Source organism: Anabaena sphaerica FACHB-251, from assembly GCF_014696825.1.
Lineage (GTDB): Bacteria > Cyanobacteriota > Cyanobacteriia > Cyanobacteriales > Nostocaceae > RDYJ01.
This window is the reverse complement of sequence record NZ_JACJQU010000009.1, coordinates 115,344-173,014: the sequence shown is the minus strand read 5'-3', so window position 1 is coordinate 173,014 and position 57,671 is coordinate 115,344. Positions and strand designations below refer to the sequence as shown.

General features: G+C 39.2%; 47 protein-coding genes (1 of these 47 only partly in view). 30 read left to right on the top strand and 17 right to left on the bottom strand.

Annotation, left to right across the window (positions count from 1 at the left end; all coding sequences use genetic code 11):
• Nucleotides 1–198, top strand: the end of a protein-coding gene (larE, locus tag H6G06_RS16390; protein WP_190561956.1) for an ATP-dependent sacrificial sulfur transferase LarE. 624 nt of this gene lie to the left of the window's left edge; the window shows 198 of its 822 coding nt (coding positions 625–822); the start codon falls outside the window, past its left edge; its stop codon occupies nt 196–198.
• 60 nt (nt 199–258) lie between these two features.
• Here the strand turns inward: larE and H6G06_RS16385 are convergent, their stop codons facing one another.
• Nucleotides 259–1,395 carry an SGNH/GDSL hydrolase family protein gene (locus H6G06_RS16385; RefSeq protein ID WP_190561954.1) on the bottom strand — a complete coding sequence of 379 codons (1,137 nt, stop codon included), beginning with the start codon at nt 1,393–1,395 and terminating at the stop codon, nt 259–261.
• 221 nt (nt 1,396–1,616) lie between these two features.
• Here H6G06_RS16385 and H6G06_RS16380 point away from each other — a divergent pair, with 221 nt between their 5' ends.
• Nucleotides 1,617–1,829: a hypothetical protein gene (locus tag H6G06_RS16380; RefSeq protein WP_190561952.1), complete on the top strand. Its 213-nt coding sequence runs from the start codon at nt 1,617–1,619 to the stop codon at nt 1,827–1,829.
• Between the two features lie 560 nt (nt 1,830–2,389).
• Here the strand turns inward: H6G06_RS16380 and H6G06_RS16375 are convergent.
• The 3 genes from H6G06_RS16375 to H6G06_RS16365 form a co-directional block, all read right to left on the bottom strand.
• Nucleotides 2,390–3,625 carry a DUF445 family protein gene (locus H6G06_RS16375; RefSeq protein WP_190561950.1) on the bottom strand — a complete coding sequence of 412 codons (1,236 nt, stop codon included), beginning with the start codon at nt 3,623–3,625 and terminating at the stop codon, nt 2,390–2,392.
• A 158-nt stretch (nt 3,626–3,783) separates the two neighbouring features.
• Nucleotides 3,784–4,494, bottom strand: a complete 711-nt coding sequence (ubiE, locus tag H6G06_RS16370; protein WP_199306752.1) for a bifunctional demethylmenaquinone methyltransferase/2-methoxy-6-polyprenyl-1,4-benzoquinol methylase UbiE — start codon at nt 4,492–4,494, stop codon at nt 3,784–3,786.
• 197 nt (nt 4,495–4,691) lie between these two features.
• A complete protein-coding gene (locus tag H6G06_RS16365) occupies nt 4,692–5,636 on the bottom strand; it encodes a response regulator (protein WP_190561948.1) in 945 nt (314 codons plus the stop codon).
• A 263-nt stretch (nt 5,637–5,899) separates the two neighbouring features.
• On the opposite strand from H6G06_RS16365, the gene H6G06_RS16360 reads away from it, so the two are divergent.
• Entirely contained in the window at nt 5,900–6,985 is a 1,086-nt protein-coding gene (locus H6G06_RS16360; RefSeq protein ID WP_190561946.1) for a RuBisCO accumulation factor 1, read from the top strand.
• Nucleotides 6,986–7,232: 247 nt separating this feature from the next.
• On the opposite strand, the gene H6G06_RS16355 is transcribed toward H6G06_RS16360, so the two are convergent.
• Nucleotides 7,233–8,894 carry a glycosyltransferase family 39 protein gene (locus tag H6G06_RS16355; protein ID WP_190561944.1) on the bottom strand — a complete coding sequence of 554 codons (1,662 nt, stop codon included), beginning with the start codon at nt 8,892–8,894 and terminating at the stop codon, nt 7,233–7,235.
• A 131-nt stretch (nt 8,895–9,025) separates the two neighbouring features.
• Between H6G06_RS16355 and H6G06_RS16350 the strand changes: the two genes are divergently transcribed.
• The 14 genes from H6G06_RS16350 (at nt 9,026) to H6G06_RS27455 (ending at nt 23,533) form a co-directional block, all read left to right on the top strand.
• A complete protein-coding gene (locus H6G06_RS16350) occupies nt 9,026–11,404 on the top strand; it encodes an ATP-dependent helicase (RefSeq protein ID WP_190561942.1) in 2,379 nt (792 codons plus the stop codon).
• 40 nt (nt 11,405–11,444) lie between these two features.
• Nucleotides 11,445–11,885 (top strand): hypothetical protein, encoded by a 441-nt coding sequence (locus H6G06_RS16345; protein WP_190561940.1) that lies wholly within the window; start codon nt 11,445–11,447, stop codon nt 11,883–11,885.
• A gap of 135 nt (nt 11,886–12,020) precedes the next feature.
• On the top strand, nt 12,021–12,989 hold the full coding sequence (locus H6G06_RS16340; RefSeq protein WP_190561937.1) for a hypothetical protein: 969 nt from the start codon (nt 12,021–12,023) through the stop codon (nt 12,987–12,989).
• A 147-nt stretch (nt 12,990–13,136) separates the two neighbouring features.
• Nucleotides 13,137–13,334, top strand: a complete 198-nt coding sequence (gene rpmI, locus H6G06_RS16335; RefSeq protein WP_190561935.1) for a 50S ribosomal protein L35 — start codon at nt 13,137–13,139, stop codon at nt 13,332–13,334.
• 21 nt (nt 13,335–13,355) lie between these two features.
• Complete coding sequence (gene rplT / locus H6G06_RS16330; RefSeq protein WP_190561933.1) at nt 13,356–13,712, top strand: 50S ribosomal protein L20; 357 nt, start codon at nt 13,356–13,358, stop codon at nt 13,710–13,712.
• 120 nt (nt 13,713–13,832) lie between these two features.
• Complete coding sequence (locus H6G06_RS16325) at nt 13,833–14,615, top strand: transporter substrate-binding domain-containing protein (RefSeq protein WP_190561931.1); 783 nt, start codon at nt 13,833–13,835, stop codon at nt 14,613–14,615.
• 121 nt (nt 14,616–14,736) lie between these two features.
• Entirely contained in the window at nt 14,737–15,261 is a 525-nt protein-coding gene (locus H6G06_RS16320) for a tetratricopeptide repeat protein (protein WP_190561929.1), read from the top strand.
• Nucleotides 15,262–15,349: 88 nt separating this feature from the next.
• Entirely contained in the window at nt 15,350–17,455 is a 2,106-nt protein-coding gene (locus H6G06_RS16315; protein ID WP_242039719.1) for a primary-amine oxidase, read from the top strand.
• A 200-nt stretch (nt 17,456–17,655) separates the two neighbouring features.
• Nucleotides 17,656–18,189 (top strand): BsuBI/PstI family type II restriction endonuclease, encoded by a 534-nt coding sequence (locus H6G06_RS16310; RefSeq protein WP_242039718.1) that lies wholly within the window; start codon nt 17,656–17,658, stop codon nt 18,187–18,189.
• Nucleotides 18,190–18,511: 322 nt separating this feature from the next.
• Nucleotides 18,512–20,038: a ferredoxin:protochlorophyllide reductase (ATP-dependent) subunit B gene (bchB, locus tag H6G06_RS16305; RefSeq protein ID WP_190561927.1), complete on the top strand. Its 1,527-nt coding sequence runs from the start codon at nt 18,512–18,514 to the stop codon at nt 20,036–20,038.
• A 142-nt stretch (nt 20,039–20,180) separates the two neighbouring features.
• Nucleotides 20,181–21,797 carry an ApeA N-terminal domain 1-containing protein gene (locus tag H6G06_RS16300; protein WP_190561925.1) on the top strand — a complete coding sequence of 539 codons (1,617 nt, stop codon included), beginning with the start codon at nt 20,181–20,183 and terminating at the stop codon, nt 21,795–21,797.
• Between the two features lie 144 nt (nt 21,798–21,941).
• Entirely contained in the window at nt 21,942–22,577 is a 636-nt protein-coding gene (locus tag H6G06_RS16295; protein WP_190561923.1) for a hypothetical protein, read from the top strand.
• A 3-nt stretch (nt 22,578–22,580) separates the two neighbouring features.
• Nucleotides 22,581–23,297, top strand: coding sequence for a PIN domain-containing protein (locus H6G06_RS16290; protein ID WP_190561921.1), 717 nt, complete (start codon nt 22,581–22,583; stop codon nt 23,295–23,297).
• A 26-nt stretch (nt 23,298–23,323) separates the two neighbouring features.
• A complete protein-coding gene (locus tag H6G06_RS27455) occupies nt 23,324–23,533 on the top strand; it encodes a hypothetical protein (RefSeq protein WP_242039722.1) in 210 nt (69 codons plus the stop codon).
• A 246-nt stretch (nt 23,534–23,779) separates the two neighbouring features.
• On the opposite strand, the gene psaB is transcribed toward H6G06_RS27455, so the two are convergent.
• Together psaB and psaA are read right to left on the bottom strand one after the other, a co-directional pair.
• Nucleotides 23,780–26,011: a photosystem I core protein PsaB gene (gene psaB / locus H6G06_RS16280; RefSeq protein WP_190561919.1), complete on the bottom strand. Its 2,232-nt coding sequence runs from the start codon at nt 26,009–26,011 to the stop codon at nt 23,780–23,782.
• A gap of 119 nt (nt 26,012–26,130) precedes the next feature.
• Entirely contained in the window at nt 26,131–28,389 is a 2,259-nt protein-coding gene (psaA, locus tag H6G06_RS16275) for a photosystem I core protein PsaA (RefSeq protein ID WP_190561917.1), read from the bottom strand.
• A 484-nt stretch (nt 28,390–28,873) separates the two neighbouring features.
• Here psaA and H6G06_RS16270 point away from each other — a divergent pair, with 484 nt between their 5' ends.
• Nucleotides 28,874–30,649, top strand: a complete 1,776-nt coding sequence (locus H6G06_RS16270; RefSeq protein WP_422387052.1) for a hypothetical protein — start codon at nt 28,874–28,876, stop codon at nt 30,647–30,649.
• On the opposite strand, the gene H6G06_RS16265 is transcribed toward H6G06_RS16270, so the two are convergent.
• Entirely contained in the window at nt 30,646–31,623 is a 978-nt protein-coding gene (locus H6G06_RS16265) for a glutaminase (protein ID WP_242039716.1), read from the bottom strand. The genes H6G06_RS16270 and H6G06_RS16265 overlap by 4 nt on opposite strands.
• A 43-nt stretch (nt 31,624–31,666) precedes the next feature.
• Between H6G06_RS16265 and H6G06_RS16260 the strand changes: the two genes are divergently transcribed.
• From H6G06_RS16260 to H6G06_RS16240, 5 genes are all read left to right on the top strand, one after another.
• Complete coding sequence (locus H6G06_RS16260; protein ID WP_190561915.1) at nt 31,667–33,187, top strand: thioredoxin-like domain-containing protein; 1,521 nt, start codon at nt 31,667–31,669, stop codon at nt 33,185–33,187.
• A 379-nt stretch (nt 33,188–33,566) separates the two neighbouring features.
• Complete coding sequence (locus H6G06_RS16255; protein WP_190561913.1) at nt 33,567–34,025, top strand: KGK domain-containing protein; 459 nt, start codon at nt 33,567–33,569, stop codon at nt 34,023–34,025.
• 264 nt (nt 34,026–34,289) lie between these two features.
• A complete protein-coding gene (locus tag H6G06_RS16250; protein WP_190561911.1) occupies nt 34,290–34,478 on the top strand; it encodes a DUF4089 domain-containing protein in 189 nt (62 codons plus the stop codon).
• Nucleotides 34,479–34,485: 7 nt separating this feature from the next.
• Entirely contained in the window at nt 34,486–35,865 is a 1,380-nt protein-coding gene (locus H6G06_RS16245; RefSeq protein ID WP_190561909.1) for an AtzE family amidohydrolase, read from the top strand.
• A gap of 315 nt (nt 35,866–36,180) precedes the next feature.
• Complete coding sequence (locus H6G06_RS16240) at nt 36,181–37,269, top strand: hemolysin family protein (RefSeq protein WP_190561907.1); 1,089 nt, start codon at nt 36,181–36,183, stop codon at nt 37,267–37,269.
• On the opposite strand, the gene H6G06_RS16235 is transcribed toward H6G06_RS16240, so the two are convergent.
• On the bottom strand, nt 37,266–37,778 hold the full coding sequence (locus H6G06_RS16235; RefSeq protein WP_190561904.1) for a GNAT family N-acetyltransferase: 513 nt from the start codon (nt 37,776–37,778) through the stop codon (nt 37,266–37,268). The two genes, H6G06_RS16240 and H6G06_RS16235, sit on opposite strands and share 4 nt — an antisense overlap.
• Before the next feature lie 23 nt (nt 37,779–37,801).
• Here H6G06_RS16235 and H6G06_RS16230 point away from each other — a divergent pair, with 23 nt between their 5' ends.
• Nucleotides 37,802–38,971, top strand: coding sequence for an NAD(P)/FAD-dependent oxidoreductase (locus H6G06_RS16230; RefSeq protein WP_190561902.1), 1,170 nt, complete (start codon nt 37,802–37,804; stop codon nt 38,969–38,971).
• Here H6G06_RS16230 and H6G06_RS16225 read toward each other — a convergent pair.
• The 7 genes from H6G06_RS16225 to H6G06_RS16195 all read right to left on the bottom strand — a co-directional run bounded on the left by H6G06_RS16225 (nt 38,943) and on the right by H6G06_RS16195 (nt 48,348).
• Nucleotides 38,943–39,692, bottom strand: coding sequence for a hypothetical protein (locus tag H6G06_RS16225; RefSeq protein WP_190561900.1), 750 nt, complete (start codon nt 39,690–39,692; stop codon nt 38,943–38,945). The genes H6G06_RS16230 and H6G06_RS16225 overlap by 29 nt on opposite strands.
• A gap of 321 nt (nt 39,693–40,013) precedes the next feature.
• Nucleotides 40,014–41,777, bottom strand: coding sequence for a putative bifunctional diguanylate cyclase/phosphodiesterase (locus H6G06_RS16220; protein ID WP_190561898.1), 1,764 nt, complete (start codon nt 41,775–41,777; stop codon nt 40,014–40,016).
• A 9-nt stretch (nt 41,778–41,786) separates the two neighbouring features.
• Complete coding sequence (locus H6G06_RS16215) at nt 41,787–42,221, bottom strand: response regulator (RefSeq protein ID WP_190561896.1); 435 nt, start codon at nt 42,219–42,221, stop codon at nt 41,787–41,789.
• A 56-nt stretch (nt 42,222–42,277) separates the two neighbouring features.
• Nucleotides 42,278–45,151, bottom strand: coding sequence for a PAS domain-containing sensor histidine kinase (locus H6G06_RS16210; protein WP_190561894.1), 2,874 nt, complete (start codon nt 45,149–45,151; stop codon nt 42,278–42,280).
• 270 nt (nt 45,152–45,421) lie between these two features.
• A complete protein-coding gene (gene ilvD, locus H6G06_RS16205) occupies nt 45,422–47,113 on the bottom strand; it encodes a dihydroxy-acid dehydratase (RefSeq protein WP_190561892.1) in 1,692 nt (563 codons plus the stop codon).
• 180 nt (nt 47,114–47,293) lie between these two features.
• Nucleotides 47,294–48,064: a pentapeptide repeat-containing protein gene (locus H6G06_RS16200; protein WP_190562012.1), complete on the bottom strand. Its 771-nt coding sequence runs from the start codon at nt 48,062–48,064 to the stop codon at nt 47,294–47,296.
• Nucleotides 48,065–48,174: 110 nt separating this feature from the next.
• Nucleotides 48,175–48,348, bottom strand: a complete 174-nt coding sequence (locus H6G06_RS16195) for a hypothetical protein (protein ID WP_190561890.1) — start codon at nt 48,346–48,348, stop codon at nt 48,175–48,177.
• Nucleotides 48,349–49,043: 695 nt separating this feature from the next.
• On the opposite strand from H6G06_RS16195, the gene H6G06_RS16190 reads away from it, so the two are divergent.
• The 4 genes from H6G06_RS16190 to H6G06_RS16175 all read left to right on the top strand — a co-directional run bounded on the left by H6G06_RS16190 (nt 49,044) and on the right by H6G06_RS16175 (nt 53,309).
• Nucleotides 49,044–50,654 carry a general stress protein gene (locus H6G06_RS16190; protein ID WP_190561888.1) on the top strand — a complete coding sequence of 537 codons (1,611 nt, stop codon included), beginning with the start codon at nt 49,044–49,046 and terminating at the stop codon, nt 50,652–50,654.
• A 113-nt stretch (nt 50,655–50,767) separates the two neighbouring features.
• Complete coding sequence (locus tag H6G06_RS16185; protein WP_190561886.1) at nt 50,768–51,223, top strand: BON domain-containing protein; 456 nt, start codon at nt 50,768–50,770, stop codon at nt 51,221–51,223.
• A gap of 471 nt (nt 51,224–51,694) precedes the next feature.
• Complete coding sequence (locus H6G06_RS16180; protein ID WP_242039715.1) at nt 51,695–52,138, top strand: CAAD domain-containing protein; 444 nt, start codon at nt 51,695–51,697, stop codon at nt 52,136–52,138.
• A gap of 763 nt (nt 52,139–52,901) precedes the next feature.
• The gene (locus tag H6G06_RS16175) at nt 52,902–53,309 is read left to right on the top strand and encodes a hypothetical protein (protein WP_190561884.1); all 408 of its coding nucleotides are present in this window, start codon (nt 52,902–52,904) and stop codon (nt 53,307–53,309) included.
• On the opposite strand, the gene H6G06_RS16170 is transcribed toward H6G06_RS16175, so the two are convergent.
• A complete protein-coding gene (locus H6G06_RS16170) occupies nt 53,306–54,280 on the bottom strand; it encodes a YegS/Rv2252/BmrU family lipid kinase (protein WP_190561882.1) in 975 nt (324 codons plus the stop codon). The two genes, H6G06_RS16175 and H6G06_RS16170, sit on opposite strands and share 4 nt — an antisense overlap.
• A 635-nt stretch (nt 54,281–54,915) precedes the next feature.
• On the opposite strand from H6G06_RS16170, the gene hemC reads away from it, so the two are divergent.
• Together hemC and glgA are read left to right on the top strand one after the other, a co-directional pair.
• Nucleotides 54,916–55,884: a hydroxymethylbilane synthase gene (gene hemC, locus H6G06_RS16165; protein ID WP_190561880.1), complete on the top strand. Its 969-nt coding sequence runs from the start codon at nt 54,916–54,918 to the stop codon at nt 55,882–55,884.
• A 103-nt stretch (nt 55,885–55,987) separates the two neighbouring features.
• Nucleotides 55,988–57,430 carry a glycogen synthase GlgA gene (glgA, locus tag H6G06_RS16160; RefSeq protein WP_190561878.1) on the top strand — a complete coding sequence of 481 codons (1,443 nt, stop codon included), beginning with the start codon at nt 55,988–55,990 and terminating at the stop codon, nt 57,428–57,430.
• The last annotated feature ends 241 nt before the right edge of the window (nt 57,431–57,671 follow it).

Below are 57,671 nucleotides of genomic sequence, written 5' to 3'. Positions count from 1 at the left end.
TTGCGGGTACGTTCCGAAGGGGACACGGCCAGAATTGAATTACCACCAGAAAAAATTGCAGATTTTGTCTTAAAAACAGACTTACCCACCCTTGTGAGTACGTTTCAGAATTTAGGATTTATTTACGTCACCTTAGATTTAGAAGGTTATCGCAGCGGTAAATTAAATCAAGTTTTACAGCATATTGCAGCCCCATAAAATTCACAATTGATTTGCTCCTATTCTCTTCTTACTGTCACCTGTCACCTGTCACCTACCTCACAGCCGTTGAGCGACTATATATTCTATCTTGTATAGGGCGGCTTGCCATACAGCATATCCTGCTGGTGATAAATGCACACCATCTGTCGTTAAGTCCGAACGTAAGTTCCCGTCAAAATCTGTAAACCAATTGTGGATATTTAGATAATTAGCACCTTCTTGTCTAGCAATTAAGCCAATTTGGGCGTTGATATGACGAATACGGCTGTTGGGAATTTGAGTTCGGTGAATAGGCAAAATTGATTGCACCATAATTTGACTTTTTGGGTGAGTGTGGCGCAAGCTACGAATAATCCGGCGATGATTGAGTAAAATTGTCTGATCACTAGCACCCTTGAGTAAGTCATTAATCCCAATCATTACATAAATTACTTCTGGCCGTGTCGTCGAAAATGCTGTTAATCTTCTCAAAACACCTGTAGAACTATCTCCTGATATTCCTTGATTCAGCCACAATTTACCAGCAGGTAGTTTTTCTTTAGGAAACCACATACTCAAAGAATCACCCACCAAGATACTCAAACGATTTGTACCTTGTCCTTGGGAAATAGCTCTAGCTTCCATAGCTAACAAGCTTTTCCAATCTTGATAACTGAGTTTATCTTTTTTGTCTGACTTCCTAGATGAGTGTAAATCTTCATCATCTACACGGGTGTAAATTTGACCAGTTTTCAGGGATGCCAATCTTAGATAGTACATTTGACTCCCAGATAGTCGAGTTTGCTTGGTTTTCTGAGAACTGAAGTTCAATGATGCTTTTATAGGTGCTGGAAAAACATTGTTTGCTAATTCTGCCAACAAGATGTCAACCCTGGGACTGATTTTTTCTATCTGTACTGAGGAAGTTTCAGATATGGATACAGATTGATTGCTGAATTCTGGCAAAAAGATGCTTTTCTGGCGTACTGGTAACTGTGAACTCCCTGGTTTGGATATAGTTTGACTACTGAATTCTGGTAAAGAAATGTCAACTTTAGAGGTAACTTTTTCACCTACTGGGAACTGTGAACGTGGGTTTAAATCCTCCAGAAATCCAGTATTTTCTGGTGGGAGACTCGACATCTTTGGGAGAGCCGATGTTGGTACTGTCAATCCTGTTAACAAGCTTGCTGCCAACAGATAAGGTTCCTTCATCGTTTTTTCTTTCCTTGTAAGTACTCACTACTTTTCCTTATGACAGCCATATCTGGCTGAATTCAGGAAAATTTTACTTTCCTTACGCTGTATCAATATCCCCCATCAGAATGTAATTCTGTGGTTTTTAGTATAAAATATTACATATAAAGATAATTGTTAAATTTTATTCTATATACAATAACGTCGTTTAAAGTGCTAAGATTTATGCGAAGTCATTAATGTTTCCTCTTATTTCCGTGGCTAGAGCTAGTACCGCAATTGGCGTGAGTCCAATCATTAAAGAGATTGTGCAAAAACAGGCACATTCTACACGTTTAACCTTAAAAGAGGTTATTCTCATGGGGATGTTAGCAATTGATAAGCTGGACGATCAAGGTCGTCAAGAGTTAGCTGATCAAGTGCATCAAATGCAAGTCAATGGTGATATATAAATCAGCTTGAGAAGTCTAAACTCTAAAGTTGCCAGTGCAACAACTTTGATTGCACCCACGACATTAGTAGAACCACAACTGCTCAAGTATTGACTATTGGCTAAGTCAAAAGCAACTTCCCTTTCCATCAACCTCATTCAGTTCAAAAGATACCTAGTGGTGTGTTGAGTTACATCAAGAAAACCCGTTCTTTTGGAAAAAGCGAAGGGGGCTAAAAATAGATCCCCTTCATCAGTTAACAACTTAATAAAGAACTCAGCGAAACTCTGAGGATAACGCACTGGATTAAGTTTAATTACCGCTGGTTTACAGCAACGTAAATCAGCACTACTAAATCCAGAGATGCCAATTTATCGCAAATTCGGCGAAATTGCGCTTTAGTTATCCTTCGAGAATTTCTGCCCAATCTTGTGTCCATCAGGACAAATATCGGCTTTATACCAATTTTGGAGTAAGTTTTGTGTATTCTGGCTATAAAGCTATGAACTACACCTACTTTCTATGCTGAGTACGGGGTTTATACATCCCCGACTCAAAATTTTTTAAAATTAAGTCCTAAGTTAATATCGACTCAAAACTAAAAATCCTATCTGAAATAACCCAACAACAAAACCTAAAATACCGCCTAAAGTCACAATTGCCTGTAGTTCATTTTTGACAATTCCTTCAATTGCTGCTTCTAAATCAGCAGGTGAAGTTGATTTTACTCGGTCAACAATTACTTGATCTATAGATAAAATGGGAATTACTTGGGCGACAATTGCTTCTAAATCTCTTTCTAAATAACGTTCTAAAATAGAAGCTAACTCTTGAGAAACTACTTCTAAAGAAGTATTGACTACTGGTGAATTTCGCAAACGATTCAGCAACAAGACAGAAATATTTTCCCAGTCTGCGGATTCGGTTAATTCCTGTAATAAATTGCCACCACTTTTTTGTAAATAATGACGCACACTCTCCCTGGTGGTTTTTCTGAGTTGACGGACTGTGCCAACAGGTAAGTTTTGTAAAGATAAATCTTGTAATAATTTTTTGAGGCGATCGCGCATTTGCAACTCTTGGGTTAATTCTTGCAAGCGTTTATTAGTAGCCTCTTTTTCATCTAAACAAAAAGTCCGTAACCGGGTGAGAGTATTACGTAAACCAAATAGATTCGCGACTACCCAGTAAGTACCGCTGGTTTTTTCTCGAAAGCTGTCATCAATAGTTTGAATTGTCCGATCCGTCAAAAAATCAACTATTGCCTGTCTTAGAACATCAGGTGGTAAAACCACTTGCAACAACCAATCAGCTAACCGTGTAGATTGTTCTTCAGTGAGTTGAAATTCCAGTAATATCTGGTCAAAAATCTGATTGATTTGTGCTTCTAAAAAATTTTCCTGTCGTGCTAAAACTTTTAGGAGACGTGGTAGCGACTCTCCTAACAAATCCCGTAAAATTCCCGCGACAATTTTCACACTTTTCTGGTTTTTATCACCTTGGATTTGTTCAATCGCCAATTGCAATAACCAGAGAATCGCGCCTTGTACCCGTTCTGTTTGTAAGAGTCGCTTCGCCAGCTTTTGTAATTCTTCTGGCGTTAACAGCGATCCCATAATGGTATTAGAAATATTTTTCGCCAAACGCTCCTGATTGCGGGGAATCAATCCAGGAGTAAAAGGCACTCTGCGCCCCAGCAGATAAATAGCTCGATAGGGGCGAAATAGCATTTTTATGGCTATATCGTTGGTGAAATAGCCGATAACTCCACCCAGAACGGGGGGTGATACGTAAAGCCAAAGATGAGACCAATCCACAGGATTTTGGATTAGAGAAAGAGGACAAGGAATTGGGGACTGGTGACTGGGGACTGGTGACTGGGGACTGGGGAAATTAACCCTCCGCCTTTTGCCTTCTGTATCCTGACTCCTGACTCCCAACTAGCAACTTAATATTACTTAGTAATTATGAATTATCAATTATGAATTACTAACACTCCCATCATACCGTTAGAAATGGGGTAATGTGTGGCATTGACAAAACCAGCTTTTTGTGCTATCTTCACCTGTTCTTTACCCATGGGGAAGCGGTCTAAACTGGGACTGATATAAGCATATTCTTCTTTGACACCTAAATGAGTTGCCAGAGGAACGACGAGGTGATCTAAATACCACTGCTGAAAAGCGCGGAATATTTCGTTACTAGGCCGATGAAAATCTAAAATTGCTGCTTTACCACCAGGTTTGAGGACACGATATATTTCTTGGAGACTACGAGGAATATCTTTTACGTTTCTTAAACCATAGCCCATTGTGATGGCATCAAATTGATGGTCGTCAAAGGGTAGATTAAGGACATCAGCTTCTATCCAAGTGATAGGAGGTTGAGGGTAATATCTTTGGCAACGTTCTTTGGCGGTTGCCAGTAAGTTACAGGAGAAGTCTACACCATAGACCTTTCCCGTCACTCCCACACGTCGTGCTAATCGAAAGGTTAAATCACCACTACCGCAGCATAAATCTAAACAAGTATCTCCTGGTTTAGCTGCGCTCCATTTGACCGTCATTTCTTTCCAGATCCGGTGTTGTCCCAGACTTAAGTAATCGTTTAATTGGTCATAAACCGGGGCAATACGGTCAAAAATGCTGCGGATTTCGTCGTTAATGGGTAATTGGTGATTGGTCATCCGATTTTGGATTTTGGATTTTGGATTAATATCACGGCCTATTTTCTTATAAATCTGGGTCTTGTATAGCAATGGACAGGGTGGTAGTTCACGAACTAATAGTGTAGGCTTCAGCCATTCATAAAAATCAGATACTCAGATACTAAAGGACTTTTAGTGCTGTCACCTGTCACCTGTCACCTGTCACCTATCACCTATCACCTGCTATAGCTGCTGGAAAGAGCGATCGCTACTAATTGTACTGACAGATGAATGAGGTTAAGTTCATCTGCTCTTAAATTACAAGGTTGTTGCCACTGTAGCGATAATACCCCTAACATCTGCTGCCTATAAATAATCGGGATGATTAAATGTGCTTGGACTCCAGCTTCTTGGTAGTGAGCAAGACTACTGAGATTAGGGTCTTTAGGTATATTTAGTGAAGATTGGATTTGACCAGTAGCTATCGCTGCTTTGAAGAGTGGATCTTGGGAGAGCCAATTTTCAATCACGCCCTTCTCACTGTAAACCCCTTGGGTTCCCACCAAAGTATTTCCTTCTATAAGTTGTAAAATACAGCCATCAGCCGTAAAAGTTTCACTAAAGGCTTTAGCAATGGGACTGAGGATTTCCTCCAAGTTAGAAGCAGCTTGGGTTACTTCCACCAAAACAGTCAAAAGCTGCATTTGGGCATTAGCGCGGCGTAGTTCTTCCGTTCGCTGTTTAAGCAAATCATAGGTCGCGGCTGCTCTTTGCACCACCTCCTTTAATTCTCCAGAATCCCAAGGTTTGGTGATGTATTTGAAAACTTGACCGGCATTAATCGCTTCTACCAAGTCTTCAATATCAGTAAATCCAGTGAGGATAATTCTGACTGTATCGGGAAATTGTGGTAAAGTCCTGCTCAGAAATTCGGTTCCTTTCATTTCTGGCATTCGCTGATCAGAGATGATCACTGCTACTTCACCCTCTTGTTCCAATAATTCCAGAGCATTTACACCACTGTCAGCTTTAAGGACGTTAAAATCACGGCGAAAGGTGCGATAAAGTAGATCCAGATTATCTGGTTCATCATCAACTACCAGAATTTTAAGTTTTTTTGAGCGTTCGCGACTACTCAATTGAGAGCGCACTTGCTCAATTTCGAGATTGTGGTTATCCATAAGTTTCTTTATATGTTCTTTACGATTTTGTTATATTCCATTCAAGGCTGAGTTGATCATCCTGGTCAGTCACTGAATCAACATAAAATTTTTGTGCAGGCACTTAGAGATTAAAATAAGATTTGCTCCTTAGATTAAGCTGTAACATATTTTAATTACATCTTGATTGATAAGCTCAGAAACTTAAAGCTAATGCCAGCACTAAAGTCAACAGTTTAAAACTTACTAATCACCATATTAAATAGAAGCTTGCTATTTCGATTATGACTGAACTACCATCCAACACTCAAGATCCTGCGAATACTGCTAATGATACAGCACAAGAATTATTAGTCAAATTGAGACAAAAACAAGGTAACTGGGTGGAATGGGGAGTAGCGATCGCCTACCTCCTAAAAAACGGTTACAATCCCCAAGAAATCTTTGAATCAACTGGATTTGAGCCAATTCAACAAAATCAGGTAATTGTTGGCGCTCAGGTTTACAGTGCTTTAGAAAAGTTTGGCGCATCCGAAGCAACACGGGCGTACTATGGTGCAAGGGCTAGTGATATTCTCTATGAACTACGTTTGCTGACTCAAGAAGATCGAGCCGCTGCCGCTGATCTGATTTTTATCCATAAACTTGACGTAGATGAAGCGCGGGATATAGCCAAAGCAATTAAAGATTTTTCTCGCTTTTCTACCCCACCAGAGGGGTTTACCAAGCATCCAGGGGATGCAGTAGCTTACCAAGCTTGGAAATTAGCCAGACAGAACTCTGATTTACAAGAGCGATCGCGCTTAATTGCTAGGGGTTTGCGCTTTGTTCACTCGCCCACAGCTAGGAAACAAATCGAACAACTATTAACTGATTTTACCGTAGTTCCCCAACGTCCTGCCCCAATTCTCCCATTCTTCCGGCTAGAGTCGGATGAAGAATTACCCCGGCTTGTACCTGTGGTGGGTGAATTACCACTGACACCTCAAGATGTAAAAGCTGTACCTATAATTACAGAAGTTAGTCCATTTCGCATGGTTAAATTTACTGGTGAACAAGCTTGGGTAGCTTTACCAGGTTGGCAAATATTACGGGCTGCGGAAGATCCGGTTGTAATTGTGGCTAGTAGTGATATTTTTCCTAGCCCCACGCAAACGTACATAGAACCAATTTTAATCGTCATAGATCGCGCCCAAAGAGATTGGGATGTTTCTAGTTACTTTGCGTTTGATAATGCTGGAGAAGTTGATTTTCAGTGGTTTGAAACCGCACCGGAAAATACTTTGTTAGGGAAAATTATCATCATTTTACGTCCTAAGAAAGTTCTCGATGAAGAATTTAACAAGGATGCTTGGCAGATTGATGAATAAATATTAGGGACTGGGGAATGGGGATAAATCAAGTCAAAAGTCAAAATTAAATAGATTCTGCCTATTCCCTATTACCGGGAGTATCCCAAATGTGTAAGTTTATTTTTTTTTAAATCTGGCAATGACTCCAAGGCTTGATATGAATCAACCGCAAAGGACACAAAGTTAAGAGGGTTTAAGAAAGTTTTTAGTATTGCTGCGTTTATTTTTGCTTGCATGGGGATGCTCCCCTATTACCTGTTGCCTATTATGACTTACCACAGCGATAAAGTTGATAGGGATATGAGCCAATACGATGGTGGTGATTAATGTCTATATTACAAGTAATTTTTTCCGCAAGTGTTAACTGTGCTGCAAAATCTTTTCTTTCCATGCTTGAACCTATAAACCATAAATTAAACTGAGATGTATTGGGTGGATAAAAGTGAGGAACTTTGTGATTAATAGTGGAGAAATCAGCAGAGTTATCTAAAAAAGCTAGACTATCTTGATATTGAATTGTTGAATCATTATTTCTCAATTTTTTTAATGCTAAAGCAAAACTTAATCCTGCTGCTACATCTTGATAATTGTCGTATTTAACCACCAATATCAAGGGTACAGCAGGCTCTAAATTCATATTGTCGGCAACTTTGTCAGGTAGAAAGGGTTTTTGAAATGTTAAATTATTAACAACAAAAATACAACTGATTATACCTAATATTAAAAAGATATATTTAGAAATTCTGATTTTATCGAAGCTTGCTGCAAGTAGAGCGCAAAAACTAGGATAATAGACAAAGCTATAACGGGGTACAATAGTAATATCTTTACCTAATAAATAGGCAATGGCGAAGAATTGAAATAATACAAAAAAAGTGAAACTTGAAAGCGTGAATATAGATAAATGGGTTGTATGGTTTGACCATAATAATTTGAGATTTGCTAACACTTGTAACCCCACCCAGATCGTAAACATCACCATGAAAAAACCACAAATAACCTGAATTACTAAAGGCTGATTTTCCACGGGGAGAGTAATTATCATTAATACCCAGTTGAGCAGAGTTTGATAGATAGGTTCAATGTTTTGAGGAGATGACAACCAGTTAGTTTCTGAACTGCGAAAATGGCGATAAGATACCATTAACCAGGGAATGAAGCTAATAATAACAGTGCAGATAGAAAAAATTAAATATAAATAGATTTGGCGGAAGTTAATGATTTTGGATCTACCCCGGTAAATTAGTAGTGATAGGGTGATAATTTGGGCGTTGAAAGAGAGAATAAAGAAATAGTGAACATAAAGACCAATACTATTAATAATAGTCCATGATAGCCAGACCCAAAATATAGAAAGGTTGTTATAAAAAATATCTCGCTGAATCTGGATGAGCAAGAATAATGATAAGATGATTAATAGCATAGGTAAAGTGTAGTGCCTTGCTTCTTGGGAGAGATAAACAGCAAAGGGGGATAAAGCCATAAACAATGCTGCCATAATTCCAGATGTGGGAGAAAAGGCCAGACTATTAACACCATAAATTGCTATGATTGCAGCTATACCAAATAAAGCGGGGAGCGATCGCAATTTTGCCACCAAACCTGCACCCAGGGGATGTAACCACTCTAACCAACCATACATTCCACAAAAAAACAGCGGTGGATGGGTGGAATAATTAGCAATATTTTTCGCAATTTGCAAACAACTAACCCCAGACTGAAAAGTAAAAATTTCCTGTAGTTGGTGGAGAGGAAAGACTACATCTAAAGGTAAATCACGGTAATTTTTACCCAAACTAAAAATAGCGGTAATGATTTCATCTAACCATAGAGTTTTTAAATCCAAATGCCAAAAGCGTAAAATAGCCCCCAGTGCAATCACACCAGTTAAACCTAGATAATGTAGATAAAGTTGGCGATTTATCATTATGTATTGATTAGTAATTTATATTAATTGGTGGGATAGCATCTGCGGAAATATAAAGAAAAGCACATAAATAATAATCAATATTTTTTAATTTTTCCCCTTATAAACAACAAAAAAGCCTAAATTTTAATATGTCAAAAGATAAGTTTACAGATATATATCCTCAAGAAACCGTGGAATCAGGAGAGATTCAACAATCATCTGTGACTAGGTTAGGGGAACAGATTGACGAAATTCGTGATAAATTGCGGCCTGGACAAAAGCAAATGGCTGACTGGGAAACGGGACCATTGGCTGTATCTGCTGTTCCTGGTGCTGGTAAATCAACAGGGATGGCTGCGGCTGCGGCCATAGCAATAGCGCGTCAATATCAGCGTTCTGTTTCCACAGGTAAGAGTTATCGCCGTCAGTTAGTAGTTGTCACTTTTACCCGTTCTGCTGCTGCTAACCTGAAATTCAAAATCCGCACCAAGTTAAAAGAATTATCCTTACCGCAAACAGGTTTTGTAGTTTATACCCTGCATGGTTTAGCCTTAAATATAGCCAGTCGTCATCCTGACTTATCAGGTTTGCAGTTAGAAAACGTCTCATTAATTACTCCTAATCAAACCCATCGTTTCATCCGTATAGCCGTAGAACAATGGATTAATAATCATCCTGGAATTTATCGCTGCTTACTAGAAGGTCAACAATTTGACGGAGAAGAAACAGAAAAGTTGCGTCGTCAGTCTGTGCTGCGAACTGAAGTATTACCAGATTTGGCTTATACCGTGATTCATGAAGCTAAAAGTTCGGGAATCTTACCTGAAAAACTGTACAAGTGGAGTGAAAAAAGCAAAGACCCCTATCAAATTTTACGTGTCGCGGCAGGATTGTATGAAGAATATCAAAAATTAATGCAATTACAGGACTTCATAGATTATGATGATATGATTTTAGCGTCCTTACGTGTGTTAGAAAATCCTAGCGCCCGCAAGATTGAAAAAAACAAAATTTTCGCCGTTTTTGAAGATGAAGCCCAAGATTCTAGCCAACTCCAAACGCAACTTTTAGAAATATTAGCTAGTGAGGGAGATGGGACTAATTCAGATAAATCAATACTCAACTTAGTCAGAGTTGGTGATCCTAATCAAGCGATTAACTCAACTTTTACTCCTGCTGATCCGATTTATTTTCGTGACTTTTGTAAACAGTGCGATGTTGATGAACGACTAGCAACAATGAATCAAGCTGGACGCAGTAGCCGGATTATTATTGATGCTGCTAACTTTGCTTTGGATTGGGTTAATAGTCAATGGTTGGCAACCACTAACAACAAACAAACACCATTTTTGGCTCAAAAAATTGAAGCTGTTAATTTGGGTGATCCCCAACCAGATGCTAATCCCGTAGCAGTTGGTAAAGGCTTGGAATTATATAGCCCGCGTGATATTCATCAGACAGTTGAGTTACTTTCCCAGAGAGTTGTAGAGTTATTCACGCAAAATTCCGAATCCTGTGCGGCCGTATTGGTGCGAGAAAATCGCCAAGGTAGATGGTTAGCAGAAACCTTAGAACCGATATGCAAAGAACATAATATTAAACTTTATGATGTGGGAGAAAGGGAAAGGCGTTCTCATGTACCTCAAGAAATTTTATCAATATTGCAATTTTGCGATCGCCCCCACTCCCCTGATTATCTTAAAGCTGCGTTAGATGTTCTCGTACAACGTCAATTAATTCCCACCCAAGACTTGAACTCCCTAGCTATTTTACCAGAAGAATTCTTATATCCTGGACCATTAGCCACTCCCCAAACTGAGATAGTTAAAAAAGCTGCTCATTTGTGTCGAAGTTTGCTTCGCGCTCGTTTAGAACTACCGATATATCAAATTATTTCTTTTTTAGCTTTAACCTTAAATTATGACCAAGCAGAATTAGCTACAGCTGACAAACTTGCGGAACGGGTAAACCTGCAAATCTTCGGTAATAATTCCATGGGTGCAATGCTGTCAGCTTTAAGTGAAATCGTCAATTCTGAACGGTTTGAGGCAGTAGATACAGACAATTTAGAAGAACAATATACCAAAAAAGGTCAACTGACAATTATCACCATGCACAAAGCCAAAGGGCTTGATTGGGATTATGTGTTTCTGCCTTTTTTGCATGAAAATTTAATTCCTGGCAGATTTTGGGTTCCCCCCCAAAGTCAATTTTTAGGCGATTTTACTTTATCAGAAGTAGCACGCGCCCAAATTCGTGCTGCACTGCATCAAAAAGGAGAAGGTATACCTAATGTTAGCCAAGCTTGGGAAGATGCAAAATATCTAAAAATGGCGGAAGAATACCGTTTACTTTATGTTGCCATGACTAGGGCTAAAAAGTTGTTATGGATGTCTGCGGCTCAACAAGCGCCCTTTACATGGAGTAAACCGAATAATTTACAAGCCTCAGCACCTTGTCCGGTGTTTGCAGCTTTAAAACGTAAGTTTTCCGAAAATGTCATGAATTTAGCTGTAGTATCCAAGTGATAGATGAGATGCGCTCCCTGTCATTTACACCACATTAGCTATGAAAATCCAATCCTGGCTTAAATCCCTGGCTAAAAAATACGACCCCTATCTCACTTGGATTCTTGTCCTAGTTACTCTGTTTTCCATATTTTGGAATATTTATAGCATTCAAAAAGATATATCTTTAAATAAACAAAGAGAAGAAGCCCAGGAACGTCTAAATAATTACTTTCAACAAGGTGATAAACTGAGAGACAAATCGGTACAAAAAACAGCAGAAATTGAAAAAATAAACCAGGAAGTTAAACAATGTTTGGAACAAACTAAACCCGAAAATAATGAATGTGAAAATCTTTTAACTAAATCAGTTGCACTTACCGAAGAATTTAAGAATATCACCAAAGAGTACGAACAATTGATGGGAAACATAGATAAACATTACTGTTTTCTTTATCCTGATGCAACTGACAGGAACTGCGAAGAATTAAAGAAAAAGTAAGGAGTCAGTAGTGATGGGGAGAAAACTAGTTCCCAATTACCAATTACTTTTTTTAGATAAATATGGGGAACAAATGCCAGGGAAAAACAGTATATAAGTTTATCTATGTTTTACAGATTAGTCGGAAAACAAATTATGTTATCACAGATGAAAAATAACGGTAAATTATCAAAATCAATTGTTTGCGTCTTGGCTTTAAGCAGTCTGCTAGCTTGTGGAGTTGACATCAGTAATAATACATCTGTGGCTATTCCCCGGACAGAACCAACACAAATAACCCAAAATACTTTACCCAGAAATATTTCTGCGGCTGTGCTAAGAGATGCTTCGGTGCGTTCTGGCGTAAAAATACCTGATTTGCAAATTTCTCAAGTCACTCCGACAACTTTTAGCAACCGCTGTATGTTCGAGTTTAAGGAGGTTTGCACCAAGGAATTTAAACCTATTCAGGGTTGGGTTGTAGTTGTGAAGGTAAAACAGCAATCTTGGAATTATCATGTTAGTCAATCTTCGCAAATTGTGATTGACCCGAACATTAATTTTTCTAATGTTTCTCAACTGCCAAGAACTATTTCTAATAAAGTTTTGAGTGATGCTGCTAACCGTGCTGGTGTACCAAGTCGTTCTATAAAAATTATTCGTTCAACACAAAAAATCTTTGGTAATTCCTGTCAGTTCAATTTTGGTGAAATCTGTACTCAACAGTATGATCCGGTGGAAGGTTGGGAAGTGGTTGTGAAGGTAAAAGAAGAATCTTGGACTTATCATGTCAATAAGTCTGGTTCGCAAATCGTTCTTGACCCCAAAATTCTTGCTACTGAAGGTTCTAAATTACCAGAAAAGATTGCTGAGAAAGTTTTGAATGATGCTTATGAACGTTCTCGTTTGGAAACTCGCGCTATAAAAATTACTCGTACTATCCAAAAAACCTTCAGTAATTCCTGTGTGTTTAATTTCGGTGAAGTCTGTACTCAGCAATATGATCCTATTGATGGTTGGGAAGTGGTGATCAGCGTTAACAATCAATTTTGGACTTATCATGTAGATCGTACAGGCTCACGCCTTGCCTTAGATCCCAAGGTCACGGCTACTTTGAAAAAATAAAGGAGTCAAGAGTCAGGAGCAAGAATAAATATTACCTGTTCCTTGTTCCCTGTTCCCGCTGATAGCTGCTGTAATTATTGAGAAATGTTGGGTTAATTGAGTTGTCTTGGTATATAATGAGGGATTGTGTTGATTCAAAGCCATACCATGCCTAAACTCAAGACTCGCAAGGCAGCAGCGAAAAGATTCCGCGCCACCGGCAGCGGTAAAATCGTGCGTCGTAAACCTTTCAAAAATCACTTGTTAGAGCATAAGTCCTCTAGCAAAAAGAGCAATTTGTCGAAAATGGCAGTTGTCCATGAACGCGACGAAGATAACGTGCGCTTAATGCTTCCATATTTGTAAATCCTTCAGGTACTGTAAAAAATGACTCGTGTAAAACGCGGTAATGTAGCCCGTAAACGCCGCAATAAAATTCTCAAATTAGCTAAAGGTTTTCGTGGTTCTCACTCGACTTTATTTAGAACCGCTAACCAACAGGTGATGAAGGCGCTCCGCAGTGCATACCGCGATCGCAAAAAGAAAAAGCGCGATTTTCGTCGTCTGTGGATCACCCGTATTAATGCGGCTTCTAGACAACATGGCTTGAGCTATAGCCAGTTGATTGGCAATCTCAAAAAAGCTAACGTTGAACTAAACCGCAAAATGTTGGCACAGTTGGCAGTGCTTGATCCTGCAAGCTTCGCTAAAGTTGCTGAACTGGCAACCTCCGTTAAAGGATAAAGGTAGCAACGGATGAATAACGGATGTAACAGATAGCTCCTTCGGGGAATTCAAAATTAAACAAAATTAAAAATTTTGAATGGTTAATGGCAGCGTCTCGTAAAAAAGCGAAGGTCAATTATGAATCAGTTACATCTGGTATTATCCGCTACCTTAATTTTGATTTTTTGCCTGTTCTTTGGGGAGATAGATTTGGTTGCGTCTGCGGCGACTATGGCAGAAATTAAGCAGCTTGGCTATTTAACCGTGGCTGTCAAGGATAATCTCCGTCCTTTGGGATTTAGGGATGGTAACGGCAATTTACAAGGCTTGGAGATTGATTTAGCCCAGCGTTTGGCAGGTGATTTGTTAGGTAAACCGGATGCTGTGAAGTTGCAACCAGTAGCTAATAGCGATCGCTTACCTGCCGTTTTCAATCATCAAGTTGACCTGGCGATCGCCAGAGTCACAGCAACTGAATCACGCTCCCGCATAGTTACCTTCAGTGTTCCTTACTATTATGATGGAGCAGCAATAGTTACAAAGAATACAGCTATCAAGCAACTGCAAGATTTAGCAACACGTAAAATCGCCGTACTCAATCACTCTAGCACTATTGCATACATAAAATATTTTATACCTAAAGCTGAATTAGTCGGTGTTAATTCCTATGCCCAAGGACGAGAGCAGATAGAAAGCGGCAAGGTTGATGCTTTTGCTGCTGATGTCAGTGTTTTAAAGGGTTGGGTGCAAGAATATCCGCAGTATCAAATACTGCCAACCAAACTATCGACAGAACCTTTATCTGTAGTCATGCCCAAAGGATTGCAGTACGATGAATTAAGAAGAGGAGTAAATGAAGCGATCGCACGCTACACAGCTACAGGTTGGCTCAAAGAACGCACAAACTATTGGGGATTATAATAATTCATAATTCATAACTTAGAAATTTTTATTGTTAAATCTTAATTTATTTATTTCCTCATTTTCCCAGAAAGTTGATAATAGATACAGAAAGCAAGTTTAATATTTGTATTTGCAGCCAATGGATAACAATCTAGTAATCGTTTATCTCTCAATTTTCGTGGTTTTACTCCTATTTGCGGGAGTGAGTGTTTTTCGTCAGATTTTCAAAACTCGCAAACTTGAAAACTCTCTTTCCCAGTTGAAAACCAAATTGACAAAAGAGAAAGGTACTGCTCAAGAATATTACGAATTAGCCAGTATTTATTCAGAAAAAAAAGTTTTTACCCAAGCAATACCCCTATTTCAAAAAGCTATCAAAGCCGCTGAAGAAGAGGAAGAAGAAAACATCGCCCCAATTTACAATGGTTTGGGATATGTTTATTTTGCCCAAGAACAATATGATTTAGCAATTAAGCAGTATAAAGAAGCACTAAAATTCAAGCCTGATTATGTAACAGCCCTGAACAATCTTGGCCACGCTTACGAGAAGAAAAAATTAACTGCTCAGGCGTTGCAAATGTATGAAGAAGCACTAAAATTAGCACCTAATAACGCCATAGCTAAACGTCGTGCTGAATCTTTGCGGAGATTAGTTTCGGCTTAATATTCATTTATCTGTTAATTATACTGTTTCTGAGTGAGAGTTTTGAAATCAATAGATATTCATTAACTTTGCTTGGGTTTCAAACAGTATGATTAAAAAGCTCAATCATTTTTGGTATTTCCCAGAAACAAATGATACATTCTTGTGGGTTGGGCATGATGCCCAACCAAAAATAATTACAGCTAAGATATCTATTACACAAGAATTAATTAGATATTTTTCTATTAGCCAATCTCTGTTAAAACTGGCTATTGCCTGGATTATTTGCATTTTCCTATCCCTGGGATTTCCTAATATTGCATTTGCTGAAAAATCAGTTATTAACCATCCTCTCAATCCCTTAACAGAAACAGAAATTACTACCGCAGTAGAGTTATTAAGACGGGAAAAAACATTAAGCGACACAGCATTTTTTCCCATGATTACTTTACAAGAACCAGATAAAAAACAAGTCTTGAATTTTCAACCTGGGAAAAAATTTCCCCGCCAGGTTTTTTTGCAAGTTTATGAACGCGAACTCAATAAAACATTCACAGGAACAGTTGACTTAACAACCAAAACTCTAACTTCTTGGCAAGAAATACATCATGTTCAACCTGCTATTTTACCCCCAGATTATGAAATAGCAAAAGATGTAGTTAAATCTGATCCCCGCTGGCAAAAAGCTATGATAAAACGAGGAATTAAAGATTTTAACCAAGTACAAATAAGTTGTTGGGGAGCAGGAATACTAAGTAAAGAAGAAGCAGAAACTGGTAGTCGTCTCTGTCGCACATTATCCTATTATCAAGGTAAACACTGGAATTATTATTCTCGTCCCATCGAAGGCGTTTTAGTGACAGTTGATTTAAATAAAGAAGAAGTTTCTAGTTTCGTTGATTATGGTGTAGTGCCTATTTCTCAAGAAAACTGGGACTATGATGTTCGATCTTTTAGTAAATTAACTGCACCACCTAAACCATTAAAAATTACTCAGCCTGATGGTACAACCTTCAAAATTAATGGTAATGAAATTACATGGCAAGGTTGGCAATTTCGTTATTTAATGCACCCCCGTGAAGGCTTAGTTTTATATCTTGTTAAATATAATGATGGCGAAAAAATCAGCCCAATTTTATATCGTGCCAGTCTTTCAGAAATGGCAGTTCCTTACGGTGATCCAAATCCTAACTGGTCATTTCGTAACGCCTTTGATGTGGGAGAATACAACCTTGGTTTATTAGCTAATCAACTAGAATTAGGTCAAGAAATCCCTGAAAATGGGGTTTTACTAAATGCGGTATTTGCTAATGGTGAGGGAGAACCTTATACCATGCCAAGTGTAATTGGTATTTATGAAAGAGATAACGGCGTACTCTGGAAGCATTTTGACTACAACAGCCAAAAAAATTATGTCCGTCGTAATCGTGAATTAGTCATGAACATGATTACAACAGTTGATAACTATGATTATAGTTTAAATTGGATATTTCATCAAGATGGAACTCTAGAAATTGAAAATGAGTTATCAGGTATTGTTTTAGCACAAGGAACATCTGATGAAAAACAATCTAGCAATTCTTTGGGACGTTTATTAGCTAAAAATATCTTCGGTGTCAATCATCAGCATTTTTTCAATTATCGCCTAGATTTAGATGTAGATGGACAAGTTAATAATGTCATGGAAATGAATGTTAATGCTTTACCCATCAGTGAAAATAATCCTTTAGGAAATACCATCACTGTTGAAGATACATTATTAAAAACAGAAACCGAAGCAGTGCGTGATGCAGATATTAAACACAGTCGAGAATGGATGATTGCTAGTGCAGATAAAAAGAATCATGTAGGGGTTGCACCTGCATATATGTTAATGCCAGGAGGAAACACAATTTTGTATGCAGTGGAAGGTGCAAATATCAGAGAAAAAGCTGGTTTTGCAACTCATCATTTCTGGGTGACAAAATATAAATCTGGTGAAATGTATGCAGGTGGTGATTATCCTAATCAAACATCACCAGGAGAGGGTTTACCTAAATATATTGCTGATAATGAATCTTTGGAAAATGAAGATATTGTTGTTTGGTACACAATGGGTATGACTCATGTTCCTCGTCCAGAAGATTGGCCTGTAATGCCACGACATCAAGTAAGTTTTAAACTCATGCCAAGGGGATTTTTTAAGAGAAATCCAGCAATTAATTTAGGTGAGTAGTTACTTCTCGTTTCTCGTTACCTGTCTCTGACAGGTAATGAAATATATGAGGCTCTGCCTCAAGTTAAAAAAATATTACACTTTGCGACAAACTTAGACAATAGATAAAATTATACAGTAAAATTTTTAGGTGCAAAATAATCTTGTCTGAGGAGTGGGAAGAATATCGTCGTAATTATGCTATTTCTGTCAAAAACTGATTGCAGGATAGAACTCGAAATATACCAACAATTCCCGTTAGCTTACCCAATGGACAAGCAATTTATCTATCATCAGGTGGACAAAACAATTTAATCAAAGACATTTTAGAAAGTTTTTGTCCGAGATTTACACCAGGAGGTTTGGTTCTCTATGTAGGTGATGCTGGAGACAAATTCATCATTAATGAAACTCAAAAGTTCAGAGACATGGGGGTGGAGTTAGATCCTCACGGTAAAATGCCAGATGTTGTAGTTTATTATCAACAACAAGACTGGCTGATATTAATAGAAGCTGTAACCAGTCATGGGCCTGTTAACTTAAAACGACACAATGAATTAAAGCGACTGTTTCAGTCCAGTAGTAAGGGGTTAGTTTTTATGACTGCTTTTCCCAGCCGCAAGGAAATGACTCGATATTTGGCTGAGATTTCTTGGGAAACAGAAGTTTGGGTAGCAGATCAACCAGATCACATGATTCATTTTAACGGAGAGAGATTTCTCGGACCCTATGAAAACCGGGAGAATGGTTCTTGAAATTTTGGCGATGCCATTTCCATGAATGATTGAGACTGAGTATATAAATTTTTATAGTTAACATTGAGAAAAAATTTAATAAAATTTGTTTTCAAAACATTAAGATTTATTTGCTTCAAACAACAATAATCCTTACTCAATTAATAGCTATAATCCATGCTATAACTAGGTTTTAGCAATTACTTTATAGCCTAATCAGCAAATATTCCTATTTCTTATTTTCTGCAAATTTTGAGAGAATCAAAAGCGACTTAATAATCAAGCACTTATTGTCCAAATCGGTTGGACTACGTTAATTTCAATTTTACTGGGAGAAGACCGAATGAAATTGGCTTACTGGATGTATGCAGGACCCGCTCACATTGGTACTTTGCGGATTGCTAGTTCTTTTAAAAATGTTCACGCGATTATGCACGCTCCCTTGGGAGATGATTATTTTAATGTTATGCGTTCGATGCTATCGCGGGAACGTAATTTTACCCCAGTAACAACCAGCGTCGTTGACAGAAACGTTTTAGCCCGTGGTTCTCAAGAAAAGGTGGTAGACAATATCACCCGCAAAGATGCTGAGGAACACCCCGATTTAATTGTTTTAACTCCCACCTGCACTTCCAGCATTCTGCAAGAAGACTTACACAACTTTGTGGAAAGAGCGCAGTTGGAAGCAAAAGGGGACGTAATGCTGGCGGATGTGAACCATTACCGCTACAACGAACTACAAGCCGCAGACCGGACTCTACAACAAATAGTCCAATATTACATTGAGAAAGCCCGCAAAAAAGGGGAATTACCAACAGGGAAAACTGCTAAACCCTCAGTTAACATCTTTGGTATTTCTACTCTTGGTTTCCACAACAACCACGACTGCACTGAACTAAAACGATTAATGGCTGATTTGGGAATTGAAGTAAATACTGTCATTCCTGAAGGTGCTTCGGTTCACGAGTTGAAAAGTATGCCTCAAGCTTGGTTTAACTTGGTTCCTTATCGGGAACTTGGGTTAACTACAGCTAAATATTTAGAAGAAGAATTTGGCACACCTTACGTAGATATTACGCCGATGGGCGTTGTGGAAACTGCCAGATGTATCCGCAAAATTCAGCAGGTAATTAACGCCCAAGGTGCGGAAGTTGATTATGAAGACTTCATTAATGAACAAACTCTGCACGTATCTCAAGCGGCTTGGTTCTCTCGTTCTATTGACTGTCAGAATTTAACTGGTAAGAAAGCGGTGGTATTTGGTGATAATACTCATGCTGCGGCTTTGACTAAAATTCTATCGCGGGAAATGGGGATTCATGTGGTTTGGGCTGGTACTTATTGCAAGTATGATGCTGACTGGTTTAGAGAACAGGTGAGCGAGTATTGCGATGAAGTATTAATTACAGATGATCATGGTGCTATTGGGGATGCGATCGCTCGCGTTGAACCTTCTGCTATATTTGGTACACAGATGGAACGCCATGTTGGGAAACGTTTGGATATTCCTTGCGGTGTGATTGCAGCACCAATTCACGTTCAGAATTTCCCCATTGGTTACAAACCATTTATGGGTTATGAAGGCACAAATCAAATCACAGATTTAATCTACAATTCCTTCACTTTGGGAATGGAAGATCACTTATTAGAAATCTTTGGTGGACACGATACAAAGGAAGTAATTACCAAAGGAATTTCTGCGGAATCTGGTTTGAATTGGACAAAAGATGGACAAGCAGAATTGAATAAAATTCCTGGTTTTGTGCGCGGTAAAGTGAAGCGAAATACCGAAAAGTTTGCCCGTGAGCGTGGGTTTAAGGATATCTCGGCTGAGGTATTGTATGCCGCTAAGGAGTCTGTAGGGGCGTAGGTTTACGAGGTTAGTTAAAAGAGTGAGTGGTGAGGGGTAAGATTTACTCTTTACTACTTGCTCTTATACTTTAGATTAGATATTCAAAATAAATATAGTATAATACTTACTGATAATAAATTTACTCTATTCAATAATCACAATGCAAGATTTTATTAGTTTGGGTCAATGGTGGATTCCTAGTAAACCAGAAGTACGAATACCAGGTACATTAAGCTTTTCATCTGATAGGGGCGCAAGACTTGAACTTATGGAATCTTTCTATGATGGAAGTTTGATAGAAAAAGATATAGCATCAGACTTTATTCTATCTGATCAGGAAAATTCTTTAAAAGAAGGAACGAGAGAGCTTGAATTTATCAAACCCCAAGAAATAATTATTCTTGGTTTAATTGAAAATAATGAAGAAATCACACTGTATAAATGCTTTGGTCAAATTACAAGTTTTGATGCCAAAAGTAGACCTACTTTAGTTTTCTACGCTGAGTATATTTTTAGGAAAATTCACATTTCAAATGAAGAGAGTATCAAGTTCAAGTCTATTGCTATAGAATATTCTTATTTTAGAGAATGGGTTGGTAAATCAGGAATAACATTATACACACCATACATACCACGTCAAAAAGATAATCAGCTTTTAATAAGCTATCAGCCTCCTGAAAATATTTACTTGAATACAATAAATGAATTAGATATATCTATTACCTTTCCTCCAATTTATATGAACCCTTTTGATATGTATTTTGGAGCTATTTACTATAAAGCTAATATTGAACAAAAAACATATTTGACAATTAGCAATCATCATAATAAATCTATTGACAAATGTATTGATTTATGTATAAACTTTAAAGATTTCTTGAGTTTTGCAATGTCGAAACCAACTTCGATAATTTCTGTTGAAGGAAAATTAGATATTACTGTTCCAAAATATATAAATCAAAATGATGGAACATACACCATGAATGAAGAAGTTCAGGAACAGACAGTTATTATATTATTTGGTTTGGGAGGTAATCAAAGTAACTCAGAAGCAAAATTATCTGTTCATGAAATGCTATTTACTTTTAATGATATTGGAGATAGATTAGGAGAAATTTTTAACAACTGGATAAACAAGCAAGAAAAATATACTTCTGTTTTTCAACTTATTATGACTACAACTTATACTCCTAACTTATATATAAATTATGATTTTATCAATATAATACAAGCATTAGAATATTATCATACTGTTAGTGATAGATATAAAGACAAAAGCAAATATCAGAAATCTAAAATATACGAGAATGGTATTCTTAAGCAGCTTTTAGAAGTTATCGAAGAATTTTCTGGAGAAAACTTTGATGAAAAATCACCAGAAAGAAGTGTTGATGAAACTAATGGAATTAGTGATGATTTTAGAGAAGCTTTAAAAGGACAAGTTAAAGGTTTAAATCGGGTCACTCTTCAAACCAGATTACACCAAATAATAGAAGATATTTCAGATTTACTTCCTAGTGATTTTATAGGTGATATTCAGGATAGACAGCTTTTCGCTAGTAGAGCTTCAAAAACTCGTAATGCTTGGACACATCATAATGCAAAGGAAAAAGAAAAAGCTGCAAAAGGTAAAGAGCTAATTCAACTATTTCATACACTGACTGTTATACTTCAAGTCTGTGTGTTAAGAGAATTAAATTTTACAGATGATTCCATCAAGAATCTGATAATCCGTAACAGAAATTATCAAAGAGAATGGCGTTCATCCTCCAATTGAATTCTTACAATTGATTTGGTATAGTAAAGATGATGCCAATAAAAATCAAACTTACTCAAAATTTATTCCCAGACGGGTTAGACAGCTAACTGAATAAAAAATATGCTATTCTATTTTTAGTAATTGTTAGATATTACAATCACTATGAAAAAGTTTCGAGACTTATATATATACCTCAATAGCTATGATATTGACCAATTAATCAAATATTTAACCGATAATTGTACAAACAATTGGTCAAGAGCTTACGAACGCGAAAAAAATGCAGTTCTCTTAGAAGAAAAAACCTACTGTTTTGAACATACCACAGGAGATGGTTTAGAAGCTGCTGGTTTAATACTTTTCCAGAAAGATCATAATACTTGGTTTGTATCTAATATTGTACCAGCAGAAAAAGGTCAATTATCTGTTGATGAATACAATCAAATTTTAGTAGACTTCTTTGAAAAAATTGTCCAACCTGCCATTAAAAATACTCCTGTAACCACAGAAATAACAACCGATCAAGAATTTATTGAAAATCTGATCGGTAATGATGCAGCAGCATTATTAAATCAATTTGCTGTTTATGCAAATAAATTTACCGTTACCTCACATCCTGTAGATAGAAAAAAATGGTTTGATTTCATATTATCTGTAAATTCCAAAGGCGTAAAATTAGATCCTAATTTCTTGAGTATGTCCTTAATTGAAAAAGGATGGTCAAAAGAAGCAGTCGATAAATTAGTCACAGAATACGAATTTGCTGATGCTTTGCTGAACTATACAAAAGGACAATGATGAATGTTTATTAGTTCAACAGAGCTAAGTGAAATTATTATCTCTGCACCTGCACCAGTTTTATTTTTAGACACTTGCACAATTTTAGATATTATCCGTTCTCCATTTCGAGATAATATATCTACTAACGAAATATCAGCATCCTTAGAATTAATTAATAAATCAAAACTAAATAATCGTAGTGTGTGGTTAGTGACAAATGAAATAGTCTATACAGAATGGAAAGAAAATATAGCAACTGTCAAAATCGAACTTACAGAAGAAATAAAAAAGGCAGAACTAAAAAGAGAGAAAATGGTTAATTCTGCAAATATTATCTTTGATTTTAACCATGATTTTGGACAAGTAATAAAAACTCTAAATCTCCCTGAACACCTGAAAAATCTTTCTAAAAGTCTCCTAGATAAATGTGAGAAAATAGCAATAGATGATTCTCATTATGTAGAAGCAATGAAGAGAATTAATAAATGTGATGCTCCTGCTCAAAGAGGTAAAGATTCAGCTAAAGACTGTCAGATATTTGCGGCTTTTTTAGATATCGGTAAGCAATTGAGAAATAAAAATTTCCATCAGAATATTTGCTTTATCACTACAAATTATCAAGATTATGGAAAACCTAATGCTCCTAAATCACCTCTTGATCAAGAACTTATTAGTATTAATACCAAATACTTCAATAAATTAGAATGGGGTTTAGCTATTATTGAAGGTAGAGTATAATTCTGAAAATCGAAAAAATTAAACTCATGGCTGATTATGGATGTTACCCATTATGGTGGGCTAGTTCTGATAAAACTGGAGATATTGAGCCAGAAACGATGCCACTGAGTCAAGAAACTATTACCCGTCTTCTAACTGCTTTGGAAAGAGCAAAAGCGAGAACTTTAAAACCGCAAAGTATCAACGAACTACGTCAGGAGTTGGGAATTGACGCAAAAGAAGAAGGATCAAGATGATGTCAAAATACACAGGATATAAACATGAAAAATAATCCTGTAAATCCTTAAATCCTGTAAATCCTGATTCAGATATCTTTCTCATATACTCTGTAATTTATTAGCACTGAATTAACATTAATATCGCTCTAATACAAAGTGATTAAAATTTAAACCAATGCCGTCCTTATCCTGCCCAACCATAAAAAAATCCCCCACCTCACGGCAGGGGATTTTTTGTTACTTACCTAAAACCAGCAGTCCGGATCAACCGAACTTACCAGCAGTAGAAGCAATGAGGAACGCAGCGTAGGTGACGATGTAGCCAACAGTGAAGTGAGCTAAACCAACCACACGAGCTTGAACAATGGAGAGAGCAACGGGCTTGTCTTTCCAGCGAACCAAGTTAGCTAGAGGAGTACGCTCGTGCGCCCAAACCAGGGTTTCGATCAACTCTTGCCAGTAACCTCTCCAAGAGATGAGGAACATGAAACCGGTTGCCCAAACTAGGTGTCCGAATAGGAACATCCAAGCCCAAACAGACAAGTTGTTCATGCCGAAGGCGTTGTAACCGTTGATCAACTGAGCGGAGTTAGCCCAGAGGTAATCACGGAACCAGCCCATCAAATAGGTGGAGTTTTCGTTGAACTGAGCAACGTTACCTTGCCAAATACCTAGATGTTTCCAGTGCCAGTAGAAAGTTACCCAACCAATGGTATTTAACATCCAGAACATAGACAGGTAGAAAGCGTCCCAAGCGGAGATGTCGCAAGTACCGCCACGGCCGGGACCGTCGCAGGGGAACGCATAGCCGAAGTCCTTTTTATCGGGCATCAGCTTAGTACCACGAGCATCCAAAGCACCTTTAACAAGTACCAAGGTGGTGGTGTGGATAGCCAAAGCGAAAGCATGGTGAACCAAGAAATCGCCAGGACCGATTGTTAAGAACAAGGAGTTTGTTCCAGAGTTGATGGCATCTAACCAGCCAGACAACCAAACGTTACCGTAGTTGGGGTAGGCTGTGTAAGCGATGCTATCGGGGTTAGACAACAAGGTGTCTAAGCCGTAGAGAACTTTACCGTGAGCAGCTTGAATGAACTGAGCAAATACTGGCTCAATCAAGATTTGCTTTTCAGGAGTACCAAAAGCAACTACTACGTCGTTGTGAACGTACAAGCCCAAGGTGTGGAAGCCCAAGAAGAGAGATACCCAGCTGAGGTGGGAGATGATCGCTTCTTTGTGCTGCAAAATCCGGTCTAATACGTTGCCCTTGTTTTGTTCGGGATCATAATCACGAACCCAGAAGATGGCGGCGTGGGCGAAAGCACCAACCATCAAGAAACCAGCGATGTACTGGTGGTGGGTGTACAGTGCTGCCTGTGTGGTGTAGTCCTTAGCGATGAACGCGTAAGGAGGCAGAGCGTACATATGTTGAGCTACCAAGGAAGTAATGGTTCCCAGTGCTGCCAATGCCAAAGACAATTGGAAGTGTAGGGAGTTGTTGATGGTGTCGTACAGACCTTGGTGGGGCAGGTTGAACTGTCCTTCGCTCTTGCTACCGGGAACTAAACCGGATTTGGAGTTGAGCATTTCTTTGATGCTGTGACCAATTCCGAAGTTAGTGCGGTACATATGACCGGCGATGATGAAGATAACAGCGATCGCCAAGTGGTGGTGAGCCATGTCGGTCAACCACAGGGATTCTGTTTGGGGGTGGAAACCGCCCAAGAAGGTGAGAATCGCTGTACCAGCACCTGTGGAAGTACCAAATAACTGTCCAGCGGTGTCAGGGTTCTGAGCATAAACGCCCCAGTTACCTGTGAAGAAGGGGGTTAAGCCTGCTGGGTGGGGAGCTACAGTCAAGAAGTTATCCCATCCTACATGGATACCACGAGATTCAGGAATAGCAACGTGAACCAAGTGACCTGCCCAAGCCAAGGAGCTAACACCGAACAAACCAGCTAGGTGGTGGTTCAGACGGGGTTCTGCACTCTTGAACCAAGAGAGGCTAGGACGGAACTTGGGTTGCAAATGCAACCAACCAGCGAACAAGAACACAGCTGCCAACAGGAGCAGACCTAAAGAACCGGTGTACAGTTCTTGGTTAGTACGCATCCCGATGGTGTACCACCAGTGGTAAACACCGGAGTAAGCAATGTTTACAGGATTGCTTGCACCAGCTTGGGTGAAAGCTTCAACTGCTGGAGCGCCGAAATGGGGGTCCCAAATCGCATGGGCGATAGGACGGACATGAAGGGGATCTTTAATCCACTGTTCAAAGTTACCTTGCCAGGCTACGTGAAACAGGAGGCTGGATGCCCACAGGAAGATGATTGCCAAGTGACCGAAGTGAGTGGCGAAAATCTTTTGGTAAAGATTTTCTTCCGTCATGCCATCGTGGCTTTCAAAATCGTTTCCTGTTGCGATCGCATACCAAATCCGACGAGTAGTCGGGTCCTGTGCGAGATCCTGGCTAAATTTTGGAAATTTTGTTGCCATAGGGTTGATGATTCCTCTGACCTTTAGCCATTGCTATCAGTGCTATCAGTGCTATTCAGTGAAATTTTAGATTTTGGATTGGATATTTAATCCAAAACCCAAAATATCCACTGAAATTCTTAACCTACAGAAAGGATGTGTGCGTGGAAGAATGCCCAGGTGGTGGCAATTCCTCCTAGTAGATAGTGAGCTACACCTACAGCCCGACCTTGAGTGATGCTCAATGCACGAGGCTGAATTGTTGGAGCTACTTTCAGTTTATTATGCGCCCAGACGATGGACTCAATTAGCTCTTGCCAGTAGCCACGACCACTGAACAGGAACATTAAGCTGAATGCCCAAACGAAGTGAGCGCCTAAGAACATGAGTCCATAAGCGGACAGTTCACTACCGTAGGAGTTGATTACTTGTGTAGCTTGCGCCCACAAGAAGTCACGCAACCAACCGTTAATGGTGATCGCACTTTGAGCAAAGTTGTCACCTGTGATGTGGCTTACCACACCATCTGCGTCTACAGTTCCCCATACATCAGATTGCATCTTCCAGCTGAAGTGGAAAATTACAATTGACAAGGAGTTATACATCCAGAACAGTCCCAGGAACACATGGTCCCAACCAGAAACTTGGCAGGTACCGCCACGACCTGGACCGTCGCAAGGAAAGCGGAAGCCTAAGTTAGCTTTGTCTGGAATCAGACGAGAACTGCGAGCGTACAATACACCTTTTAGCAGGATCAGTACGGTTACGTGAATGGTGAAGGCGTGAATGTGGTGAATTAAGAAGTCAGCTGTTCCTAAAGGAATAGCAGCCGCAGCTACTTTACCGCCTACAGCCAAAATTCCACCGCCGAACACATAACTTACTGTTTCCAGGGCATTAGGTGCTGTTGTTCCTGGAGCCAGTGTGTGCAGGTTTTGTACCCACTGAGCAAACACTGGTTGCAATTGAATTGCAGAGTCAGAGAACATATCTTGGGGACGACCCAAGGCACGCATGGTGTCGTTGTGGATGTACAAACCAAAGCTGTGGAAGCCGAGGAAAATACAAACCCAGTTGAGGTGAGAGATGATAGCATCACGGTGACGAATCACACGATCCAGTACGTTGTTTTGGTTAACAACAGGATCGTAATCCCGCACCATGAAGATCGCTGCGTGAGCAGCACCACCCACAATCAAGAAGCCACCGATCCAAATATGGTGAGTGAAGATACACAACTGTGTAGCGTAGTCAGTTGCCAAGTATGGATAGGGGGGCATCGCGTACATATGATGCGCGATGATGATTGTCAAGGAACCTAAGAAGGCCAGGTTAGTAGCCAACTGAGCGTGCCAAGAGGTGGTCAGGTTTTCGTAAAGACCTTTGTGACCTTCACCAGTGAAGGGTCCTTTGTGGTTTTCTAGGATATCTTTGATGCTGTGACCGATACCCCAGTTGGTGCGGTACATATGACCGGCGATGATGAACAGTACAGCGATCGCTAAGTGGTGATGAGAAATATCAGTCATCCACAAACCGCCTGTTACGGGGTTCAAACCACCTTTAAAGGTCAGAATATCAGCGTAAGTTCCCCAGTTCAATGTGAAGAAAGGTGTTAACCCGCTGGCAAAGCTGGGATACAACTCTGTCAACAGGTCTTTATTCAAAATGAACTCGTGGGGCAAGGGGATGTCCTTAATGGCAACGCCTGCATCCAATAGCTTGTTAACTGGTGCGGACACATGGATTAAGTGTCCTGTCCATCCCAAAGAACCGCAACCTAGCAATACTGCCAAGTGGTGATTCAACATGGACTCCACATTCTGGAACCATTCCAGTTTGGGAGCGCGTTTGTGGTAGTGGAACCAACCAGCAAACAGGAACAAGCCTGCTAATACCAAGCCGCCAATTGCAGTTACATACAGCTGGAAGGAGCTAGTGATACCCCAGCCACGCCATACTTGGAACAAGCCAGAGGTGATTTGAATGCCGTGGAAGCCACCGCCCATATCACCGTTTAAAATGTCTTGTCCAACAATAGGCCAAACAGTTTGGGCGCTGGGCTTAACTCCTAATGGATCAGCCAGCCAAGCTTCGTAGTTGGAGAACTTAGCGCCATGGAATAACATTCCGCTTAACCAGATTGTCACGACGGCTAGGTGGCCGAAGTGCGCGGAGAAGATTTTGCGGGAAATGTCTTCTAGGTCGCTTGTATGTGTATCGAAATCGTGGGCGAGGGCGTGCAGGTTCCAAATCCAGGTGGTGGTTTTTGGACCTTTAGCTAAGGATCTATCGAAGTGTCCAGGCTGCGCCCATCTTTCAAATGAGGTGGGTACAGGGTCTTTGTCAACGATGACTCTTGCTTTTTTCTCCTCTCGCTCCGGAGGACTAATCGTCATTCGACCTCCTCGGTTAGTAAGGAATGAGGAATCATAAGTACCACAGAGTGAATTTTACTCGTCGTTTCCAGGTATTGTCTGGAGTCGTGTGGATTTGTTGTTTCAGTTGAATTATAGAGTCTGTACTTGTACTTTGTTGGAGACATTTTAACAATAATTTAAATTTGCCAAATTTATTGTCATATCTGCCTTTTATATTCAAAGTTATTGCGAAAAAGTCAATAGCTTTTTTATTTAATTTACAAACTATAACAATTCTTAAAACTTATAGTTAATCCCCAATAAAGTTGTATATCCTACTCTTTTGACTGTATATTTTCGTTGTTTCTCAAGTTAAATAGAAAATATATGTCAAAAATATTACATTTTTTCCACAATTTATAATGACGCAGATGACAAAGTTATCTTTTTAGGCTCTATGGTATGGCGTGTGGTGAGGAAAACAAAAGAAAATGCGATTGAAGACGATCATAGGGTGGAAAGTATGAAATATAGGCAAAACACAACTTTAGCAACACTCTTCTCTCAGAGTTTCCCGATCTTCAGGTGGGTAATGGCATTGCTGCTAGTCTTGAGTTTAAGCGGTTGCGTAGAAAAAGCTGGAAGTCAGGAAGTAGTCATTAAAACTCAAAAAACACCATTACAAGTCTCCCAAGTTTCTCGGCAATTTTCCGAAACCGCTCCTCCAGAGGCGATCCAAGAACTGCGGGTCAGTTTGGAAAGTTATCAGCCACAGGTAGCAATTCTCACCCCTACAGCAGATGAGGTGATTGAAGATGACACTGTTACAGTACGCTTCCAGGTTAAGGACTTACCCATATTTAAAGATAGTCAATGGCAATTAGGACCACATCTGCACGTAATACTTGATAACAAACCTTATATAGCCGTTTACAACCTGAATCAGCCTCTAGTTTTACCAAACTTGTCCGCAGGTACGCATACCCTTCGTGTATTTGCGTCTCGTCCTTGGCATGAAAGCTTTAAAAATGAGGGCGCTTATGCCCAAACAAGATTTCATATTTTTACTAAAACCGACGATAACAATCCTGACTCGAATCTACCCCTTCTCACCTACAGTCGTCCTAATGGTAGTTATGGTGCAGAACCAATTATGTTGGATTTTTACCTAACTAACGCCCCTTTACATATTGCTGCTGAAGATAATCCTGAAGACACAATGAGTGATTGGCGTATTCGCTGTACCATTAATGGCGAAAGCTTCATTCTCGATCGCTGGCAATCAGTTTACCTCAAAGGCTTTAAACCTGGTAAAAACTGGGTAAAACTGGAATTTCTTGATAATCAGGGCAACCCTGTAAAGAATGTCTTTAATAGTACAGCCAGATTGATTAATTACCAACCTAATGGTAAAGATACCCTTTCAAGAATTGTCAGAAACGAACTTGTGGCTGATGAGGTACGTGGTATTGTAGACCCAAATTACACAGCTAAGATTCCCGTTACTGAACCTACACCCACTGTAATGCCCAAGGTTGAAGCAACACCAGCACCTCAACCACAGGAAGAACCTAAAGTAGAAACGTCACCAACTCCAGAAATTAAAGTTTCTCCCACACCTCAACCACAGGAAGAACCTAAAGTAGAAACGTCACCAACTCCTAAAATTAAAGTTTCTCCCACACCTCAACCACAGGTAGAACCTCAAGTAGAAACGTCACCAACTCCTAAAATTAAAGTTTCTCCCACACCTCAACCACAGGTAGAACCTCAAGTAGAAACGTCACCAACTCCAGAAATTGAAGTTTCTCCCACACCTCAACCCCAGAAAGAACCTCAAGTAGAAACGTCACCAACTCCTAAAATTAAAGTTTCTCCCACACCTCAACCCCAGAAAGAACCCAAACTAGAAAAACAACCAACTCCAGAAATTGAAGTTTCTCCCACACCTCAACCACAGGTAGAACCTCAAGTAGAAACGTCACCAACTCCAGAAATTGAAGTTTCTCCCACACCTCGACCACAGAAAGAACCCAAGCTAGAAAAGCAACCAACTCCAGAAATTGAAGTTTCTCCCACACCTCAACCACAGGTAGAACCTCAAGTAGAAACGTCACCAACTCCAGAAATTGAAGTTTCTCCCACACCTCGACCACAGAAAGAACCCAAGCTAGAAAAGCAACCAACTTCAGTTAAGTCACCACAAAAAGATGAGCCTAAACCAGAAAAGACAGGATTAAGCCGATTGAGTGAGTATTTTGAAAATAGAAACGTAACTAAACCGGACAAATCCTCTTAGCTAAAAATACTCAGTTGCAAATTTTGGGATAAAGCTTCGATAAATGCCAGCCCCGCTACAGGATTACCTATACTATCTAAAGCAGGACTGTAGCAGGCGATAGCTCCGCTCTCTTCGAGACGCTTCGCGTAGCTTGCTTCTCCGAAGGGGTACGCCGCAGGCATCGCTCCCTTATTTGGTACAATTGCTAACAATGCCCCACTTATACCCGATTTCATGGGTAAACCAATTTTGACTGCATACTGAGAAGAAGCTTCGTATAGTCCACAAGTTAACATCACAGCATTAACAATTTGGCGATGTTGGGAATTTACAAAACTGCTTTCACAGGCTAATAATTTTCCCAACTTTCCTAAATCTTCAACTGTGCCAGAAATACAGCATATTTGTTCATAAGTATCAAGAGTAAATTCAATATTTTCTATGTGTCCGGTTTGGTGAAGATAGTGAGCGATCGCTAAATTTACCTGAGAACGAGTAGCACGCACCGAAGCCAACATATCTAAATCTAGAGATAGGTGACTACCAGCTAATTTATTCAACCATTCACAAAATAACTGAGTGCGATGATTTCCATCCTTACCTGGTAACTTATCAGCTAAAGTAATAGCACCACTATTAATCATCGGGTTGCGGGGGTGTCCATTATCAGCCATTAACTGATCTAATGAATTAAAAGGCATTGCTGATGCTTCAAGACCAACCCAATCTAACACCTTTTCTGTTCCCAAATATTCCAGCAGATACAGAAAAGAAAATGGTTTGATAACACTCATCAAAGGAAATATACAAGCGGTATTACCATAACTGTAACTTTCTCCTGACTGACAGTAGATATGAACAGCAAACCAGCTAGGATCAGCTATAGCTAAAAGCGGGATACGTTGAATAACAGATGCTTGTTTTGCTTGGGTTTGCGCTTGCTGTACCCAGAGAGATAAATTATTTATATTGATGTCTTTGAGTTTTATCAAAACTTTAATCTCAATCTCAAATCTACAATAATCTAAAATTACTATGATTCCCCGTGTTAGATCACCAGAATTACCACAAAATTTCCCTTGGTTAAATACAGATAAACCGCTATCCCTAAAAGCACTCAAAGGTAGAATCATCATCTTAGACTTTTGGACATATTGCTGTATTAACTGTCTGCATATATTACCAGACTTGAAATATTTAGAACATAAATATAAAGATAGTTTGACAGTTATTGGTGTTCATTCTGGGAAATTTGACAACGAGAAAGAAATTGAAAATATCCGTCAAGCCATTCTGCGTTATGATATTGAACACCCAGTTTTAGTGGATAGTGATTTTCGCGTTTGGGAAAATTATACTGTCAAAGCTTGGCCTACTTTAATCATTATTGATCCACAGGGATATGTCATTGGTCAATTTGCCGGAGAAGGACATATTCAAGTAATTGAAAACATGATTATTCAGATTTTGAATAAAAATCAGGATAACATCAATTTTCAACCATTGCAATTCACCTTAGAAAAGCAGCATCAACCCTTAATTACACCTTTGTCCTTTCCGGGTAAAGTCTTGGCTACAGCAGTAGGATTATTTATTGCTGACTCTGGACATCATCGCATAGTCATGAGTACCTTAGAAGGTGAAGTTATTCATGTAATTGGTACAGGAAAACCTGGAGTAACTGATGGTTCTTTTGAGGAATCACAGTTTTCTACACCTCAAGGAATGGCTTATGATGCTGAGAGCAAAATTCTCTATGTTGCTGACACAGGAAACCATACCTTACGGCAAATTGACATACAGCGACAGATAGTCGAAACTATTGCTGGAACTAGTCAGCACAGCCATATTATTTTTCCTCATGGTGGTTTTGCACTCGAAACAGCCCTAAATTCCCCCTGGGATCTGGAAAAAGTAGCCAATAAATTGTTTATTGCCATGGCAGGATCACATCAAATTTGGGAAATGAACTTAGAAAGAGGCACCATTCAAACCTTTGCTGGTACTGGTGCAGAAGGTTGTTTTGATACCACGTTAACTGAAAGCGCCTTTGCTCAACCAAGCGGTATTACTACCAATGGTGCGGAATTATTTATTGCTGACAGTGAAGTTAGCTCAATTCGAGGTGTGGAACTTGATGAACAGAGCAAAGTGCGGACTGTTTGCGGTGGTGGTATGTTATTTGGCTTTGGTGATATAGATGGACAAAAGCTAGATGTCAGGTTACAGCACTGTTTAGATGTGGAATATTTCCAAAATTACCTGTGGGTAGCAGATACTTACAACCACAAAATTAAGTTAGTAGATCCTGCGACTGGATATTGTCAAACAGTTTTGGGAGATGGTTTACCAGGTTTTCAAGATGGCCAAGGTAAAAATACGAAATTTTCAGAACCTTCAGGATTGAGTGCTATAGGTGCTTTCATGTACATCAGTGATACCAATAATCACGCAATTCGCCGTGTCGATTTAAAAACGCTGAAGGTGAAAACATTATATCTGTCTGGTTTATGTGCGCCTAATGCTTGTTTATCTGCTGATATGGCTGCAATGTGAAAAGTTGTTTTGTAATATTGATGTTTACATAAAAGTATACATGGTGCTACACTGCTTTAGACCAAAATTTTGTTTCTTGATTTCTTTGTGCATATTTTTATCTATGATTACGGCAAACTACATCAATAAGAAGCCAATACGCATCTATAAATGAGATAAAAAGAATGTGGTTAAGTTATCTGGAAATTGCTGTGATCTCAAGCAATATAAAGGAAATGCAAAGGATATAAATAAAGTCGGACATAATAAGTCTAAAAGTTGGTTGCAGACTCAAAAAGAAATGTTATAACTGTGCTAAGTAGTACAAGGCAACAAAAAATATATTGATTTAAAAGTAGCTTTATTGCTGGCAAGCTCTCATAAATAGGACTCAAGGAACATGAACAAAATAGAAATGGAAATGAATATGAGTAGAAAGTATATTCCTTTAAATTGTGATGATTACATCGTAGGTTTTGGAAAAGATATATTTAAAATAAGTAGATTTAGGGAGTTGGTGGTCCAAGAAATTAGAGAAAAATTAATGCGGCAAACCAGCAATACTCAACAACAGGCACAGGTAACAATCATTAAGTTATTTAAGGACATGACAATAGCAGAAGAAAATTTAGAAATAAATAGCATTCAATTTCAGTTTTTCCAAGATTGTCAGTTACTAACTATAGGTAGTAAAAACTGGCAGACAGGAAAACTTAAAGTTCAGATATCTATATCGCCTCAGGGTAAACACGCAGATGAAATTTACATAGAATTTTACCCTGATGACTCAGATAAATTATTACCTTTAGATAGTCTAGGCAACGGTTCTAATAATATGAAGTTCTCTGAATTATATTAATTTCACTAATACACTGTAAAAACTATCCTCCATATCAGCGAACGCCAAAAGAGGATGGTTTTTGGGTGTAGAGTTAGAAGTTATAAATGGAAAAATAAATAATATCATGTCTGTTCAAATAACCGTGATTGCGACCGTAGGGAAGCAATCCCAAAAACCTTGAGATTGCGTCGCACGCTCTGCAAACGTGAACGTTCCACTCGCAATGATATATTCAGGGTGATTTGCCGGACATGATATTACAATTTAGAAGAAAAAAAGAAGATGGTAAATCAGAAATTTGATGTGCGTGGGTATGTTGAGCAAATGTCGATGTTGCTTAATTTACAGATAAAAGATGAGTATCAGGATGAAGTGGTGGCGAATTTTGATAGAATCAAATCAATAGCAGAATTAGTGAATAACTTTCCTTTAGCAGAAGAAATTGAAATTGCACCCACTTTTGAACCATGAATGAACTATGAATGATGCTGTATCCATAGCCGAAAATATCTTATCACGTAAAGTTAGCGCAGTTGAAATTATTCAAACAGCATTAACTAAAATTACTGACAGAAATCATGAATTAAATTGTTTTACCACTATTACTGTAGAAACAGCTTTACAAGATGCAGTAAATATTGATAGAGAAATTGCTGAGGGTAAACATCCTGGTGTTTTAGCAGGTGTACCTTTTGCAGTTAAAAACCTGTTTGATATTGCTGGTTTAACCACTTTAGCTGGTGCAAAAATTAACGCTGAAAATCTTCCAGCTATTCAAGATGCAACTATAATTACTAGGTTAAAAAAAGCTGGTGCAGTGTTGGTGGGTGCATTAAATATGGATGAGTATGCTTATGGGTTTGTGACAGAAAATGCCCATTATGGTGTAACTCATAACCCCCATGACTTGCAACGAGTAGCGGGGGGTTCTTCCGGTGGTTCTGCTGCTGCGGTTGCTGCGGGTTTAGTTCCTTTCACTTTGGGATCAGATACTAACGGTTCTATTCGTGTTCCTGCGGCTTTGTGTGGTGTGTTTGGTTTTAAACCTACTTATGGCAGGTTATCCCGTGCAGGTGTAAAATTATTTTCTAGCAGTTTAGATCATATCGGACATTTTACAACTTCAGTTAGAGATATTGCGACAATATTTGATGTTCTGCAAGGTGAAGATGAGAAAGATCCGGTTTGTACAAAACGTCCTCCTGAGTTTTGTTTACCACAAATAAATAATGATATTTCTAAGATTAAATTTGCCATTGCTGATGATTATTTTACCCAAAAAGCAGACTCCGAAGCTTTAGCAGCAGTGGTGAAAGTTGCTAATGCTTTAAATGTAACGGAATATGTAACCATACCAGAAGCTAAAATTGCCCGTGCTGCGGCGTTTGTGATTACAGCTTGTGAGGGTGCAAATTTGCATTTAGAAAAGTTAAAATCCCGTCCTCAAGATTTTGATCCCGCAACACGCGATCGCTTTTTGGCTGGGGCATTAATTCCTAGTAGTTGGTATATCCAAGCACAACGCTTTAGAAGATGGTATAGAGATAAAGTTAGAGAGGTATTTGCAAATAATGTAGATATAATTATTGCCCCAACTACACCCATTACAGCCCCTTTAATTGGTCAAAAAACGATGATTTTAGACGATGAAGAAATTCTAGTGCGCCCTCATTTGGGATTATTTACGCAACCATTATCTTTTATTGGTTTACCCGTTTTATCAGTACCCATTCATCAAGAAAATTCTCTACCTTTAGGAGTGCAATTAATAGCTGCACCTTATAATGAAGCTTTAATTTTACAAGTCGCAGCAGTGTTGGAGGCACAGGGTATAGTTGCCCATGCTTTACGTTTCTAACCTCCGATACAAGAATAAAGCCTAACAGCAGGCTGTACCAATAGCAAAAAGGCTGAAATCTATAGCGTTTCTTGGTTGAGTGAAGTACAAGAACTCCACATCCAATCCCCTTCCCACAAGCGAGGAGGGGGCAATGATATACCTGAGATCATAGCTTAGTAATGAAGTGATAAGTACCCCTGCTTTTGCTTACGCACAGGATAAGATTTTACTATTTAGAAAGTCCAAAATCGCGCTACAATTGTTAAAGTATAAGATTACCTCATCCAATTCTCAGCTAACCCTAACTGTCTATTCCCATACGTGGGAACTTATATGTTACAGCTTATAATTACCGTCTTTATTATTATTTTAGGTTCAGCGTTGTGTTCTTGTACAGAAACGGCGCTGTTCTCTGTTTCAACGTTGAGAGTTAGACAATTAGCGGAATTAAAAAACCCTGCCGCAGTTGCACTTCTAGCGATTCGTGAAAACATGAATCGACCTATTGCCACAATAGTAATCCTCAATAATATTTTCAACATTATTGGCAGTATTATCACAGGTAGTATTGCAATTCAAGTATTAGGAGATAGGTGGCTTGGTATATTTTCAGGAATATTAACATTCCTGATTATCATCTTTGGAGAAATTATACCCAAGACAATTGGTGAGAGATATTCTGAACAAATTGCTATACTCACAGCCATACCTATCACTGCACTTTCTCTGGCTTTTACACCCTTAGTTTGGATTCTGGAAAATGTCACTGCACCTTTTTCCAAAGGAAGAAAAAAACCAACAACAAACGAAGCAGAAATAAAGCTATTGGCAAATATTGGTCAGCAAGAAGGAATTATTCAAAGTGATGAAGCAGAAATGATTCAGAGGGTATTTAGATTAAATGATGTGACAGCATCTGATTTAATGACACCCCAAATCATGCTGACATATATACGTGGTAATTTGACTTTAGCCGAGGCTAAAGCTGATATTATTGCTTCCCAACATACTCGAATTATTGTCATTGATGAATCTATTGATCAAGTCATGGGATTTGCTCTAAAACAAAGATTACTAACAGCAATGGTTGAGGGAAGTAGTGAACAAAAAATTGCGGATTTGACTCGAAAAGTTCGCTTTGTTCCTGAAATAATTAGGGCTGACAAACTTCTCAAAAACTTCATAGAATCCCACGAACATCTTGCGGTAGTAGTAGATGAATATGGATGCGTTGCTGGCGTTATTACTTTAGAAGACGTGCTTGAGGTGATCACTGGTGAGATTGTAGATGAGACTGATAAAACTGTTGATTTACAAGAGATTGCCCGGAAAAAACGCGAAAAAATGTTGCAGTCTATAAATAATTTTCATCCCAAAGAAACAAGTGATTTCCGTGACCTAAAAATAACTAATACCCATTAAAAATTGTCAGTTTTAAAAGCAGGAGGATAAATGACTTTCCCCTTATACTTTTCGTGATATCCTGAAAGAGTTTTCACCATAAAAACATCTTCCGGAACAGCAAAAGGACTCTCAATTTGATAATTTATTGATCCTTGAAAACCAAAGGGAGTATAAAGTTGGGGATAACCCAAGACAATAACTAGTGCTTCTCCCCTATTATCTGCTATTTCTAACCCTAATTTTAGCAGTGCGCTACCAATACCCTGTTTTTGCCATTCTGGATGAACCGCCATCGGTGCTAAACTCAATACTGGTAGTTGTTCTTCAGCTACTAAGTCAATGTAGCTAAACATGATATAACCAACTACCGTATTTTCAATTTCTGCAACTAGAGAAAGTTCGGGGATATAACCGTTAGATGAGCGAATAATTTCTACAAGTTTAGCTTCTTTTTCTCCGCCAAAAGCTAGTGTATTTACTTCTGCTATAGTTGGGTAATCTAGTATATTTTCAGGACGGATATTCATAGTCAAATTGTAAGTAATTATCTATGAAACTTTATGACTGGATTGTAGTTGGTGCAGGAATTACAGGTGCTACACTCGCTTATGAACTAGCAAAAACAGGCTTTTCGGTACTGCTGCTGGAACAAGATCAAACACCACAAAATGCTACTCGCTATAGTTATGGTGGGATTTCTTATTGGTCGGGTACAACACCAATTACACAAAAACTGTGTCAAGAAGCGATCGCTCGTTATCAAATCCTAGCTCAAGAATTAGATGCTGATATCCAATTCCGTGAATTAGATTTGTTACTGACTATCGCTGCTGATAGTGACCCAGAGGTAGCAGCTGCATCCTATTCTCATCTTAGCACACCACCCCAGCTACTGAGTATTCACGAAGCTTGTGAGTTAGAACCACTGCTGAATAAAAACGCCATATCTGGTGCTTTAACTATCAAACATGGTCATATCCACCCAGAAAAAATAACACAAGCATACATTCAAGGCTTTTTGCGTCTGGGAGGAGAAATACAGTTTAGCCAAGTATTAGAACCTACACAAATTTTTACTGCTGAGAAAAGTTTTAGAGGTGTAAAAACAACTACCGCAACCTTCTACAGTGCCAATATAGCCATTTGTGCTGGTGGAATGAGCCGAAAGTTATTAAAATCAGCAGGTATTCCCATCAAAGTCTATTTTTCTCATGCAGAAATAATTGAAACTCCACCTGTGGATTTGCGGTTACGCACCTTAGTAACACCAGCTAATTTACAACGCTTTCAATTAGAATTTAAATCCACTCAAGTTGATAAATTATGGAATCAATCGTGTGAACCAGTACCACCAATTTTAGATGTAGGTGCAGTACAGTTTCTTGATGGTAGTTTGCGGTTAGGTCAAATTACTCGTATTATTACAGATCCTCATGCCCAAATTAACTCAGAGGAAAGTGAAAAATGGTTGCGAACAAGTATCATGCACATATTACCAGATTTGGCACATTTACCGGGAATTTGGCATCATTGTTTAGTAGCATTTACCAAAGATAAATTACCTTTAATTGGCAAAATTCCTGAATTTGAACACATTCATATCTTTTCTGGTTTTAGTAGTCCTTTTATTTTCGTCCCACCATTAGCACAACGCTTTGCTAAATTTATATCTGGTCAGGAAGATGATATTATTAATCAATTGGTAATTCGTAATTCGTAATTGGGTTATTAACCTCCCTTTCCTGTTCGCTGTCTGAACCTATTAATTTAGCTGCTTCTTGTAAAAGCTGCTGTTGTTCCTGGTGAATTAATTCTAAACGATGATAAATTTCTAATAATCTTGTTTTTCTATCTTCACCGATTATTGTATCTACAGACATTACTGTGGAAATAGGATCATTTTTTTGAATAAGTGTACTTTTTGGGTTTCCTTTAACAAATTTAGTCAATGATATAAAACTAGCTATAATTAAAACTTGTAATAACTTGAATGGAACTTTTAATATTGACCAACTGGCAGTTTCAATCAAACGTATAATTCCTTTAATTATGCTCCCAGCTAAAGCAATTAAAAACAGCAAAATTACTAAACTGATAATTGGGTGATTAATTGCCCAACCGAGTATTTGCGAAAACTTTAAAAATGTTGGGTGTTGCGTCACCAAATCTTTTATATAAGTAGTAATAGTATTTTCAATTGCTGCTGATGTGGTATTTTTAATTTCTGTGACTGTTCGCCAGCTATTTTCTACAGAACTTTGAGCTTGCTCTAAAGTAGTTGTTACAGTATTAATTGCCCTATCCGTGGTTTGTGCTGCTGTCTCTTTTAAAGACTGCTCAAATTGTTGCCCTGATTTCGTCCATAAATTCACATGATCTTGCACTGTTTGCCAGCTTGGCCAAACTACTTGAGCCAGGTTTATATTGACGAAAATTTCCATATAGCAAACTTAGTTGATTTGTGAAAATACAAAGATGCACATTCCCAAATTCTCTGATAAATCAATAATTTTGTAATACCAATTTTATGTGAGGCTGCAAAGAATGATGACATCAATTAATTGAATTATCCGTCTTTATCTGTGTTTATCTGCGGTCAATTATTCTTGATATCTTATTCTATAGCAATCCTAAATGATTCATGAACACTTTCTGTTCCCTGTTCCCTGTTCCCTGTTCCCTTCCCTCACCGATAAGTTCTCAACTCAAATAGGATCGCTATATGCAACTTCATATCAATTTGGTATAAATTAACTAACATTTCACGGCAGATAAACAGATTTTGTTGTTAATTGAGGAACTAGGTTGTGTTCACAACTCATTCCGGTTTTTGCTTTTTGCAGCCAATCCTCAATCACAGAAGGTGGCATTGCTTGAGAAAATAAATAGCCTTGTCCATATTTGCAACCAAGCGATCGCAAATGAGTCATCTGTGCCAATGTTTCCACACCTTCGGCAACCACATCTAAGCCCAGAGTGTGGGCTAAAGTGATAATTGCTTGGACTATTCCCAAGCTTTGCTCATCTCCATCTATCTCAGAGATAAAAGAGCGATCTATTTTTAGAGTATCAACAGGTAAATCGCGTAAATAAGACAGAGAAGAATAACCCGTACCAAAATCATCAATGCTAATCTGGATACCTGCTGTGCGAAACTCCTCTAAACTAGCGATAACTGTTTGTGTATTGTTCATCAGCGTACTCTCGGTAAGTTCTAGCTTGAGTGTGACTTGATGTAAACCGAGACACTCATATTGAGCAATAATTTTAGAAACTAACCCTGGTTCATTCAACTGCACACCTGACAAATTTACCGACAAACTCAGGGGTAAATGATCCAAAAACTGCTCTTGCCAGATAGTCATTTGACGGCAAGCTGCTTCTAAAATCGACTCACCAAGGGGAATAATTAGCCCAGTCTGTTCTGCTAAGGGAATGAATTTAGCAGGTGAGATCCATCCCTGCTGGGGATGTGGCCAACGCATTAAAGCTTCAAATCCCACTACTCGATAAGTATTTAAGTCCATTATTGGCTGATAGAACAGTTGCAGATGCTGTTCACTGATTGCTTGTCTGAGTTCAGTTTCCATTCGCAATCGCGCTAAGGCTTTAGTCTGCATCCTGCGATTATAGAAAACGGTGGGATATTGTAATCCCTGTTCCTTAGCACTGTAGTTAGCAATTTCTGCTGCCCGCAAAAACTCTTCTGGTTCATCAAAGCCAAGACAGGAGTCTACTACACCAATTGTAATCGATGCATAAATTACAAAGCCTTCTAGCTCAAAAGGTGGATCTATCAGCCGATGTAGTTCCGTGGCTATAGTTTCTGCCTTGCCTACATAACTGAGATTTGCGAGTATCAATACAAATTCATCCTTGCCTATTCTGGCTAAAAAGTCACCAGGACGTAAGCTGCTTTGCACACGTTTTCCCACCTCAATCAGCAGTTGTTCACTTTTGATATGGCCAAAGCCATATTTAATTTGGCGATATTGGTCAATATCTACAAACACAACTGCAAATTTATCACCATCATCAATATATTGTTGCAGAACATTTAAAAAAGCATTGCGATTAGGTAAGCTGGTTAATTCATCATAAAATGCTAAAAAATGTATCTTTTCCAATGCCTGTTTGCGTTCACATCGCACTTCTGCTTCTCGTAACTCTCTTTCTATGGCTGGAGCAAGTCTTGTTAAATTGTGTTTAATCAAATAATCATGAGCGCCATCTCTCATTAATTGAACTGCTGTTTCTTCCCCAATGGAACCGGATACAACAATAAAAGGAGTATCTAATTTCTGTTGCTTGACTAAATCAAGTGCAGCGACCGCACTAAAGTGAGGCATGGAATAGTCTGTTAAAATCACATCCCATTCTTGAGAGTCAAGAGCAGCTGCCATTGCCTCAGCAGTATCAACTTGTTTGTAAACTACCTCGTAATTTGCAGCCTCCAGTTCTAATACCATTAATTCAGCATCATCTAAGTTGTCTTCAACAATGAGAATTCTGAGTTGATAATTCATAAACATAAGTTACTGGGTTAGGGGAGGAGGACTGTTGAGAACCAACCAGTACATTCCTAGCTGTTGTATGACATTCACAAACTGGTCAAAATCCACGGGTTTGCGAATATAGCTGTTGCAACCCAAACTATAGCCTTGGAGCCGATCACTCTCTTCATGAGAGGTGGTCAAAATAACAATAGGTAACAATTGAGTCCGAGCATGAGAACGAATTAGCCGCAGCACTTCTAAACCGTTAATTCGGGGTAGCTGCAAGTCCAATAAAATGAGAGCAGGAAGGGAATTTAATACTGGGTTATCTGCAAATAAATAATTAATTGCTTCAACCCCATCTCTGGCAATGACAACATTTTCTCGCAGCCCCGTTTGCTCAAAAGCAAGTAATGTTAATTCTATGTCATCAGGGTTATCCTCAACAATTAACAGGGTCCATGTCTGAGCCATACTGGTTTAAATATAAATAGTTTATACAAACCATTGTCAACCTTTTAACACAAAATCTAACCTTGTAGGGTGAAATAAAAAGCTGCTCCTTCTCCAACAACTCCATTTGCCTGCACATCACCACCATGACGACGAACAATTCGTTGCACAGTCGCTAAACCAATTCCTGTTCCTGGAAACTCTTCGACAGAATGAAGGCGTTGAAAGGCTTGAAATAGCTTATTTACATAAGTTTGATCAAAGCCAACTCCATTATCCTGGACAACATAGGTTAGGTAATCACCTTTGCCGAGATCAGACACCAGAGAAGTTAACTCAATTTTGGCCTGTATTTTCTTGGATGTAAACTTCCAAGCATTATTTAACAGGTTTTCCATAACAATACGTAAAAGTTGGCAATCACCTTGAACAATGAGATCAGGAGCAATCAGCCACTCTACCTGCCGTTGTGGTTCTCTTTCTCCCAGTTCGTGAGCTATTTCTTGAGCGATCGCACTGAGGTTAACATCAGTAAGTTGCATCTGGGAGCGGGTAACTCGTGAGAGTTGCAGCAAATCATCAATTAGTTCCCCCATGCGCTGAGTCCCAGCACGAATGCGAGTGAGATAGTGCTTACCTTTATCGTCTAATTGATCCTTGTAACGCTCTAGCAATGTTTTACTAAAGCCATCTAAACCACGCAAAGGGGCGCGTAAGTCATGGGAAACTGAGTAAGAAAATGCTTCTAATTCTTTATTCGCGGCTGTAAGCTGGGCTGTACGTTGCTGTACTCTTTCTTCTAGTTCCTCATTCAGTTGCTGAATTTCCAGTTCTGCTTGTTTGCGACTTGTGATATCGGTACAAGCTCCCACCCACTCACGAATAGAACCGTCAGTTTCCAGCACCGGCACAGCCCGTACCCACAAATACTTATATTCTCCATTGTAGTTACGGACACGACATTCATTTTCGTACAAGCAGCGGTTTTCTAGGCTATGTAACCAATTTTGTCCCACATTTTCTTGATCATTGGGATGGATACTATTTTTCCAATTCCAGCCTTGATATTCTGCAAAAGTATTGCCAGTGAAAGCTTCCCAACTTTCTTGGAGAGTGATAAATTGTCCAGTCGGGTCTGTTGTCCAAGTAATTTGGGCAGTTGCTTCTACCAAAGAACGATAGCGTTCTTCGCTACACCTGAGCGCGATTTCTGTGAGTTTCCTTGCCGTGATATCCGCAGCAATTCCTACATGACGTAGTATTTGGCCAAATTGACTATAAACAGGGAAAACACGGGCAGAAATCCAGCGAATATCGCCCTTGGGGCGAATGATGCGATATTCTTCTTCCAGAGGTTTTCCTTGAATCAGACGTTCACAAGCCCCTAAGATGCGATCGCGATCTTCTGGGTGGATGGACTCACTCCAAGAATCAGGCTTTTGATATGCACTTTCACAACTTTTTCCCCATATTTCTTGGTATCCAGGACTCACATATAATAAATCACTCAAATCAGCAGAGTTGATATGAAAGACTTCGTGAATATTTTCGGCTATTTCCCGAAACTTGGACTCACTCTCTTCCAGTGCTTTTTGTGCTTGTTTTAGAGATGTAATCTCAGTAATAAATCCTTGAATGGTTGGTGATTGTCCATCAATTGATGTTTCTATCCCCTTTTCCCATAGCCATTTTTCCTCACCCCGTTGAGTAATAAGGCGATACTCTACTTGGTAGGCAATTTTATTATCTATGGCTGTTTGGATTGCGGCAACAATTTTGGGTACATCCTCTGGCACAATGAAATCTTGGAATGTGTGATCCTGATAAGTGCCGCATAATTCTAATTGGTAGTCACCAATGATAGACAAATAACCATCACTGACACTATCAATTGACCAATTATTATCAGCACTGCGGGAAAAAACAATTCCTGGCAAGGTATTAATCAAATGCGATAACTGACGACGGCTTTCTGTTAAAGCATTATTTGCAAACTCTAATTGGGCTGTGCGCTCATGTACTCGTGCTTCTAAATTATCATTAAATTCCTGTAATGCTTGTTGAGCATTGCGGTATTTTTGGTCTATGGTATTCAGATATTTGGCATTCCACCAAACCACTCCACTGAGGACAACAATATTCACAATAGCTCGAATTACAAATCCAATCTCTATAGGGATAGCATCAGTTCGGTAAGCTGATAAAAATAATCCTGAAGTTAAAATCGGAACACCGATCACCAAGGGTAAGAGATTGCGGGCAGTGACACCACCCAGGTAAGGACTCATTACTTCCTGCATCCAGCCCTTTTCAGGACAAGCTAGTAAAACTCCTAGTCCGAGCAAAAGAAAGGTGACACTAGTATGCACTGCCATACCAGTAAAAGGTGCTAAGTGATAGAAACTATCAATTCTAAATACATAGCCAATAAACCCTAATAAAGCAATTAAAAAGCTGACCAAGGTTAAAGTTTGAACTCTGCTCATCAGTCTGTAGCGCAGCAAAATTAAAGCTAAACCCAGCCATAAAAAGCAAAATGCTGTATTCGGTGCCATGCGTCCTGGACTAGAAGTAGCTACAGCATTTTCTGATTCTTTAATCAGCAGTTGATCAATTCCTAAGTTGATATTGAAGCCATACTGAATTAATGTCAATAACCCAATCAGTGCTACAATTACTGCTAATATTTGGGAGAGTAATTTAAGAGGATGTTTTTTCCTTTGATGATGTTGATGCCACAACCAAAGAGACATACCAGCAAGAAAAAAACCTAAAGCTGTGTTTACCTTCATTGTCACCAATCCGGGTAAAACGCTCTTCAAAACTGGCAGATTCAATATCCATCCTAGTAAAACTACAAAGCCAATTAATGCTGTAGTAATACTCAGTTTACTGGAAAGATTACGAACTATAAAATCAAGCTTTAGATAATCGGTATATGTTCTAGTCATGCCAATTTAACCTATATCAAGATACAGGAAAAGCTCTGGATGCCCACTCAATCATATGAATTTTACGCTTTTAGGTATCAAAATTAATCAAACTATATTGAATTACAAGGAGCAATATACCTTTAGTTAGAACTTCCATCTATCCTTAGATATATTATTTTGGAATCTATATAGCAATCCGATTTGCAGCAAGCCCTATTTACATTAAGAGATGAGTTTGTTTTCAAGCTCATCTCTGTTCAGAATGAATGACTATTTAATCACTCAACACTAATTATCGAACAAATCTAAATCCGTGACTGCACCAACACTACTGGAAGCTACTAGTTTGGCATATTTCGCTAAAACGCCTTTAGTATAACGTGGTGCGGGGGGTTGCCACTTAGCACGACGACTAGCTAATTCTGCATCCGATATATTTACTTGCAATAATCGGGAATTAGCATCAATGGTGATACTGTCACCTTCTTCTACTAAAGCTATGTTACCGCCAACTGCGGCTTCTGGAGCGACGTGTCCAACTACCATCCCATAAGTACCACCAGAAAAACGTCCGTCGGTAATTAAACCCACAGCATCTCCTAAACCAGCACCAATAATAGCTGAGGTGGGAGCGAGCATTTCCCGCATCCCCGGACCCCCTTTGGGACCTTCGTAACGGATGATAATCACATCACCGGCTTTAATTTTCCCTGCCAAAATCGCATCTAAGCAAGATTCCTCAGATTCAAATACTCTCGCAGGTCCAGTAATTACGGGTTTTTTCACTCCTGTAATTTTAGCAACTGCACCTTCGGTAGCTAAGTTGCCTTTGAGAATTGCTAAATGTCCTTGTGCATACATGGGACGTTCCCAAGGACGAATCACATCTTGGTCGGTACGTGGTTCTGCTGCTATGTCTGCTAAGACTTCGGCTACTGTTTGTCCAGAGATAGTCAGACAGTCTCCATGTAGTAAATCATGAACTAGTAACATTTTCATGACTTGAGGTATACCACCAGCTTTGTGTAAGTCTGTGGCTACATATCTACCACTGGGCTTTAAATCGCACAAAACTGGGACACGACCACGAATAGCTTCAAAATCATCTAAAGTTAGTTCTACACCAGCAGCACGGGCGATCGCCAAAAAATGTAAAACTGCATTGGTAGAACCACCAACCGCCATAATTACAGAAATAGCATTTTCGATAGACTTGCGGGTGATAATCTGCCGGGGTAATATCTGCTTACGGATGGCTTCAACTAAGACAAAGGCAGATTTTTCTGTACTGTCGGCTTTTTCCGCATCTTCTGCGGCCATAGTCGAGGAATATGGCAAACTCATCCCCATTGCTTCAAAGGCTGAAGACATGGTGTTGGCGGTGAACATTCCCCCGCAGGAACCAGCACCAGGACAAGCACTGCGTTCAACGGCTAAAAGTTCATTTTCGTCAATTTTGCCGGCGCTGTATTGTCCGACGGCTTCAAAAGAACTGACTACGGTTAAATCTTTACCATCGTAGTGTCCGGGTTTGATTGTGCCACCATAAACAAAGATAGCGGGGATATTCATGCGGGCCATCGCTAACATTGCCCCTGGCATATTTTTATCACAACCACCAATAGCCAAAACACCATCCATACTTTGTCCAGTACAGGCGGTTTCAATGGAATCAGCAATTACTTCCCGCGACACTAGGGAATATTTCATCCCTTCTGTTCCCATGGAAATACCATCACTAATCGTAATAGTACCGAAGATTTGGGGCATTGCACCAGCGTTTTTAACACTGACTTCTGCCCTTTGTGCTAGTTGGTTAATCCCCATATTACAAGGGGTAATGGTGCTGTAACCATTAGCAATACCAACGATAGCTTTGTTAAAATCTTCATCTTGGAAACCAACAGCCCGCAGCATAGCCCGATTTGGCGATCGCTGCACCCCTTGAGTTACTACTTTACTCTTCAAATTTTCTGACATCTATCTTTGTTCCTTCTGTAAGATTATCGCCGTGATGGCGATTTTTGTAGATAATCATTTTCTCAAAATTTTGTCATTAGTTATTAGTCAGTTTTTTGCGTTAGGTGGTTGAGCGTTTTTTATGTGGAAGTCACTTATTCTCTTCCTGTTTCCCCTGCTCTCTTTTCTTTCACCTGTCACCTAAAAGGGCAAAAATTGTAGTAAGACCGAACCCAGACTACCGACAAAATCCATAAAACTGGGTTTACCAGTGCTGACTTTTTCACCGTAAGGTGTTTTCAGTTCCAAAATAAAAGCTTGGGCTGTTTGTAACCCTTCAGGATTTTTTTGCTCATCAAACAGTTTTGCTGCTATTTGGGCATCTACTAAGGCGCTTTTTCTGTCTAGACTTTGGTAACTCGCTACACCACGGGATAAGTACGCACCTGCATAATCGGGTTTGAGGGCGATCGCTTGACTAAAATAATCAATAGCTGGTTTGAGGTTGCCTTTTTCTGCTGCTGCTACACCCCAACCATAGAAATCTTCTGGTTTGGCTATTTGTGAAGGTATGCCTACTGCACCTTGGAAGTTGGTTCCAGTAAGGTTAGCATCCGTTAATTCTACATTCATTAAATAGGTATTTCTCAAATCAGCACCGGTGAGGTTAGCTCCACTGAGTTTAGCTTCACTTAAGTTCACCCCAAATAAACTTGTACCACTCAAGTTTGCACCCCGCAAATCAGCACCACTTAAGTTTGCACGACTGAGGTTAGCACCTGCGAGATTCGCACCGCTTAAATTAGCTCCCGATAAATCAGCCATAACTAAACCAGCATTACGGAGATTGCAGTTAGGGCATTTGTTTGTTGCTAATAACTGTTTTATCTCTTCATAATTTGAAGCTTGTGCGGTTACTGGCGAGCTAATCGTGAGCAAAAATGCTGCTGTGGCAATAATTCGGCTTTTCATACTCAGTGTCATAAGATATCTTCATCAGGACTTAATCGTAACTGATCTATATTTATACTTAATAGATGATATGAGTAATTGGAGCCAATCTACCACAGTATTTGTCTGTATTACCGATTTGAATCCATCTCTGTATTTTTGTAACGTTCAGTTAAAGTAAAAACTTTATGGTTAGAAGCTAAAGGCGTTTGCGCCATCTCTTTTCTGGTATTAGACCAACCCATATTTGCAAACAGGCTGAAGCTAAATGTTAGGATAGTTGCTAATAATAGTTTTTCTAGCATAAGGGTAACTCCTCATAATCACCAAACGATAACTCAATAGTTTATATATTTAAAAATCCTTTCCTTGATTATAAAATAGATGGTTATTTAATCAAGTACCTGTGATTTAAATAATATAATCTAAGTGATTATAGTCACCACAGTATTTTTACTTGATTTTTCAGGGTTTCATTTTTTTGTTCGGAGTTTTTTGTTAATTTTTTTATTAATTCTTTTTATTAATTCTTAAAGATGCGATTTTAGCAGTAAACACTGTGCTGCTGATATCCATCTATTTCTCAATTCTAGCTTTAAATTGAAACCGTATCTTAGGCTATATCTATTTATTTTATCACGTAGTAGTTGTATTTCTGTTAAGTAATTCGGCTTATATTAAATCTGAAATTAAATTTTTACTGTTGATAAAATACAGAATCTATGATGCTGTAAAGCATGAAGGGAGAGGATTTTAGGCTAGTTCATATTTTTCCCTGGTCATGATTTTATTTTGCAAATTTACTTAGCGATACTTTTTTTTGCTCATTCACCTAATCTATTCATAACTATATCTATAACCAATGGCATAAATATAACTTCCTCCAACAGATTGATGAAACTTTCATCGAGAAAGGTAGTAATAGAGTTATTGCCTTAAAGACAATTCGGAAATATTTTTTTATATTTCTGTTGCTGTTGCTGTTGGAGGAACATTAAGTATGATTACAGGTATACATAAACGCGCTGTAGGCGTATTTCCCGATCGCCGTGATGCTGAACAAGCGTTGCATGAATTAAGAAACTCAGGCTTTCCGATGGAAAGAGTTTCTGTGATCGCCAGACATAACGAAGGCAGAGACGATATTGCTGGTCAGAAAGTGCATGAAAAAGTTGGTGATCAGGCTGAGGAAGGTGCAACAACTGGAGCAGTTTCTGGTGGTGTTGTGGGTGGTATAACTGGTTTATTAGTTGGACTGGGGGCTTTAGCCATTCCGGGAATAGGTCCAATCATGTTGGCTGGAGCCACTGCAACTGCTTTAGCTACAACTCTTGCTGGTGCTGGTATTGGTGCAGCAGCTGGTGGTTTAATTGGTGGTTTAATTGGTTTAGGAATTCCTGAAGAAAGAGCCAAAGTTTATCACGGAAGAGTCGAGAGAGGTGAATATTTAGTTATCATCGATGGAACGGATGCAGAAATTGCTAGAGCCAAAGAAATTCTTCATCGCTGGAGGATTGAAGAGTTTGAAGTTTATGATCAACCAGATGGTAAACAGCCAACCAGAGATGTTATTCATCAGGATGTAGCTGTTCATAGAGATGTGCCTGTTCATAAAGATGTAACTGTTCATAAAAATGCAATTGGTTATTTTTCACGCTTACAAGATGCGGAAGCGGCTATTAATGAGTTAAGAAATGCAGGTTTTCCCTTGACCCAAATTGCTCTAATTCACAGAGAGCCTCAACAGAAGAATGCTTTTAGTGGGATTCCTGTGAGCGATCGCTTCGAGTCTACTCGTTTCAATATTTCCGAGCAGCACACTCGGTTCTACAACGAAAGCATCCATCAAGGAAACTATATCATTATCGTTAGTGGTACAGATGCTGATATCAATCGTGCAGCTGCAATTCTCAACCGACATGGGATTAAACAGTGGCAAGTGTACGAATCAAACGGTCATGTAAATGCACCTTTGCAAACCACTAAAAGAGCGATTGGTGTATTTTCCCATCGCCGGGACGCAGAAGCAGCACTGGGAGAATTACGAAGTGCTGGTTTTCCCATGAACCAAGTTTCCCTGATTGCCAAAGATATAGACAACGGTGGACAAAGGCATCAAGAAATAGGTAATCAAGCAGATGAGGGGCTAAAAACGGGTGCTGCTACGGGTGGCGCTCTTGGTGGTTTAGCTGGTTTATTAGTCGGTTTGGGAACTTTAGCAATTCCTGGAGTCGGACCTGTAATGGCTGGTGGTGCTGTAGCGACTGCATTGGCCACAACTTTAACAGGTGGTGCTGTAGGTGCAGCAGTAGGAGGTATTGCAGGGGGATTAATTGGGTTAGGAATTCCTGAAGAACGAGCGCGAGTTTATAACGATCGCTTCCAAAGAGGCCATTACTTGGTGATTGCTGATGGCACAGAAGCACAAATTCACCATGCTGAAAGAATTCTTCAAGGTTTGGGAATTGAAGAATTTGCTATTTATGATGCTCATGATGTCAGCGAGCATCAACCTAGTTTTGAACCAGTCCGACATACGGAAACCGTTCGCAGTAATTTTGCCGGAGAACCTCCAGTAGTTATTGTTGACCACCGCGAAAGAACGGTTTAATTCCCATTTAATTTCACCCAATCTGAGGAGCAAGAATAGCAAAATTTTGCTCCTAGCCACTTCTTTCCAAGAACACAACAATCATTTCCACATCTATATCGAGAAATAAAGCAATGAAAAAGCTAACCTCATTCTTAATTGGTTCCCTTTTACTTTTTACCGTGGCTTGTGATAATACATCTAAAACGGCTGTGACCGCACCTGACCCTGGAGAAGTACCAGCATCTCCAGCAGCCGACACAACACAAGCTGCTAAAGAAGATGCCCAAAGTGAACTTCGCAGAAAACAACTCAATGCTGATATTCGCGCCCGTGAAGAACGGAATTTGGTGGCTGGTGATCCTACAGATAGAGCCACTGGAGATTTAGCCAGTGAAGTCAGATCTAAATTAGAAGCTAATATTCCTGGTGGTCAATTAACAGTTAATGCGGCTGAAAATGGCACAGTTACCGTATCAGGAACTGTTAATAATCAGGATCAGTTAGCTAAAATTGAACCTTTGAGCAAAGAAATAAAGGGTGTTACAAATGTAGTTGTTAAGGCTTCTGTTGTACCACCGACAAGATAACGCTACTAACAATTAATATCTCTAAGTTGATGGACATAAATAGATGTTGATCAACCAGAGACACTAATCCAGATAAAAACTGAAATATTTTTGACTGGGGAATCTGAGTCTATACTGTTATAGGTATCAGAAAATAGGCTAAAAATCCTGGAATCAAAACCTAAAAATTTCTTGGATTTTTAGGTTTTGATGTCTTTTAAGCTTGAGATGTACGCGGAGTCTTCCCGCAGAGTAAGCCAACAGAGGCGTAAATACATCAACGATTTCATGGTAGTATAGCTTTACTCACTGAATACGGTGAAAAACCCGATAAAAAAGTAAAGGCAACATTGAGATTAAACTCAGTGAAGCTATGAGAGGTGGATTGACTACACCTTTAAGAGTCCGTTTCTGTGCTGCTTAAGAATTCCTTACCTTTAGGTGAGGGAAAGGTCAATCACGTCCAGTCATTTATTAACACTGTTGTGCCAAATGGCAAACATTATGGAAATTCAACAACAGCAATTAGAGTCAGCCAATTCCGTCTCACCACAAGGGGTATTATCCCTTGAAGGTACAGAAACTGGTAATTTGCCAAAACTACCGCCTGCTAAAACTCCTACAAGCCAATGGCAACGAATTAGCAGACAACTTATTGACATCTTAGACCAACTTCCAGATTATCTAGGTAGTTTTTTTGCCAAAAATCAGCAAGCTATCTTAACGATTGTTTTAATTTTGTCTGCGTTTGTTACTGTTAAGGTAGTCATCGCCATCCTAGATGCTATTAATGGTGTGCCGTTACTAGCTCCCATTTTTGAGATAGTTGGTATATTCTATGCCATCTGGTTTACTTTCCGTTATCTCATCAAAGCTGAAACTCGGCAAGAATTAACTCAGAAGGTTAGTTCATTCAAACAACAACTTTTAGGTTAAGAATTTTCACAACTATTAAGATAAATTTATTCATTTAATGTGGGGTTGCTATTGTCTACCCGACATTTTTTATTATAAGTTATCAGTCAAACTAAAACAGGGGTTTTCAGAAGCATTATATAGGAATCCGGTTTGATTCCTGAATTTACTCGTAGAGGTAGGGAATAGGGAACAGGGAACAGGGAACAGGGAACAGGGAATATAAGGTGTACTGAGTTTGTATGGCTACGCCACGCAAGCTATCAAAAATCAAATAGTAGTCCTATAGCAGTTCTTATGCTCGTGAGGTACAAAGTTTTTTAGTTTTAGGGAACAGGAAACAGAAAAAACTCATGTTTAAAAACATGATATTGAAATAATGATACTGTTTTTTGAGATGCGTAGCACGAAAAAAACATCTTTTTTTTGACTGAACTTTAAACTCAGAACTAAAGTTTCTTATCTGTTCCCTGTTCCCTGTTCCCTGTTCCCTGTTCCCTTTTTTTGTAATTATAAAGGTACAAAAAAACCGTAGACGCGGATCGGCTTCTCGAAGAGTAGTATGTAACGAAAGTAAATTGCCCAAAATCTCTTCCCTCTAGCCTTTTACCTCTTGCCTTGTCACAACGAGAATTTTAAACCCCTGCCTATTTGTATCTTAAGATAGATAATTTCAGTTAGTATGTCTCCTTAATTCACTTCTTAAGATAGTTTCTTTATATTCAAAAAAACACTAATCTAGTTTTCAAAGTTCTTGTGAACATAATTAAAGAGGACTAAATTTATGGCTAATGAACCAGTAATAAAAGCAACAGATTCTACTCATCGCGTTGATGCTGATAAATATGATCGGGGAATTATTCCAGCGGAAACAGCAGCACGTCAAGCCAGAGAAGCAGACAACTATAAAACACTTCCTACAGAAGAAAAGCTCTCAAATGCGACCACTGATGACCAAACAAATGCGGAGAGCATACGCACTACAGATGGTTACACTGTGGATAAGGAAGGCTTGTTAAATAACTATCCAGTTGAACCAGAAATGTATTATGAAGTTCCAGGTGATGCTAGGAAAAAAATCTCACAAGATACCGCAGAACGGTTGGAAGAAATGAGGGAAGTAAATGAGGATAAGGAAGGTCAGTTGACAGACAAAGAAGACAGACGGGGCAAAGGACCAGGAATGATTTAGTTATCTGGAGATGAGTGTTTTATTTCCACAGTTAAGTTAGGCAGTCCCTCTAATTTTTCTGTTGGAATTTCTTCTTTTACAAATGGAACAAAAATCTTTAGACCTGCTGGTATACACTTAATTTCCACAGGAGTTGTGCCGACTATTTCCCCATCTATAACTACTTTCTGCTGTGGGTCAGTTGTGATTTTAAATTGTTTGGCTCGCAAGTAACCAATGTCATTCCTTTCAACTGGTGTACCTGAAGAAGCGGTTTGAAATAAATGAAATGTGGCAGCGATCGCACCTGTTTTAGTCGCTGGTGCTACAATCGTTAAATCTAACAATCCATCATCAAAAATAATCCCCGCTGGTCCTTGGGCTAAAACTGAAGTGGGAGGTGCAGCATTAGCTACTGTCACCGCTGAAGCAATAGTTTTAATTATCTTATCTTCTGTTTCAATCTCCACGGCAAATCTTTGTAAATTTTGCAGTTCTTGAATTCCTGCCAAGATATACGCCATCATCCCAAAGCGATTCTTAGCTTCCCTGTTTGCTTTTTCTACAGTTTCTGCTTCAAAACCAATACCTGCCAATAATACCATGGGCCGATCATTGCAAGCGGCTACATCTACTGTCCAGATTTTGCCTTGTAAAATTGTTTGACAAGCGGCATCAATTGTATCAGGAATATTTAAAGCTGTGGCAAAAGCATTTGCTGTTCCCCGTGAAATAATACCGAAGGGTATATCAGTATTAATTACTGCTTCCGCTGCTGCTGATAATGTACCATCTCCTCCAGAAGCAATAATCGCTTCTACTCCCCTTTCCACTGCTGCACGTGCGAGTTCGTCAGCATCTAGTTCTTCGGTGGTTAGATAAATATCTAAATCAATTTCTGGTTCTAATATTGACCTAATCTGAGCTAGTTCTAATTCTGGATCACCCTGACCCGCAACTGGATTAAAAATAAGACAAGCGGTACGATTCATGGGTAGGAAATAATAGGGTTAAGGAAAATACCAAGTTATTCTTAGCATACCTATAAAATTTAAACTTCTCTCCAAGGTATGTCTTACCTCTAGTCTAGTAAATTTTTTAGCCTGCCATTTCTTTCATTTTCTCCCGAAATTCCAGCGCCGCACCGAAAGCATCATCTGCTACTACATATTAAACCAAGATTTGCAAATCTAAATTTGGCAGTAACTCACTTTGTGAAACCAGTTCATAACTTTGATCACGCAGATGATAAATGGCAAATTGATTATTTTGAAAAAACCAAACTTCCCACACACCCAATCTTTGATAGACTTATAATTTATCAACTCCCCCAATGGTGATTATAACCTTGGCAATATCAGGAACTTCCTTTTCTGTGCCTATACAATAGGATTCGTCAAGTTCTACTTCTCCTCTTTTTGCTTGTGTACGGAAGGTTGTACAACCCAGGGGAAAATAACGAATGCATCTGCTAGTGCATATTCAGTCAAGCTGGCAATTTTGTAAATAAATGTAAAGCAATTCTCCCATAAAATCCTTTGTCATCAGTCTTATATAATCCAGTGCGTCACTCCCTGCGGTAGTCTAGATAAATGTGAATTTACCGCCTGGTTTGACATATAGTTTTATGACTTCAGTTTCTAGTCCTCCCCGCACTATTCGTATTGGTTCACGTAAAAGCCAACTTGCTCTAGTTCAAACATACTGGGTAAGAGAGCAACTTGAGAAAAACTTTCCTGATGTGACTTTTGAAGTCCATACCATGTCTACCCAAGGCGACAAAATCCTGGATGTAGCATTGGCCAAAATTGGCGATAAAGGATTATTTACCAAAGAACTGGAATTGGGAATGATCAATCAAGAGATTGATTTTGCGGTTCATTCTCTCAAAGATCTGCCTACTAACTTACCAGAAGGTTTAGCACTAGCAGCAATTACAGAACGGGAAAACCCAGCTGATGCGTTGGTATTGCATGAAAAACACAAAGGCCAGACTATCGACACTCTGCCAGAGGGTGCTGTGATTGGTACTTCTTCTCTGCGAAGATTGGCACAGTTACGCAGTCAATTTCCCCATTTTCAATTTAAAGATGTGCGTGGGAACTTAATTACACGCATGGAGAAACTGGATAAAGGTGAATATGATGCTTTGATTTTAGCGGTAGCTGGTTTAGAAAGATTGGAAATGAGCGATCGCATTCACCAAATTTTACCCGCAGAAATTTCTCTCCATGCCGTTGGACAAGGCGCTTTGGGTATAGAATGCCGTGCGGATGATACCGAACTCATCACCATTCTCAAAGCCATTGAACATCCACAAACACGCGATCGCTGTTTAGCAGAACGCGCTTTCCTCCGCTCTTTAGAAGGCGGTTGTCAAGTACCCATTGGTGTAAACACAGAAGTAGTTGGTGAAAATTTAACACTAACAGGTATTGTAGCTAGTGTAGATGGTCAAAAACTGGTGAAAGATACTGTGACTGGCTTGGCTAAAGATGCCGAAAAAATAGGCACACAACTAGCAAACACCTTGCGACAACAAGGAGCCACAGAAATTCTAGAAGCAATCTTCACCGAAATCCAACGTGGTTCATAAGGTGACTGGGGAGATGGGGAGATGAGGAGAAAATTCTGAACCTGTTCCCTGTTCCCTGTTACCTGTTCCCTTCTTTTCCAATTCCCAATTACCAATAAATACCATGCGGATTCTATTTGTTGCAGCTGAAGCTGCTCCCATTGCCAAAGTAGGTGGAATGGGTGATGTTGTGGGTGCATTACCCAAAGTCTTAAGACAAATGGGGCATGATGTTAGGATATTCTTGCCTTACTATGGCTTTCTACCCGACAAGATGGAGATTCCCTCAGAACCTATTTGGAAGGGATATGCCATGTTTCAGGACTTTGCAGTTTACGAAAGTGTTCTGCCTGGTACTGATGTTCCTTTGTATTTATTTGGACATCCTGCTTTCACTCCCCGCCGCATTTATGGTGGAGAGGATGAAGATTGGCGGTTTACCTTATTCTCCAATGGTGCAGCGGAATTTTGTTGGAATTACTGGAAGCCAGAAATTGTCCATTGTCACGATTGGCACACAGGAATGTTGCCCGTGTGGTTAAACCAATCCCCAGATATTACCACCGTATTTACCATTCATAACCTGGCTTATCAAGGTCCGTGGCGTTGGTATTTGGAGAAAATTACTTGGTGTCCTTGGTATATGCAAGGTCACAATACCATGGCTGCCGCCGTGCAGTTTGCTGACAGGGTAAATACAGTTTCCCCCACCTATGCAGAGCAAATCAAAACCCCTGCTTATGGTGAACAAATCGAAGGTTTGCTATCCTTTATTGGCGGCAAGTTATCAGGGATTATCAACGGTATAGATACTGAAGTTTATAACCCTGCCAATGATAAATACATCACTCAAACTTTCACCACCGATACCCTAGACAAACGCAAAGCTAACAAAATTGCCTTGCAAGAAGAAATGGGGTTAGAAGTTAACTCTGGTGCCTTTTTAATTGGCATGGTGAGTAGGTTGGTAGAACAAAAGGGTCTGGATTTGGTTTTGCAAATTCTTGATCGCTTCATGGCTTATACAGATGCCCAGTTTGTTTTGTTGGGAACAGGCGATCGCTATTATGAAACCCAAATGTGGCAGTTAGCATCCCGCTACCCTGGCAGAATGGCAACTTACTTACTTTATAATGATGCTCTTTCCCGTCGCATCTATGCTGGTACTGATGCCTTCTTAATGCCTAGTCGTTTTGAACCTTGCGGTATCAGCCAAATGATGGCTTTACGTTACGGTTCTGTACCTATTGTCCGTCGTACAGGGGGATTAGTAGACACAGTAACCCACTATGACCCCGTAAATAACGCAGGTACAGGTTATTGTTTTGACCGCTACGAACCTTTAGATTTGTTTACCTGTATGATTCGGGCTTGGGAAGGTTTCCGTTTCAAACCCCAATGGCAAGAATTACAAAAACGGGGTATGAGCCAAAACTTCAGTTGGTATGAATCTGCTAAACAGTACGATAATCTCTATCGCTCAATGTATGGTTTACCACCACAAGAAGAAGAAGAAACAGCACCAGCACCAGAGTTAATTTTAACTGAGGCTAATGGTAAATCCTAATTAATAATGTAGAGACGTTAGCGCCAACGTCTCTGCAAAACGTTAACTAACTTAAACTTTCAGGATCAACACCTAAACTCTTTAACATTTCTGCTAATTTGTGGGCTTTTTCTTCCCTGATTTTGAGAATATATAGATATCCGAATTTCTGTATAATTAAACAATTATGAGATCATGTAAATCTTGTTATTTTAGTAATTCAAGGCTTTGGATTCTACTTACAGGAAGATGATCAAAAACA

Coding starts and splice junctions, on each gene's coding strand:
- psaA (WP_190561917.1), bottom strand. CDS start 28,389: ATGACGATTAGTCCTCCGGAGCGAGAGGAGAAAAAAGCAAGAGTCATC.
- H6G06_RS16220 (WP_190561898.1), bottom strand. CDS start 41,777: ATGAATTATCAACTCAGAATTCTCATTGTTGAAGACAACTTAGATGAT.
- H6G06_RS16190 (WP_190561888.1), top strand. CDS start 49,044: ATGATTACAGGTATACATAAACGCGCTGTAGGCGTATTTCCCGATCGC.
- H6G06_RS16270 (WP_422387052.1), top strand. CDS start 28,874: ATGAAATATAGGCAAAACACAACTTTAGCAACACTCTTCTCTCAGAGT.
- H6G06_RS16195 (WP_190561890.1), bottom strand. CDS start 48,348: ATGCTAGAAAAACTATTATTAGCAACTATCCTAACATTTAGCTTCAGC.
- H6G06_RS16250 (WP_190561911.1), top strand. CDS start 34,290: ATGGTAAATCAGAAATTTGATGTGCGTGGGTATGTTGAGCAAATGTCG.
- H6G06_RS16360 (WP_190561946.1), top strand. CDS start 5,900: ATGACTGAACTACCATCCAACACTCAAGATCCTGCGAATACTGCTAAT.
- H6G06_RS16215 (WP_190561896.1), bottom strand. CDS start 42,221: ATGGCTCAGACATGGACCCTGTTAATTGTTGAGGATAACCCTGATGAC.
- H6G06_RS16180 (WP_242039715.1), top strand. CDS start 51,695: ATGGCAAACATTATGGAAATTCAACAACAGCAATTAGAGTCAGCCAAT.
- H6G06_RS16185 (WP_190561886.1), top strand. CDS start 50,768: ATGAAAAAGCTAACCTCATTCTTAATTGGTTCCCTTTTACTTTTTACC.
- H6G06_RS16295 (WP_190561923.1), top strand. CDS start 21,942: ATGAAAAAGTTTCGAGACTTATATATATACCTCAATAGCTATGATATT.
- H6G06_RS16225 (WP_190561900.1), bottom strand. CDS start 39,692: ATGGAAATTTTCGTCAATATAAACCTGGCTCAAGTAGTTTGGCCAAGC.
- H6G06_RS16345 (WP_190561940.1), top strand. CDS start 11,445: ATGAAAATCCAATCCTGGCTTAAATCCCTGGCTAAAAAATACGACCCC.
- H6G06_RS16200 (WP_190562012.1), bottom strand. CDS start 48,064: ATGAAAAGCCGAATTATTGCCACAGCAGCATTTTTGCTCACGATTAGC.
- H6G06_RS16380 (WP_190561952.1), top strand. CDS start 1,617: ATGTTTCCTCTTATTTCCGTGGCTAGAGCTAGTACCGCAATTGGCGTG.
- H6G06_RS16385 (WP_190561954.1), bottom strand. CDS start 1,395: ATGAAGGAACCTTATCTGTTGGCAGCAAGCTTGTTAACAGGATTGACA.
- H6G06_RS16170 (WP_190561882.1), bottom strand. CDS start 54,280: ATGAATCGTACCGCTTGTCTTATTTTTAATCCAGTTGCGGGTCAGGGT.
- glgA (WP_190561878.1), top strand. CDS start 55,988: ATGCGGATTCTATTTGTTGCAGCTGAAGCTGCTCCCATTGCCAAAGTA.
- H6G06_RS16240 (WP_190561907.1), top strand. CDS start 36,181: ATGTTACAGCTTATAATTACCGTCTTTATTATTATTTTAGGTTCAGCG.
- H6G06_RS16235 (WP_190561904.1), bottom strand. CDS start 37,778: ATGAATATCCGTCCTGAAAATATACTAGATTACCCAACTATAGCAGAA.
- H6G06_RS16255 (WP_190561913.1), top strand. CDS start 33,567: ATGAACAAAATAGAAATGGAAATGAATATGAGTAGAAAGTATATTCCT.
- H6G06_RS16230 (WP_190561902.1), top strand. CDS start 37,802: ATGAAACTTTATGACTGGATTGTAGTTGGTGCAGGAATTACAGGTGCT.
- H6G06_RS16320 (WP_190561929.1), top strand. CDS start 14,737: ATGGATAACAATCTAGTAATCGTTTATCTCTCAATTTTCGTGGTTTTA.
- H6G06_RS16355 (WP_190561944.1), bottom strand. CDS start 8,894: ATGATAAATCGCCAACTTTATCTACATTATCTAGGTTTAACTGGTGTG.
- H6G06_RS16245 (WP_190561909.1), top strand. CDS start 34,486: ATGAATGATGCTGTATCCATAGCCGAAAATATCTTATCACGTAAAGTT.
- rplT (WP_190561933.1), top strand. CDS start 13,356: ATGACTCGTGTAAAACGCGGTAATGTAGCCCGTAAACGCCGCAATAAA.
- ubiE (WP_199306752.1), bottom strand. CDS start 4,494: ATGACCAATCACCAATTACCCATTAACGACGAAATCCGCAGCATTTTT.
- bchB (WP_190561927.1), top strand. CDS start 18,512: ATGAAATTGGCTTACTGGATGTATGCAGGACCCGCTCACATTGGTACT.
- hemC (WP_190561880.1), top strand. CDS start 54,916: ATGACTTCAGTTTCTAGTCCTCCCCGCACTATTCGTATTGGTTCACGT.
- H6G06_RS16350 (WP_190561942.1), top strand. CDS start 9,026: ATGTCAAAAGATAAGTTTACAGATATATATCCTCAAGAAACCGTGGAA.
- H6G06_RS27455 (WP_242039722.1), top strand. CDS start 23,324: ATGGCTGATTATGGATGTTACCCATTATGGTGGGCTAGTTCTGATAAA.
- ilvD (WP_190561892.1), bottom strand. CDS start 47,113: ATGTCAGAAAATTTGAAGAGTAAAGTAGTAACTCAAGGGGTGCAGCGA.
- psaB (WP_190561919.1), bottom strand. CDS start 26,011: ATGGCAACAAAATTTCCAAAATTTAGCCAGGATCTCGCACAGGACCCG.
- H6G06_RS16340 (WP_190561937.1), top strand. CDS start 12,021: ATGTTATCACAGATGAAAAATAACGGTAAATTATCAAAATCAATTGTT.
- H6G06_RS16210 (WP_190561894.1), bottom strand. CDS start 45,151: ATGACTAGAACATATACCGATTATCTAAAGCTTGATTTTATAGTTCGT.
- H6G06_RS16260 (WP_190561915.1), top strand. CDS start 31,667: ATGATTCCCCGTGTTAGATCACCAGAATTACCACAAAATTTCCCTTGG.
- H6G06_RS16175 (WP_190561884.1), top strand. CDS start 52,902: ATGGCTAATGAACCAGTAATAAAAGCAACAGATTCTACTCATCGCGTT.
- H6G06_RS16290 (WP_190561921.1), top strand. CDS start 22,581: ATGTTTATTAGTTCAACAGAGCTAAGTGAAATTATTATCTCTGCACCT.
- H6G06_RS16315 (WP_242039719.1), top strand. CDS start 15,350: ATGATTAAAAAGCTCAATCATTTTTGGTATTTCCCAGAAACAAATGAT.
- H6G06_RS16300 (WP_190561925.1), top strand. CDS start 20,181: ATGCAAGATTTTATTAGTTTGGGTCAATGGTGGATTCCTAGTAAACCA.
- H6G06_RS16365 (WP_190561948.1), bottom strand. CDS start 5,636: ATGGATAACCACAATCTCGAAATTGAGCAAGTGCGCTCTCAATTGAGT.
- rpmI (WP_190561935.1), top strand. CDS start 13,137: ATGCCTAAACTCAAGACTCGCAAGGCAGCAGCGAAAAGATTCCGCGCC.
- H6G06_RS16325 (WP_190561931.1), top strand. CDS start 13,833: ATGAATCAGTTACATCTGGTATTATCCGCTACCTTAATTTTGATTTTT.